Origin of the sequence: Streptomyces sp. NPDC032472, assembly GCF_040636955.1 — a bacterium.
In the GTDB taxonomy this organism is placed as follows: Bacteria; Actinomycetota; Actinomycetes; order Streptomycetales; family Streptomycetaceae; genus Streptomyces.
In genome coordinates this window covers 1-56,899 of sequence record NZ_JBEZVK010000024.1, presented here as the reverse complement: position 1 = coordinate 56,899, position 56,899 = coordinate 1, and the positions used below count along the sequence as shown (strand labels likewise).

The following is a 56,899-nucleotide window of genomic DNA, read 5'->3' as shown; positions in this document are numbered from 1 at the left end:
GTCAACGGCCTGGGCGCCGGCGACGCGTTCGGCGGCGCCCTGTGCCACGGGCTCCTGGCGGGCTGGGACCTCCCGCGGATCCTCCGCTACGCGAACGCCGCCGGCGCGATCGTCGCCTCCCGCCTGGCATGCAGCTCGGCGATGCCGTTCGCCGCGGAGATCGAGGAGGCCCTGACATGCCGCTGATGGCGTCCCACGTCCTCCCGCACGCCCGCCTGCACGTCCTGACCCTGGAGGCGGGGGAGTCGTACACCCACGAGGCGGGCGTCTGCGAGTGGATCGTCCTCCCGCTGCAGGGCCCGGCAGTGGTCGAATGCGACCCGGGTCCGGGCACGGGTGCTCCGCCCCCGAAACCCCGCGCCTCAAAGGCCGGTGACAGTCCAGCCCGTCCGGCGTTTGAGGACCGGGGGTCCGGGGGCGGGGCCCCCGAAGCGGGCGGGCGCGCAGCGCCCGACCACCAGCGGCGGCCGGGGCCGCAAACCCAGCCCGCGGCGAAGCCGCCATCGGACGCAGCGGGAAGGGGCGGGGTGGAGGAGAGCCCCGCAGGGCAGCAGACCACGGCCGGGCCGGTCACCTTCGAACTGCACGGCCGGCCCTCCGTCTTCACCGCGCTCAGCGACTTCGCCTACCTCCCCCGCGCCAGCCGAACCCGCATCACCGCCCCGCAGGGCGGCCGCTTCGCCCTGGCCGGCGCGCCCTGCGAGCACACCCTCCCGCCCCGCTACGGCTCGGCCGACGACATCCCGGTGGAACTCCGCGGCGCAGGCCCCTGCTCCCGCCAGGTCAACAACTTCGCCGCGGCGGACGCCTTCCCCTGCGACCGCCTCATCGCGGTGGAGGTGCTGACCCCCGGCGGCAACTGGTCCTCTTACCCGCCCCACAAGCACGACGAGCACCACCCGGGCCGGGAGTCCCGCCTGGAGGAGGTCTACTACTTCGAGATCGCCCCGCACGGGCAGACGCCCGGCCTCGGCTACCAGCGTGTCAGCCCGTCCCCGGCCGGGAAGACCGACATCCTCACCGAGGTGAGGACCGGGGACGCGGTGCTCATCCCGGACGGCTGGCACGGCCCGTCCATCGCCGCCCCGGGGCACGACATGTACTACCTGAACGTGATGGCCGGCCCCGACCCCGACCGCGAGTGGCTGATCCGCGACCACCCCGACCACCGCTGGATCCGTACCACCTGGCCCGGCCAGCAGGTGGACCCCAGACTCCCGTTCTACGACCAGGACCAGCACCAGCACCGGCACCACGACCCGGCCCACGACCCGAAGGACGGCCCCCGATGAGGCACACGACGCGGCTCACGGTCGCCCAGGCCCTCATCCGCTTCCTGTCCCGCCAGTACACCGAGCGCGACGGCCGCCGCCACCGCCTGATCGCCGCGACCTGGGGGATCTTCGGCCACGGCAACGTCGCCGGCATCGGCCAGGCCCTCCTGGAGACCGGCCGGGCCGACATGCCGTTCCTGCAGGGCCGCAACGAGCAGGCGATGGTGCACGCCGCCGTCGGCTTCGCCCGCCAGAGCGGCCGGCTCTCCGCGCACGCCGTCACCACCTCCATCGGCCCCGGCGCCACCAACCTGGTCACCGGCGCGGCCCTGGCCACCATCAACCGGATCCCCGTCCTCCTGCTGCCCGGCGACGCCTTCGCCACCCGGCCCGCCGACCCCGTCCTGCAGCAGCTGGAGGTGCCGTACGCGGGCGACGTCTCCGTCAACGACACGCTGCGGCCGGTCTCCCGCCACTTCGACCGGATCACCCGCCCCGAGGCCCTGATCCCGGCGGCGCTCCAGGCCATGCGGGTGCTCGCCGACCCGGTGCAGACGGGGGCGGTGACCCTGGCCCTGCCACAGGACGTGCAGGCGGAGGCGTACGACTGGCCGGAGGAGTTCTTCGCCGAGCGCGTCTGGGGCGTCCGCAGGCCCCGCCCGGACCGGGACGAGCTGGCGCACGCCGCCGAGGCGGTACGGGCGGCAGCCCGCCCCCTCGTCATCGCCGGCGGCGGCATCCGGCACAGCGGGGCCCAGACCGCCCTGGCGGCGTTCGCCGAGGCCACCGGCATCCCGGTCGCCTCCACCCAGGCGGGCAAGGGCGCCCTCCCGTACGACCACCCCGCCGACGTCGGCGGCGTCGGCCACACCGGCACCGCCACCGCCGACGCGCTGGCCCGCGGCGCCGACCTGGTGATCGCCGCGGGGACCCGGCTGACGGACTTCACCACCGCCTCCGCGACCCTGTTCCAGAACCCGGCCGTCCGGTTCATCGGCCTCAACCTCGACCCGTACGACGCCCACAAACTCGCCGCCCGCCCGCTGGTCGCCGATGCGCGCGAGGCGCTGGAGGAGCTCCGCACCGCCCTCGCCGGGCACCGCGTCGATCCCGCGTACGAGGCGGCCTACCGGCGGGCCAAGGCCGGCTGGGAGGAGCGCGTCGACCGCGCCTATGCCGTCCCCCGGGAGGACGAGGACGAGCCGCCCACCCAGGCGCAGCTGCTCGGCCTGCTCGACGGCCTGGTCGACGCCGGGGACATCCTGATCAACGCGGCCGGCTCGCTCCCCGGCGACCTGCACCAGCTGTGGCGCTCCCGCTCGGCCGACCAGTACCACGTGGAGTACGGGTACTCCTGCATGGGCTACGAGATCCCCGCCGCCCTCGGCACCGCCCTCGCCGCCCCGGACCGGCCCGTGTGGGCGCTGGTCGGCGACGGGACGTACCTGATGAACCCCACCGAGATCGTCACCGCCGTGCAGGAGGGCGTCCCGATCAAGGTGGTGATCGTGGACAACCACGGCTACGCCTCCATCGGCGGCCTGTCGGGGGCCGTGGGCGGGGAGGGCTTCGGGACCGCGTACCGCTTCCGGGCGGGCGACGGCTCGTACACCGGACCGCCCCTGCCCGTGGACCTGGCGGCCAACGCGGCCTCCCTCGGGATGGCCGTGATCCGTACCCGTACCGTCGGTGACCTGCGCAAAGCCCTGGCGGAGGCGCGGGAGGCGGACCGTCCCACATGTGTCTACGCGCGGACCCGAACACCCGACACTGTGTCGGGCCCACCCCCGGCACAGGCGTGGTGGGATGTTCCTGTGGCCGAGACCGCGACCCGTACGGCTGCGGTCGGGGCCCGCGAGGAGTACGACCGGCAAGCCGCTCAGCGACGTCGCCATCTGTGAAGGAGCAAAGGCAATGAAGACCGTCAACCACTGGATCGGTGGCAAGACCGTCGAGGGCGCGTCGGGCAACTACGGCCCGGTCACCGATCCGGCCACCGGTGAGGTCACCACGCAGGTCGCCCTCGCCTCCGCCGACGAGGTCGACGCGGCGGTGCAGGTCGCCAAGGAGGCGTACCTGACCTGGGGCCAGTCCTCGCTGGCCGCCCGCACCAAGGTGCTGTTCGCCTACCGCGCGCTGCTGGACGCGAACCGCGACGCGATCGCCGAGCTGATCACCGCCGAGCACGGCAAGGTCCACTCGGACGCGCTGGGCGAGGTCGCGCGCGGCCTGGAGATCGTCGAGCTGGCCTGCGGGATCACCACGCAGCTCAAGGGCGAGCTGTCGACGTCGGTGTCGAACCGCGTGGACGTGGCCGCCATCCGCCAGCCGCTGGGCGTGGTCGCGGGCATCACCCCGTTCAACTTCCCGGCGATGGTCCCGATGTGGATGTTCCCGCTGGCCATCGCCTGTGGCAACACCTTCGTCCTCAAGCCGAGCGAGAAGGACCCCTCCGCCGCCAACAAGCTGGCCGAGCTGGCCACCGAGGCCGGGCTGCCGGCCGGCGTGCTGAACGTGGTCCACGGCGACAAGGTCGCCGTCGACGCCCTGCTCGCCCACCCGGACGTCGCGGCCGTGTCCTTCGTCGGCTCCACCCCGATCGCCCGCCACATCCACACCACCGCCTCCGCGAACGGCAAGCGCGTCCAGGCGCTGGGCGGCGCCAAGAACCACATGCTGGTGCTGCCGGACGCCGACCTGGACGCCGCCGCCGACGCGGCCGTCTCGGCGGCCTACGGCTCGGCCGGCGAGCGCTGCATGGCGATCTCCGCCGTCGTCGCGGTCGGCGCGATCGGCGACGCCCTCGTCGAGAAGATCCGCGAGCGCGCCGAGAAGATCAAGATCGGCCCCGGCAACGACCCGACGTCCGAGATGGGCCCGCTGATCACCGCCGCCCACCGCGACAAGGTCGCGTCGTACGTCAAGGGCGCCGCCGACCAGGGCGCGGAGGTCGTCCTGGACGGCACCGGCTACACGGTCGACGGCCACGAGAACGGCCACTGGATCGGCCTGTCCCTGCTCGACCACGTCAAGACCGACTCCGACGCCTACCGCGACGAGATCTTCGGCCCGGTCCTGTGCGTGCTGCGCGCCGAGACCTACGAGGAGGGCGTCGCTCTGATCAACGCCTCGCCGTTCGGCAACGGCACCGCGATCTTCACCCGCGACGGGGGCGCCGCCCGCCGCTTCCAGCTGGAGATCGAGGCGGGCATGGTCGGCGTCAACGTGCCGATCCCGGTGCCGGTGGGCTACCACTCCTTCGGCGGCTGGAAGGACTCGCTCTTCGGCGACCACCACATCTACGGAAACGACGGCATCCACTTCTACACCCGCGGCAAGGTCGTCACGACCCGCTGGCCGGACCCGTCGGAGGACCACGCGGGCGTGGACCTGGGCTTCCCCCGCAACCACTGAACCCCGCTCCCCTGGCGCAGCCCGCGCCCACCCTCGGAAGATGCCCCCGCCCCGGCGGGGGCATATTCGTGTCCGGAGCTCTGTGGCCCTGCTGACGTGGCCATTTGTGACGGCCCGGTTACAGCGGGTATGGTTTTTCGCATGCCGGGCGCCAACCCGGAGCGGGGAGAGCCACCCCGCAACCCGAACCGAAGGAGGAGGCGCTGTCAAGCGTCTCCCAGGGGCTTCTGAACGCCTCTGAGTGCTCTGGTCTGCCGCCACTTTGAGGCCAGGGGTCCGCGAGTAGTAGCAGTAACGTGCAGTACGGAGAGTCGGGGCCCACGTCGTCCACCGATCTCAACGAAATCGCCCTCCCCAGGGGGCGGGCACAGCCACGCGGACGCTGTGTTCGACAGTCAACCTGTCTTCGTTGAGGTCGCATGTGCTCCGTGCCCCCTGCGCACGGCGTGCAGTACTTCCTCGAAGACGACCCTTCAGCGTCCGAGGAGGACTCGATGCGTGGATTCGCCGACGATCTCGTCGTCAACGCCCCCTACGGGGTCGTCGCCATCAGCCTGGCGTTCATCGCATGGATGATCTACAGCGCCTACACGCTGAAGATCGCCCTGTGTGGCTCCCAGCCGCCCGAGCGTCCGGCCATCATCCGCGAGCACGCGAAGATGATCCGTTTCTGGCGGCGTCGGTCGTAGCCGTCGGCCTGAGCAGAGGCGAGCGGGGTGCCTTGCCGTCCAGGTCGGTGTTCCGCCACGGCCTGCATGACTCGTACCCCGGCCCGCGGTCAGCGGGTCGGGGTCAGGTCCGCGGTGGCGTCGTCGTGGTCGGAGCCGGAGGCGGAAGGGTCGGTTGTGCGGCGGCGGTGCAGGGCCAGGGTGGTGAGGGCGGCGGCCGTGAGGAGCAGGAAGGTGCCGAGGGCCGGCCAGGGGACGGCGAGGAAGGTCGTCTCGGACTGCGTCGCCAGGTCGGGGTAGGCCGTTGCGGTCGCCGAGACCCGTACGGTGACGCGGTCCAGCTGCGGGCCGTCCGGCCACGGCTCGGTCAGCTCGATCCGCTGGCCCGGCAGCAGCACCACCTTCTGCTCGCGGGCCGGCCGGTCCAGCACCGTACGGCCGAACAGCCCCTCGGCCCGCACCGCGACCTTCGGCTCCAGCACCACGTTGCCCCGGTTGACCAGGGCGTACGACACCGTGGCCCGGGCCGTACCGATCCACGGCAGCAGCGGCGCCGACCGGCTGACCTTCACGTCCTCCACGCTCAGCCCCGGCGCGAGTGGCCCCGGCACCCGCACGTACAGCCGGGCGCCCACCTGCCGCTTCACCCCGACCTGGACCTTGCCCTCCTGCCGGCTGCCCTCCACCGCGGTGTTGAGGGCGACGATCCCGCCGACGTGGTCGCCGGGGGTGGCGTCCGCGGGCACCTTCACCGTGAAGGGGATGTCCGTACGGCCCTTGGGCGGCACCGTCACCGTCGACGCGGCCTGCGGCCCCAGCGCGGTCCACGCCCCCACGCCGACGGGCTTGCGCTCCACCGGGAGCAGGGCGAACGCGCCGCCGGCCGGGGTGTTCACGGCGTCGGTGGCGAAGACCTGGAAGGTCAGCTCCCGGTCCGAGGAGTTCAGGATGGTCACGCTGTCGGTGACGGTGGTGCCGGCCGCGTCCTGGTGGAAGAAGTACGCCCGGTCCGTCATCGCGGCGCCCGCCGCGGGCGTGGGGAACACCGCCCAGGTGCCGTTGTCCGCGGCCGCGGCCGGGGCGGCCGGCGCGAGCAGCGCCGCCACCAGGAGGAGCAGGGCCAGGAGCGGGCCGTACGCAGGCGTGCGGGTGCGGAGGCGGGAGCGCATGGGCGGTTCTCCAGTCGGCGCGGGTGAAGGGCAGGGGAGGGGGCAGCGGGAGCACGCGCGGGCGGGCGGCGGGGGAACGGCGAGGGGTGGTGCGGCGCCGGAGCGCCGCACCACCCCGGGTGGGCCGGTTCCCGCCGGTCGGGCGACCTGTCAGGCGACCTGTCAGGCGACCTTTCAGGCAACCGGTCAGGCGACCTGTCAGGCGATCGAGAAGGTGACGACCGTCCGGTAGGTGTCGGCGAACATGAACGCCGGGAGCTGGATCATCCCGGCGCCGCCGACCGCGAACTCACCGCCGGTCAGCTCCTCCCCGCCGGCCGCCTGCGAGGCCACCTTCATCGGGGTGTCGGTGATCGCCCCGGGCGCCCCCGCGGTGCAGGTGCTCGGGCTGTCCGGGTTGGTCACGGTGCAGGACGGCTGGATGCCGAGCTGCGCCTTCGCCATCGAGTGGCCGGTCGTCTCGTTCAGGAACGGCGTACGGGTCGCCGTCACGTCCCAGCCGAGCGTGCCGCCGCGGAAGTCCTGGACGGTCGCCGCGTTGAACACGCCGACCACCGACTGGGCCTTGCCGTTGATGGTGACCGAGGGGAAGGCGACGGCCGGCTGGCCGTCCTTCGGGCCGAGCGCCAGCGGGCCGGGCAGGACCTCGATGTCGACCGGGTTCTTCACGCCCGCCTGGTCCTCCAGGAACACGAAGGACTTGTACGGGGCGACCGATCCGTCGATCCTGATGGCGTCGGCCTTCTTGGTGACGGTCAGGTTGCAGGTGGCGGCGCCGGAGGCGTCGGCGGTGCCCGCGCCGGTGTCACCGGTCGCCGCGCCCGCGAGCAGCGCCGAGCAGGTGACCGCGCCCGCCGGGAAGTTGGCGCCGGTCACGGTGACGGCAGTGCCGGCCTTGCCGCTGTTCGGCGTCAGCTTGGTGGTGACCGGGTCCTTCGGCAGGGCCTCGACCGCGACCGAGCCGAGGGTGGCGCTCGGCCTGGGCGCGGGGGTGCAGGTGGTCGTGAAGACCGATCCGCTGAGGTCGGCGTCGGTGACGGCGAGGTCGAGCTTGACGTCGACCGTGGTGCCCTCGGTGCCGTCGGGGATCTTGACGGTGCCGGAGAACGCCTTCGGGTCGAGCGGCGTGCCGGCCACCACGCTGACGCTCTCCGGCGGGCTGGTCACCACCTGCGTGGTCGCGCCGACCTTCAGCGTGATCTTGGTGGTGTTCACCGTCGTGACGGAGAAGCCGGGGACCAGCGGGCTCGCACCCGGGTCGATCGTGATGGGGACGACGTCACCGGCCTTGGCCGTGTCGGGCAGGGTGATCGTGTAGTTCTGGTTGCCCGAGCCGTCCGGCTGCGGCGCCGGGGCGTCGCAGTTCTCGAAGACGGGCGTGGTCTTGGTCGCCGCCTGCGCGGTGCCGGCCAGGCCCACCACGCCGCCCGTCAGCGCCAGGGACAGCGCGCCCACCCCGGCCAGGACTCTTCGTCGGAACGTTGTACTCACTGGGTCGCGACTCCTTCGTCGGACGAACCCCTCCCCCCACCCGCTGTGTGGAGGAGGACGAGCCGGTGCGGTGGCCGACATTGACGCGTCGCGGTCATGAGAAGTCAATGACTTCCCTTTGCCCGAAGCACACAGAAATTGATGTCCCATCAGGTCGGGTTTGTGCGCCCTGCGGTGTTATCCGGCCGCGGGGGCGGGCGCGGGGGCAGCCGCAGGGGTGGGCGCGGGGGCGACCGCGGGGGCGACCGCGGGGAGGTGGAGGAGCCGGTTCGCGGTGCCGGCCGGCAGCCCGGTGATGAGGTCCGCCAGCGCGCCGCGCACCAGTGCGTCGGAGACCTGGGCGGGTGTGGCGGCCGTCTTCGCCGGGGCGCCGCCCGCCACGCCCTGCGCGAGGACCAGCGCGGCGACGCCCGCCACGTGCGGGGCGGCCATCGAGGTGCCGGAGGCGCGGGCGAGCGCGGTCGTCGAGCCCTTCCACGCCGAGGTGACGGACACGCCCGGCGCGAAGAGGTCCACGCAGCGGCCGTACGAGGAGAACGGGGCCCGCCGGTCCAGGGAGTCGGTCGCGCCGACGGTCAGGGCCGCGGGGACGGCGGCGGGCGAGCCCTTGCAGGCGTCGGTGTTCCCGTTGCCGGCGGCGACGGTGAAGGTGATCCCGGCGGCGACGGCCTTGGTGACCGCCCTGTCCAGGGAGTAGCTGCGGCTGCCGCCGATGCTCATGTTGGCGACGGCCGGGGTGCCCGGGTGCTTCGCGGCGTCCTTCACCAGCCAGTTGAGGCCGCCCAGGATCGCCGACAGGGAGGAGGAGCCGCGGCAGTCGGCCACCTTCACCGAGACGAGGGAGACCTCCTTCGCGACCCCGTACACCGATCCGCCGAGGGTCCCCGCGACGTGCGTGCCGTGGCCGTTGCAGTCGGTGCTGCCCCGCTCCAGGAACACCCCGTTGTAGCCGGCCCGGGCCCGCCCTCCGAACTCCTGGTGGAGGGTGTTGATCCCGGTGTCCACGACGTACGCGGTGACGCCCCGTCCGGTGGCCGGGTACGTGTACGAGCCGTCCAGCGGCAGCGCGCTCTGGTCGATCCGGTCCAGCCCCCACGGTGCGGGGACCTGGGTGTCGCTGATCCGGAACTCGGCGTCCGGTTCCACCGAGGCCACCCGCGGGTCGGCGGCCAGGGCCGCCGCGCGGGCGGCGGTGGTGCGGACGGCGAACCCGTTCAGGACGGTGTCGTAGACGGCCCCGACCTCGTCGCCCGCCTCAGCGGCCTCGACGGCCAGGGCGCGGGCGGAGGCGGCGGCGCGGGAGGTGCCGTCCTTGAGGGCGACGACGTACGCGGCGGTGGCGGTCGCGGGCGGCGGGGTGGGGTGCAGGGGCAGTGCGGTGGCCGCCGTCGCCAGCAGGGCGGCGGCCGGGAGCAGCGCGGTGAGTGCGGTCATGCGGCGATGCTCGCCGGGGTACGGCGCGGGCGCGCGGAGGGTGCGCCGAGTGGCGGCACGACACGCCGCCGCAGGGCGTCAGCCGCTCAGGGGCCAGCCGCGCATGGCGAAGGCGCCCTCGTCGCGGGCGCCGGCGGCGTCGTAGGTGGCCAGGGCGGCCTCGTTGTCGGTGTCGACGCCCACCCACATGCCGTAGCAGCCGCGCGCCTTGGCCTCGCCGGCGAGGGCCTCGGTCAGCGCCCGGCCGATGCCGCGGCGGCGGTAGCCCTCGTCCACGGACAGCTCGTACAGGCACATCTCGGTGCCCTTGTCGGGGTGCGTCATCTCGACCCCGGAGACCATGCCGGCCGGCACCCCGTCGACGTAGGCGATGAGCATCAGGTGCCCCGGCGCCGACAGGAAGCGCTCGGACCAGTCCAGCCGGGCCGGTCCGTCGAAGAGCCCTTCTGCGGCCTGGAGTTCGGCGACGGTGCTCGCCACGCGGATGTCCATGGCCGTCACGATAATGGTCGCCATGGTGCAGGGGCCTTCTGATTTCGACACGGCGTGGCGAGCCGCCCCGCAGGCGGTACGGCGCTCCCCTCGGCCTGGCGCAGCGCCGCCCCAGGCAACCCGGCTCCGCCGTCCTTTTGAAGCCGGGGTCCGGCAATCTCAGCCTCGCCGGCGTTTGAGGCGCGGGGTGTGGGGCGGAGCCCCAAGGATCCCGGCTCCGCCGGGCACCGTGCTCTGCCCGGACCCGCGCCTCAATCGCCGGCGGGGCTGGATGTGCCGGGCCCCGGCTTCGAAGGCCGGCGGGAGTGGATGTGCCGGGCCCCGGTAGGCCCCGGCGGGGCTGGATGTGCCGGGGTCCGGCTTCGAAGGCCGGCGGGGCTGGATGTGCCGGGCTCCGGCTTTGGACGTCGCCCGCTGTCGTGGGGGGCAGGGCCAGCCGGGCCTGGGTGGGCCCGGGGGTCGGTTCAGGGGGTGCGGAGGGCCAGGGCGGCTGCGTAGGTCGGGGGGGACGGGAGGTCCCGCAGGTGCCAGCCCGGGACCTGGGCGGGGGTCGGGCCGGTGCCCACGTAGGGGTCGGCCAGGCCCTGGGCCAGACCGGTGCCGGTGCCCTTGAGGTAGGCCTCCTTGCGGGCCCACAGCCGGGCCAGCGCCGGGCGCCGGTCCGCCTCCACGAGCGCGGTCAGCTCCCGCGTCTCCGCCGGGTGCAGGGTGCCCAGCACGTCTTCCACCGCCTCCGCGGGCGGGAGCCCCTCCACGTCGATGCCGACCGGCACCGCCGCGAACGCCAGGTACGCCATGTCCTCGCTGTGCGAGAGCGAGAACTGCACGCCGCCTCCGGCCACCGCCGGCCGCCCGTGCGGCTCGGCGCAGCACGGGCACTCCTCGCGGACCAGGGCGACCTTCTCCGCGGACAGCCCCAGGTAGCCGCCGAGCAGTACCCGCAGCCCCACGTGGGAGGCGAGGTAGCGGTGCCGGTCGGCCGGCCGGACGAACCGGTCGGCCCGGCCGCGCTCCTCCGCGTCCAGCAGCCACAGCGCCTCCTCGACGCGGTGGCCGCCGACCACACCGAGCGTGGTGTCGAGGGACCACACCGCCACCGCCGCCCCCGCGGGCGGCCGACCGGTGTGCGGCACGTCCCCGCCGAGCTGGTTCACGTACGTCGTTGTCACCCGACGAGGTTAGACGCCCGTGCGCGGGCGCGCCCGACACAAAGATCGGCAAGGGCCCGCGCCCCTGGCTAGGCTCGGCACTTTCCGTCGACGATCAAGGAGTTCAGGTGCGAAGTGCCATAGTCACGCCGGAAGAAGACCGGATCCGCTGGGTCGAGCTGCCCGGCGCCGAACCCGCCCGGGTGTACGTGCACGGGCTGGGCTCGACCTCCCCCGCCTACTTCGCGGCGAGCGCCGTCCACCCCCTGCTGGCAGGGCACCGCTCCCTCCTCGTCGACCTCCTCGGACACGGGCACAGCGACCGCCCCGAGCAGTTCTCCTACACCCTCGAAGCGCACGCCGACGCCCTCGCCGCGGCACTCGACTCCGCGGCCGTCGCCGGCGCCGAGCTGATCGCCCACAGCATGGGCGGCGCCGTCGCCATCGTGCTGGCCCACCGCCACCCCCGCCTGGTGTCCCGGCTGGTGCTCGTCGACGCCAACCTGGACCCGGTCCCGGTCGTCCCGCGGACCCCCGGCAGCAGCGGGATCGCCTCCTACACCGAGGAGGAGTTCCTGGCCGGCGGCTGGGCCGAGGTGCGCGACCGGGTGGGCGCCCACTGGTGGTCCACGATGCGGCTGGCCGACCGCACCGCCCTGCACCGCTCCGCCGTGCACCTTGCGGCGGGCACGACGCCGACGATGCGGGAACTGCTGCTGGAGCTGAAGATCCCGCGCAGCTACCTGCTGCCCGAGGCCGACGGCCCGCTCGCCGGAGCGGAGGCCCTCCGGGCGGCCGGCGTCGAGGTCGTCCCCGTACCGGACTGCGGGCACAACATCATGCTCGACAACCCCGAGGCCTTCGCCCGGGCCACCGCCGACGCCCTCGCCGGCGACAGGTCCTAGCGGCCCTGCCCCTGCCGAGCCCCGGGGGAGAGGGTCCCGTCGGTCCAGGCGTAGACGCGCTTGCCGCGCACGGCCACCTGGTACTGGCGGGCGTCGCGGCACTCGGGCCGCTCCTCCGATCGGGTGCCCCGCGGCCACCACGTCGCGTTCAGCTCCCGCCCCCGCGGCCGGTTCGGCGTGCCGGCGGTGCACTGCGGGCCGTCCAGCGGGGTCGAGCCGAGCGTGAAGCGGATCAGCCGGGCCTCGCCGGTGCTGCGCGCCCGTATGCGTATGTCCGTGGCGTCCTTGGGCACCCAGGACGGCAGCCTGAACGCCGGCGCGCCGCGCGTGGGCGCGTCCGCAGCGGTCGCGTACCGCCTGCTCTTCTCCTGGAACACCTGGTCGTTGATCGAGTCGGTCACGGGGTTGGGCGGGAGGTTGGGGAGGGCGAAGGCGGCGGTGGCGAGGACGCCCACGCCGGCGGCGGCGATGACGAGGGGACGGCGCTTCATGTGATCAGTGTCGGGGCGCGGGCACTGATCGTGCGTCCCTCCGCAGGACGAACCTGAAGTCTGTCTGAAGTCTGACGGCGGGTCGTACCAGAGGACTGCCCCGTCTACGGCCGCGCCGCCCGGGCCGCGCCGCCGGGCCGTGGCGGTTCCCGTCCGCGGCACCCGTGGCACCCCCGGCACCCGCGGCACCCGTGGCACCCGCGGCACCCGTGGCACCCCCGGCACCCGCGGCACCTGTGCCCCAAGGCCCCCGACACCGCCGCCCGCGCGCCCCGTTATAGGCGTCGTGGGGATCGGCGATATGTGCTCCTCCGAGTCCGGAACCCGTCGCCGCCCGGGCATTGACCGGGGCGGCCGGTCCCCACGGTTCCCTGCGGGCTCCGCACCCGCCCGCCCCGTCCTGGAGGAATGCCATGCGCCGTCGTCTCGCTCCCGTCATCGCGTCCGCGGCCGGCGTGCTCGTCTTCGCGGCGCCCGCATCCGCCGCCCCGGCCGACAAGCCGCTGGTGCTCAGCACCTGGACGCAGACCAGCGCCTCCAGCTACAGCGCCTGGGTCGCCGCCCGCGGCAACCGGGTCAAGTGGGCGGCGTACGGGTTCGACTGGTCGACGGACTACTGCTCCTCCTCGCCCGACAACCCCTTCGGGTTCGCGTTCCGGACGTCCTGCGCCCGCCACGACTTCGGCTACCGCAACTACAAGGCCGCCGGAACCTTCCCGGCCAACAAGGACCGCCTGGACAACGCCCTCCACGCGGACCTGAAGCGGGTGTGCTCGGCGTACTCCGGCGCGAAGAAGACCTCCTGCGACAGCACCGCCTGGACCTACTACCAGGCGGTCAAGGCCTTCGGCCTCTCCCCGCAGGCCGCCCCGGCCGCCGAGCCGGCCGCGCAGTAACCGCCGGCTTCCTACTTGCCGGCCGCGGCGAGCCGCTGGTACAGCGAGCCGATCGTGTTGTTGTCGGCGATCAGGGGCAGCGTGTCGAAGGAGAGCTCCCACTCGCCGCCGGGGCCGAAGCGCTCGACGATCCCGAACGGGACGTCCTTGCGCTGCCCGCCGTTCGCGTCGGTCACCGTCACCGTCACCGTGCCGTGCCACTCCACGTAGGTCGTGGTCGCGCCGAACGCGATCTGGCCCGCCTGCAGTTCGACGTCGGCCTTCTCGAAGAACCGCTTCAGGTACGCCGTCTTCGCCGCCTCCGTGGCCAGCGGCCGCTCCAGACCCGGGCCGGTCAGCCCGGCCCCCGCCATCCGGCCGGTGAGCGCGGAGACGTCACCGCTGTTCCAGGCGGCCAGCCGGGCGGTGACTTCCTCGGCGCGGAAACGTTCCGGCGCACGCCCGCCCCGGTTGCCCTGTCCGCCCTGGCCCCCGCCGGGCGCGTCGGCGATCCCGTCGAAGAGGGGCCGCAGCTCGGGGGCGATCGGCTTGAACAGCTCGTGGCGGTCGTAGTAGCGGCGGGCCTGCATCGTCTTGCCGTCGTCCGAGAGCACGTTCCGGGCAATCTGCGGGTACGACACCGTGCGGCCCGCCACCGTGATCTCGTTGCGCTGCCCGAACATCACCACGGCCCCGTCCGCGACCACGTCGGTCCCGCGGTAGCGCAGCTCCGGCGCCAGGCGCAGCGAGTTGGTGATCGAGTTGCCGATCACGGTGCGGCCGCGCTGCGGGGGGCCGCCCGCCTCCCACAGGGTGGCGTCGTCCGCGAAGATGTCCAGGTACGCCTGCACGCGCGGGTGGGTGAGGTCGCCCGGCGCGGGAGGGGTGCCGGTGGGGGCCTCGCCGAAGGCGATCTGCCGCTTGAGGAACGCGCAGTCGTTCGGGGTGATCCGGCCCTCCAGCCGGTCGATCTTGCCGCGGACCTCGGCGCAGGTGCCGCCGGTGCCCGGGTTCACGGCCTGGCCGGCCGCCGAGGCCGCCGTGGCGGAGCCGGCCGGAGCGGTGGCGGTCACGGTGAACGACAGCCCGGCAGCCAGGGCGGCCGCCGCGGCCAGCCCGGCCCGCCGACCCCGTGCGCCCGCCTGCGGTCCCTGCCCTGCCTGTGGCGCCCGCTGCTGTGCTGCCTTCATGGCCGACTCCCCGATCGTGGTCCTGACGTGCTGATTGACGTCCCGTCGGGGGGCGAGTGCGCGCCCCCCGGCGGTGAGATCACGATGTCAGCGGGAGCTTCGGAGATCGATTACCAGGCAGGTAATGCGGCGGCCGGCCCCTTGGGGGAGTGGTGTAGCGGCGGACGTACGGCCACGCTCAGATCCACCACGTAGTGCTCCACGAGCAGGCCGTCCGGGAACAGGGCCAGGAGCCGTTCGCGCTCCTCGGCGAGGAAGCCGTCCGTGCCGGGCTCGCCGACCAGGAAGAGCGAATGGGTGGACAGCTTGGCCAGGTGGAAGTCCACCGGCACCCGCCGCGACCACCGCAGCAGGCGCGTGGTGAACTCCAGACCGCCCTCCGAGCGGGCGCGTTCGTTGATGTAGAAGCCGGGGCCGAAACGTTCCTCGATCCGCGCTTCCTGCGCGGCGATCCACTCCACGCCGAGGTCGGGGTCGTTCGAGAAGACGGCCAGTGCCCCGCCCGGGCGCAGGACGCGCAGGGCCTCGGGCACGGAACGGGACGGGTCGGTCCAGTGCCAGGACTGCGCGTACGTCAGCAGATCGAGGGACCCCGCTGCGAACGGCAGCCGGTTCCCGTCCCCCCGTACGAGCGGAATCCGCGGGTGGCGGCGCCGCAGCTCCGCGGCCATGCCCGCCCCCGGTTCCACCGCCACCACCCGGGCCCCCCGGGCGTGCAGCAGGGCGGTCGCGATACCGGTACCGGCGCCCACGTCGGCGACGCGCGCCCCGGCCGGCGGGATCCCGGTGAGCTCCTGCAGTGCGTCGAGGAGCTCGGGCGGGTAGGAGGGACGGTGGTCGGCGTAGCGCGCGGCGGCCGCACTGAACGAGCGGGCACGGGAGGCATCCGTCATACCGCCCATGCTGGGCCCCCGGATCCCCCGGGCGTCAACAGCGCAGGGCGGAAACGGCCGGCCGGTGCGGGGGAGCCGTACGGTCGGCGGCCGACGGTCGCCCCGGCTGTCGACGGACGCCCTCCCCGCGAAGGAGAGGGCAAGGAGGGCGGGGCATGGCTGCTGCGGCTGCACGGTACGTCGCGGACCTGGTGGGTGCGTTGGAGCGGTACGGGAGCCGGCCCGCGCTCGGGGGCGAGGGCCGCCTGCTGGACCACTCCGGGCTGCTGGAGCTGGTGTACCGGCTGGCCGGCGAGCTGGCCGACCGCGGCGTCGGCCGGGGCACCGGGCTGGCCTGCGTCTTCGGCGGCAACCGGCCGGAGGTGGTCCAGGTGCGGCTGGCGGCCCACCTGCTGGGCGCGCGGCTGACCCAGGTCGTCACCGACCACGCCACGTACGGGCTGGACTTCGTCCTGCGCGACTGCCGGCCCCACCTGGTGGTGCACGACGTCCCGCTGCCGGACACGGCGACCGCGGCCCGGCTGGGCCTGGAGGAGCTGCTGGCGGCGGCCGCCCGCCGGCCGGCGGCGCCCCTGCCCGTGGCGGCGCGGGAGGACGACATCGCCCGGGTCACGTACACCAGCGGCACGACCGGCGTGCCGAAGGGCGTGGCCTCCACGTTCGGCGCCCTCGCGTCCCGGACGGACGGCCGCGCGGGCCGGGAGGCGCCGGGGCTGCGCCGAAGCGGCGACATTCCCCCGCCCCCGACGTACGTATCCGTCACCTCGCTGGCCCAGCGCGCCGGCGGACGCTGCCTGGAGCAGCTGCGCTCCGGAGGCCGTACGGAGGTCCTGGCCGCCTTCGAGTCGCGGGAGTTCGCGGCCGCCTGCCGGCGGCTCGGGCCCGTGGCGACGTACCTGATGCCCGGCATGGTCTACCGCCTGCTCGACGACCCCGCCACGGCCGCCGGGATCCCCGGCCTGAGCGTGATCTCGTACGGGGCCGCCCCGATCCTGCCCGAGCGGCTGCGTGAGGCCGTGACCCGGTGGGGCGGCCGCTGGCAGCAGGGCTACGGCATGAACGAGTCCGCGGTGATCTGCCGCCTCACCGCCGCCGACCACGAGGCCGCCCTCGCCGGCCGGCCGGGCCTGCTCGCCTCGGTCGGGCGGCCGGCGCCCGGGGTGGAGGTCGAGGTGCGCGACGCGGCGGGCCGGCCGCTGCCGACCGGGAGCACGGGCGAGGTGTGGACCCGGTCGGCGGCCATGATGACCGGCTACTGGGGCCGCCCCGACCTGACCGCGTCGGCGATCCGGGACGGTTGGCTGCGCACCGGAGACCTGGGCCACGTGGACCCGGACGGCTACCTCCACCTCGACGACCGCCTGGCCGACGCGGTGATGGTCGACGGGGACAACGTCTACTGCCTGCCGGTGGAAGCGGCCCTGACCCGCCACCCCGCGATCGCCCAGGCAGCCGTGGTGGGCCGCCCGAGCCCGACCATGGGCGAGGAGGTCTGCGCCTTCCTGGTCCCGGCTCCCGGCCACACCCCCGATCCGGCCACGGCGGCCGAGGCCTGCGCCCTGGTGGAGAAATCCTTCTCGCCGGCCCACCGCCCGACGGCGGTGTTCTGGCGCACGGAACTCCCCCTGACCACCCGGGGCAAAACCGATAAGCCCCGCCTCCGCGCCGAGGCGGCCTCCACCGGCTGAATTCCATATTCCGGGCGAGGGGAAGGCAGGGGCAGAGGCCCGGACGCACGGAAGCCCTCCCCGGGGGGAGGGCTTCGGCTGGGGTGGTGCGAGTGCCCCCGGCAGGACTCGAACCTGCGGCCAAGTGCTTAGAAGGCACCTGCTCTATCCACTGAGCTACGGGGGCCGGAAGGTGGCCGTGGTGGCCTGGAGCCCCGGGGTGGGGGTGGGACCGTCGTCCGTGCCGGGTCAAGGATAGGGCTCCGGTTGCCTTGTCCCGGTTGCTTCACCCGCGTGCCACGATGTGGAGGTTCGGTGAAGCGGTCCCGATAATCGCAGGCAGGTGCGATTCTCGCACCGCTTTTGCGCCGCGGCGCCCTGGGTGTTGTGCACTCGTTATGCCTGCGTCCCACTCGTCTGCTCTGACCGGAAGGTCCCTCCGAGTCGCGGTCGGCGCGCAGAGGGCGTATAAGCTTCAAAAATGGTCCCAAATTGGGCATTCTTCGCATGTGGTGACCTTGGATGTTCGGCCTCAGCTGCTCGATGCCCTGTCCGCCCTGCGCGACCGGGTCGCGTCCGTGCGTCTGCCGCTGCCCCTGCCCGGCGCCCCGCGCGCCCGCCAGACCAGAGCCGAGCTGCTCGCGCAGCTCGACGACTACCTCGTACCGCGGCTGAAGGCGCCCGAGGCCCCGATGCTCGCCGTCGTCGGCGGCTCCACCGGGGCCGGTAAGTCCACCCTCGTCAACTCCCTGGTGGGCCGCCAGGTGAGTGAAGCGGGAGTCCTGCGGCCCACCACCCGCATCCCCGTGCTCGTCTGCCACCCCGACGACCACCACTGGTTCGCCGGGATGCGGGTCCTGCCCGACCTGCTGCGCGTATGGGCGCCGCCCGGCGAGGACGAGCCGTTTGCGGCCGGCGGCCGGGCGGGCGGCCCGGGGCCGGAGCCCCACGACGAGCCCACCCGTGAGCTGCGGATCGAGACCGTCACCGGCCTGCCCCGCGGACTGGCCCTCCTCGACGCCCCCGACGTCGACTCCCTCGTCGTCGAGAACCGAACCCTCGCCGCCGAGCTCATCTGCGCAGCCGACGTCTGGGTCATGGTCACCACCGCCTCCCGCTACGCCGACGCCATCCCCTGGCACCTGCTGCGCACCGCCAAGCAGTACAAGGCCACCCTCGTCATCGTCCTGGACCGCGTGCCGCACCAGGTGCTCGCCGAGGTCTCCCGGCAGTACGGGGCCCTCCTGACCCGCGCCGGGCTCGGCGACGTCCCCCGCTTCACGGTGCCCGAGCTGCCCGAATCGGCCGGCGGGGGCGGGCTGCTGCCGGCCAGCGCCGTCGCCCCGCTCGGCGCCTGGCTCGCCCACCACGCCCAGGACCCCGCCGCCCGGCAGTACGCCGTCGGACGCACCGCGCTCGGCGCGCTGGACTCCCTCCGGCGCCGGATGCCGGAGCTGGCCTCGGCCGTCGCCGCCCAGCACGCCGCCGCCGTACGGCTGACCACGGCCGTGGAGGACGCGTACAAGCAGGAGGGCAAGCGGGTGCGGGCCCGGCTCGACCAGGGCGCCGTACTCGCCGGGGACGCGCTGACCCGGTGGCGCGGCTACCCCCTCGACACCACCGCCGACGAACTGCTCGACTCGCTCGCCGAATCCCTCGCTGCCCTCCTGCAGTGCGCCGTCGCCGCCGCCGACGAGCGGATCGCCGAGGCCTGGCGGCGTGAGCCGGCCGCCGGGGCGGTGCCCGTGCCCACCCCGGACCGGGAGGCGGCGGAACGCATCAGCGTGGCCGTACGCCGCTGGCGGCGCGTCCTGGAGGAACTCGCCGAGCAGGAGGTCGCCTGGTACGAACGGCAGCCCGCCCCCGACGCCGACGGCATCGCCGCCCTGCTCGTCGCGGCCCTCCTCGGCGGCAGGCGGGCCCGCCCCGCAGGGGAGAAGCTCGCCGAGCGGATCGGCGTACAGGCCGCCGTACGGCTGCGCGACCGCGGCGGCGAGCTCGTCGCCGACCACCTCGAACAGGTGCTGCGCGCCGAACGGGACCGGCGCCTGGCACCGCTGGAAGCCCTTGAGGTGACCCCCGAGCCGCAGGCCGAGCTGATCGCCGCGCTGTCCGTACTGCAGAAGGAGAGGTGACGCGGTGAACACCCTGACCGACCGCACCGACGACCGCTGGGACGACGGACTGATCGCACGCTCGCGCCCCGTGCGCGAGGCGGCTGAGGACGACGGGGGCGACGGCGACGACGCGCTCATGCGGGCCCTGTCCGGCGCGGGCAGCGACGGCGGCAGGACGCCCGCGCCCCCCGTCAGCCCCGAGGCCAGGGCCCTGCGCAGCCGGCTGGAGGCGCTGGGCCGCCTCGTCGCGCTCTCCCGGACCCGGCTCGACGGCAAGACCCTCGCCGAGGCCGGCCGGGTCCTCGACGAGGCGGCGGCGCGGCGCGGGCTGTCGGCGCAGCACACGGTCGTCGCGATCGCCGGAGCGACCGGAAGCGGCAAGTCCACCCTGTTCAACGCACTCGCCGGAGTGCAGATCTCCGAGACCGGGCTGCGCCGGCCGACGACCGCCGCGCCCATCGCGTGCAGCTGGTCCGACGGCGCGGCCGGACTGCTGGACCGGCTCGAGATCCCCGGCCGGCTGCGCCGCCGCCCGCGCGAGACCACCGAGGCGGGCGCGCTGCGCGGGCTGGTCCTGGTGGACCTGCCCGACCTGGACTCCGCGGTGGGCGCCCACCGCGAACACGTGGACCGGGTGCTGGCGCTGGTCGACGCGGTGGTGTGGGTGGTGGACCCCGAGAAGTACGCCGACGCGGTGCTGCACGAGCGGTACCTGCGTCCGCTCGCCGGACACGCCGAGGTGACGTTCGTCGTGCTGAACCAGGTGGACCGGCTGCCCGGCGAGGCCGCCGACCTCGTCCTGGACGACCTGCGGCGGCTGCTGGACGAGGACGGCATCGCGCTCGGCGAGCACGAGGAGCCGGGTGCGACCGTCCTCGGGCTGTCCGCGCTCACCGGCGAGGGCGTCGGGGAACTGCGCGAACTGCTCGGACAGTTCGCCCAGGAGCACGACGCCGCCACCCGGCGCATCGCCGCCGACGTCGACCGGGCCGCCGACCGCATGCGCCCGTTGTACGTGGCAGACGGCCACCCGGGGCCCGAGATCGGGGAGGAGGCCCGCGCCGAGTTCGAGGACCGGCTCGCGGAGGCGGTCGGGGCGCATGCGGCCGGGCTCGCCGCCGAGCGGGCCTGGCGGCGCAACGCCGGCAGGGCGTGCGGCACCCCGTGGCTGCGGCTGTGGCGGTGGTACGAGAGCCGGCGCGCCCCGCGGACGCTGGCCGGGCTGGCCGCCGGGACGATCGGCGGCCGCGGGTCCGGCTTCGGCGCGGGGCCGGCGGAGGAGGAGGTGACGGCGCGGCAGCGGGTGGAGCAGGCGGTACGGGCCGTCGCCGACGCGTCGGTGGCCGGGCTGCCCGACCCCTGGGCCCAGGCGGTACGGGAGACCGCGGTGCGCGGCGGCGAGCAGCTGCCCCGGCTGCTGGACGAGGTCGCGGTGACGCTCGGCGCGGCCGCCGCGGTGCCGGGCGCCAAGCCGCCGCGGCCCGCGTGGTGGCCGGCGGCCGTGCTGGCGCAGGCGGCGATGACGCTGCTTCAGATCTACGGCGGGCTGTGGCTGGTCGGGCAGATCGCCGGGGTGCTGGAGCCGGACCTGCTGCCGCCGGTGCTGCTGATGGCGGCGGGCATCGTCGGCGGGCCGCTGGTGGAGTGGGCCTGCTCGATCGCGGCCCGGGGGCCGGCCAGGCGGTACGGGCAGGACGCGGAGCGGCGGCTGCGGCAGGCGGCGGCCGGGTGCGGGCGGGCCCGGGTGCTGGAGCCGGTGGCGGCGGAACTGCTGCGCTACCGGGAGGTGCGGGAGCAGTACGCGACGGTGGCGAAGTTGTCCACAACCCGTCGGTAATCCACAGGGACGGGCGGAGTCCGGGGCGGTCGGTCAGCCTGGTCGTACGCCGTGCGGAGGGTCCGTGCGGGGAGCGACGCGTCCGTGCGGTGACGGACGTGGGGGAGGCGGCTGCGATGAACGACACCCTGGTGACGCTGATCGGCCATGTGGCCACGCAGATTGACTACAAAGAGACCGTCAACGGGCCGTCGGCGCGGTTCCGTTTCGCCGTCACACCACGGTATTTTGATCGACGCAAGGACGCTTGGACGGATGGGGCCACCAGCTTCTACACCGTGTGGGCCCGGCGCACCCTCGCGGTGAATCTGACCGGTTCCGTTTCGGTCGGCGAACCGCTGGTGGTGCACGGACGGCTGAGGGTGCGGGACGAACCGCCCGACGCCGACGGGAACCGCTGGTTCTCGGCGGAGATCGACGCCACGGCCATCGGCCACGACCTCAACAGGGGGACGGCCGCGTTCCGCAGGGTCGTCAAGGCCGAACCCGCACTGATGGTCACTCAGAAGGCGGCGGTGGTCTGAGTGTTCGAGGCAGCTAGGATTCCCCGGTACTCACGGGCACCAGGGTCTTTGGCCCGAAGGGGAAGACTGTGTCGATTGGCGTTCCCGCATCCTCCGCTTCTGATTCCGCTTCTGCTCCGCGCACTTCTGCTGGTGCCGGTTCCGTCCTACCTGCCGCTGCCGCTGCCGCGGCGGGGCGGGGCTCCGCGCGGCGGCCGCTGGCGGTGGCCCTGCTGGCCGCGGCCCTCGCCGCCGCGCCCGGAGCGACGGCGGCCGCCGACTCCGGGGCGCCCGCCGCGCGGACACCGGAGGGGGCGAGCGCCGTCCTCGACGGGCTCAAGACCTTCGGGCAGGCCGTCCTGCACGCCCCCGACGGGTCGGTCCGGCAGATCCCGGCCGGGCTGTACGAGATGCGGGTCGACGGCGGCGGAATGCTCCAGACCTACGGGGTCGGGGTGGCCGGCAATGCGCAGCCCCAGGCCCGGTACACGGAGAGCGGCTGGAGCGGCAGCCCGCTCGCCGGGAACGCCGAGGCGGGCCGGATCCGCTGGGTCCTGGAGCACTCCTACCCCCAGCTGAACGATCTGGTCGGGCTCGCCAAGGCGGCCGGGGCCGGGGCGCTCACCGCGGAGAGCGCGGCGGCGGGGACCCAGGTGGCGATCTGGCGGCTGGCGGACGGGGCGCAGGTCGAGGCCGCCGACCCGGCGGCGGAGAAGCTCGCCGACTACCTCCAGCGGTCCGCGGGGCGGCTGCCGGAGCCCCCGGCCTCGCTCCACCTGGATCCGGCGAGCGTGTCCGGGCCGGTGGGCAGCCGGATCGGCCCGGTCACCGTGCGCACCGGGGCGCAGAGCGTGACGGTCACCCCCGACGCGGCCGGCGTGGCCATGGGGGTGCGGGTCGTCGACGCCGAGGGCCGGCCGGTCACCGCGGCGGCCAACGGCAGCCGGCTCTACGTCGAGGTGCCCGCGGGCACCCCGGACGGGACCGCCTCGATCACCGTCCAGGGCTCCACGAAGGTGCCGGTCGGGCGGGTCTTCACCAGCGGTCTGCCCGCCCGGGCCCAGATCGTGGCCGGCTCCAGCGAGTCCGCGGCCGCGGCCCGGGCGACGGCGGTCTGGCCGCAGCCGCTGGTGGCCGCGGCGGGCAAGGCAGACGGGGGGACCGTCGCGCCGACGGCCTCCGCCGCGGCCGAGCCCTCGACCAGCCCGGACGAGGAACGCCTCGCCACCAGTGGCAGCTCGGCGGCCACACCGGTGATCGCCTCCCTGGCGGTGGGCCTGGTGGTGCTGGGCGGGCTCGTGGTGCTCCTGGTCCGCAAGCGGCCGCTGGAGGAGGACGACGCGTAAGGCGAAAGGGGAGGTGAGGGGGGAGCGCCCGGTCGGCCCGATTTCGGATCCCCGTCCCGGGGTAAGCGCGAAAGATGGCTGATCAAGAACTCACTTGGTGGGGCGCCGCCGCGCGATGGGACCGGGCCCTGTTCGACGCGGTGGCCCGGCGGCACTGGCCCGGGGGCGACCGGGTGCTGCCGCGGCTCAGCCGTGCCGCCAACCACGGGGTGCTGTGGGGCGCGGCCGCGGTGGCCATCGCCGCCTTCGGCCCCGCCGGAGCCCGCAAGGCCGCGGTGCGCGCATCCGCCTCGCTGGCGCTGGCCTCGGCGACGATCAACACCATCGGCAAATGGTCCGTACGCCGCCCGCGGCCCCTGCTGGAGGGGGTGCCCGCGGTGCGGCAGCTGGCCACGCAGCCGCTGACCACCTCCTTCCCCTCCGGGCACTCGGCGTCCGCGTTCGCCTTCACCACCGGGCTGGCGCTGCACGCGCCGCTGTGGGGTGCGGCGCTGGCCCCGGTCGCCGTGTCGGTGGCGTTCTCCCGGGTGTACACGGGCGTGCACTACCCGTCCGACGTGGTCGCGGGGGCCGCGCTCGGAGTGGCCGCCGGCTTCGCCGTGCGCCGGGTCGCGGCCCGCGCCGAGGAGGCCAGGTCCGTTCCCCGGAAGGAGTCGGCCGCCGTCGACGCGCCCGCCCTGCCGGACGGCGAGGGGCTCGTCGTGGTCGTCAACGCCGCCTCGGGCACCCCCGCCGCCGCGGGGATCGACGTGCTGCGGGACGCCCTGCCCGCGGCCGAGGTGGTCGAGTGCGAGGGCCCGGAGGTGCGCGGGGCGCTCGCGGCCGCCGCCTCCCGGGCCGCGGTGCTCGGGGTGTGGGGCGGCGACGGCACGATCAACGCCGCCGCCGGAGCGGCGCTGCGCGCCGGGGTGCCGCTCGCGGTGTTCCCCGGCGGCACGATGAACCACTTCGCGCTCGACCTCGGCCTGACCGGCCCGGAGGACACCTGCCGCGCCGTCGCCGAGGGCCGCGCCGTCCGCGTCGCCGTGGGCCGCTTCACCCCCGGGCCCGGTGGCGGGCCGGCGGAGCACGGGTACTTCCTGAACACCTTCAGCATCGGGGCCTTCCCCGAGCTGCTGCGCCACCGGCTGCGCTGGGCCCCGCGGATCGGCAGCGGTCCGGCCGCCCTGTTCGCCGCCTGGAAGGTGCTGCGGGCCGAGCGGCCGGTGCCGCTGCGGCTGGCCGGGCGGCGGCGGAGCGTCTGGCTGCTGTTCGCGGGCAACGGCACCTACCACGGCGCCGGCCCGGTGCCGCGCCGCCGCGAGAGCCTCGGCGAAGCCCTGCTGGACGTCCGACTCGTCCACGGCGGCGGCCGGCCCGGCACCCGCCTCCTCGCCGCCGCCTTCACCGGCCCGCTGTCGCGCTCCCCGCTGCACACGGCCACCAGCCTGCGCAGGCTCCGGATCGCCGACATCCCGCCCGGGACCCCCTTCGCGTACGACGGCGAGTACGCCCGCTGCCCCGCCTCCCTGGTCCTCGACACCCTCCCCGAGGGCCTGACCGTGTACCGCCCGGACGGCCCGCGCCGGGTGGAGTGACGGGACGACGCCCCGCCTGGTGCTGTGACCGGAAAGGTTCACCGGCCACCGCACTGGGTCCCGGCCAGGGGCGCGGCCCCGTCGAGCAGGGACCGGTGCGACGGGACGGCCACGACGAGCGTGCCGGTGACGCCGACCAGCGCCGTGGCACCTGAACGGTTACAGATGTGACTATTTCGCAGTTGTGTCAGCATCAGGGGATTCCTCATCGTCTGGCTGAAGTGAGCTAATGAGGCGGCGAATTTCTTCATCCGACATGCCTGTCGCGTCGATATGGACGGATCGCAATCCATCCTTGATGGAGATTGAGACGGAGCTATTTCTGGCCCGCATTCGCCTTAGGGTGACGAGTACAGAAGCGAAGGCGATGCTTGCGGTGACTCCGCTCAGGGTGAGTGCCAATGTTTCAAGAATCACTACTGCCTCAACTCTGCCCGGATGATGCTCATCCCGCTGGCCAAGAAACTAATTACGAACATGGTTGTCGACCACGTCGCGATGAATTCCTGGTCGACTTTCGATTTCTCGTCGGCTAGTGCCGTCAGGTATCCGAACCAGAGGGTGGTGAAGATGGCAAGCGCCGTGTTCAAGCAGGCCAGGGCTGTTGTAAGCCACTGTTTGGCCGCTCCTTTGGCCCAGAGGTCCCCCGCTGCCGCTGCGGCCATCCCTGTTGTGATAATCAGAAGCTCGCCCTTTCCGGCTACTTCTGCGTATGTCACAACCTCACCTTTTGTGCTCTTGAAGATGAACGCAGCGAAAAGAGGGAGCAGTGAAAGGATTACTGAGAAGGAGAACCAGAGCATTGCTCTGATGATGGCCCTCTCCCAGGGGGATGTGGTTACCGCTTGCTCGGCCTGGGGGCTTGTTGTTGCCACCGTTGTGTCAGGGGTGGTGCCGTCTGGCTGGGGCGTTTGCGCATCTGCGGCTGCCGTCTGGGCTTCTGTCATTTTCTTCCAGCGTCATGGCGAAGGTGCTTCGGATGAGTGTGGCTGGGGTGGATCGCGGCGACCATACCGGGCTGCGGCGTCAGGTGAAGCCAAATCGGCCAACCCTGGCGCTGGAGCAGGGCTGGAATCGTGGGCCGTCTGTGGGCCGTGCGAGAGGGCTCGCGGATGACCGGTTGCGACCAACAGTGACAGGTCGGCTACCAAGGTGACCCGGGAACCCGCAGGTCAGGGGCTGTCCGGCCTACTGGTTCGCACCGGGGGCTGGCGGTCAGGCAAGATGGGGTGTATCTGCCCACCATCGATCTGCCGGACGGTTTCTCTTGGCTGAGTACATCTACACCATGCGCAAGACGCGCAAGGCGCACGGTGACAAGGTGATCCTCGACGACGTCTTCCTGAACTTCCTGCCGGGAGCCAAGATCGGTGTCGTCGGCCCGAACGGTGCCGGTAAGTCCACCGTCCTGAAGATCATGGCGGGCATCGAGCAGCCGTCCAACGGTGACGCCTTCCTGTCGCCCGGCTACAGCGTCGGCATCCTCATGCAGGAGCCCAAGCTCGACGAGAGCAAGACCGTCCTGGAGAACGTCGAGGACGGCGTCGCCGAGATCAAGGGCAAGCTCAACCGGTTCAACGCGATCGCCGAGGAAATGGCGACGAACTACACCGACGAGCTGATGGAGGAGATGGGCAAGCTCCAGGACGACCTGGACCACGCCAACGCGTGGGACCTCGACGCCCAGCTGGAGCAGGCCATGGACGCCCTGGGCTGCCCCCCCGGCGACTGGCCGGTCGTCAACCTCTCCGGTGGTGAGAAGCGCCGCGTCGCCCTCTGCAAGCTCCTGCTCGAGGCCCCCGACCTGCTGCTCCTCGACGAGCCCACCAACCACCTCGACGCCGAGTCCGTGAACTGGCTGGAGCAGCACCTGGCCCAGTACAAGGGCGCCGTCGTGGCCGTCACCCACGACCGCTACTTCCTCGACAACGTCGCCGAGTGGATCCTCGAGCTCGACCGCGGCCGCGCCCACCCCTACGAGGGCAACTACTCCACCTACCTGGAGAAGAAGGCCGAGCGCCTCAAGGTCGAGGGCAAGAAGGACGAGAAGCGCCAGAAGCGCCTCAAGGAAGAGCTGGAGTGGGTCCGCTCCAACGCCAAGGGCCGCCAGGCCAAGTCCAAGGCCCGTCTCGCCCGCTACGAGGAGATGGCCGCCGAGGCGGAGAAGATGCGGAAGCTGGACTTCGAGGAGATCCAGATCCCGCCGGGCCCGCGCCTGGGCTCGATCGTCGTCGAGGTCAACAACCTCTCCAAGGCCTTCGGTGACAAGGTCCTCATCGACGACCTGTCCTTCACGCTGCCCCGCAACGGCATCGTCGGCATCATCGGCCCGAACGGCGCCGGCAAGACCACGCTGTTCAAGATGATCCAGGGCCTGGAGGCCCCGGACACCGGCGACATCAAGGTCGGCGAGACCGTCAAGATCTCCTACGTCGACCAGGGCCGCGCCAACATCGACCCGAAGAAGACCCTCTGGGCGGTCGTCTCGGACGAGCTGGACTACATCAACGTCGGCCAGGTCGAGATGCCGTCCCGCGCCTACGTCTCCGCGTTCGGCTTCAAGGGCCCGGACCAGCAGAAGCCGGCCGGCGTGCTCTCCGGCGGTGAGCGCAACCGCCTGAACCTGGCGCTCACCCTCAAGCAGGGCGGCAACCTGCTGCTCCTCGACGAGCCGACCAACGACCTCGACGTCGAGACCCTGTCCTCCCTCGAGAACGCGCTGCTGGACTTCCCCGGCTGCGCCGTGGTCGTCTCCCACGACCGCTGGTTCCTCGACCGGGTCGCCACGCACATCCTGGCGTACGAGGGCGAGTCGAAGTGGTTCTGGTTCGAGGGCAACTTCGAGTCCTACGAGAAGAACAAGGTCGAGCGGCTCGGCCCGGACGCCACCCGTCCGCACCGCGCCACCTACAAGAAGCTCACCCGGGGCTGAGGCAGGCAGCCACCATGGCAAGACACCAGTACCGATGCCCCATGCGCTGGGCGGACATGGATGCCTTCGGGCACGTCAACAACGTCGTCTTCCTCCGCTACCTGGAGGAGGCACGCATCGACTTCATGTTCCGCCTCGCGCCGGGCGAGGGCAGTGAGTCCTTCACGGGCGGCTCCGTCGTGGCCCGCCACGAGATCGACTACAAGCTGCCCCTCGTGCACCGCCACGAGCCCGTGCTCATCGAGTCCTGGGTGACCCGGATCGGCGCCGCGTCCCTGACCATCCGCTACGAGGTCAAGGACGAGGCGACCGAGGACCGGCCGGAGACGGTGTACGTGCGCGCCGAGACCGTCGTCGTGCCGTACAACCTCGCCGAGGGGCGGCCCCGCCGCATCACCGACGAGGAGCGGCACTTCCTCGAGGAGTACCTCGACGCGCCCGCGCCCGAGCGGGCCGGTGCCGGAGCCCGTGCCAAGCGTTCCGAAGGGCGCCTCGCGGCATGAGCCTCACGTTGCGCTTCGCCGATCCCGGGGAGGCGGCGGACCTCGCCGCCTTCCTGGGCCGGCTGGTGCACTACGACCGCGCCGCCGCGGTCCGCCTCCAGGCGGGCGGCGGCGCGCTCGCCGTCTTCGGGCGGCCGCCGTCGTTCGACGTGCTGGCCATCCGCACCGTGCGGCTCGCGGAGCCGGTCGCGATGCCGCTGGACACGACCGTGTCCGCCGGTGAGCTGCTGGAATCCGTGGACGAGGACGCCGCCGGCGCCGTCGTGCCCGCCGCCGTCACCGGCCCGCCCTGGGCCGGGGTGCTCCCGCCGCGCGGCGGCTGGCAGGAGGTTGCGGGGCTGCCCGCCCCCGAGGCGGTCCGGGCAGCCCTGGCCGGCGCCGTCGCCGAGTTCCGGGCCCGCGACGAGGCCCTGCCCCCGCAGCACCGGACCCGCTCCGAGCGGGACCGCATCGGCCGCGAGATCTGGTCCCGGACCCTGGGCGACACCGAGCTGCCGCTGCGCGCCGTGCACGCCGCGCAGTCCCTCGGCTTCCTGCGGCCCGCGCGGTCCGGGGTGCCGGCCGCCGCCGGCGCCCGTGCCGTCACCGCCGGTTCGGGTACCGCTTCCGCGGTGGCCACCGATTCCGCTTCCGCGGGTGGCTCCGGGGCGCCCCAGCCGGTCGCGCTGCTCGCCTCCGGCGGCTGGCTGCGGCTGAGGACCCCGTACGGCTCGGTCGCCCTGCGCCGCCCCGGCGGCATCGGCGGCCTGGGCGCGCTCCAGGTCCGGCCGGTCCGGTAGGACCGCGGCCCGCGGAGCGGGTGCTGCGGGCCACGGGCGGCGGACTACGGGTTGAACGAGTGGGTGTGGTTCGGGCGGCTGACCACGAACTCGTTCATGAGGATCTCCCGCGAGTTGGAGTCCGAGGTGTTCGCACACCACTCGAAGGCCTGGTGCGGGACCGTCTCGCGGAACCGGTCGCGCCACTCGACGCCGTCGCCGGCGTACGCGTAGCAGTACCAGGTCGCGTTGACCGCGGACGGGTCACCGCCGAAGACCGTGGCACTTTCCCCGGGGCCGATCCGCCACCAGCCCTCCTTCACCCAGTTGCTGCCGTCGGAGCAGCTGGGCTGGTACCGCTCCACCATCGTCCAGATCTCGCGGTGGTAGTTGTTCTGGAACTTCAGCGCCATGACCTGCTCCTACTCTCCGTGCGGGTGCCTGCGGGGGGCCGGGCTGCCGTCGGCTCGGGACAGGAGTGCCGGCCCGCGGCCTGGTTGTGAGGAGCTCGTACTCTCCGAATGGCCGGATTCGGCGGCCGACCGGCCCGAGGCGAGGGCGCGGTCCAGTGCCTCCTCGTCCGCGTCGGTGGTCGGATCCACGGCGTCGGCCGTGCTCTGGGACATGGGGACTCCAATCTCCGTCGGGGGTGGTGCGGCGGAGAGGTTCCCGTCAGGAGGAGCGGTGTACCGCGGGGCGCCTGCCCGTGCCCCGTACGGGCCCGGCAGGGGCCCTCGCACGGGGGCTCTTGTACGGCCGCTTGCAGGGTCCCGTGCACGGCAGCGGCGCGTACCACGGGGCGCCGGGCGGCCGGATCAGCCCGCGGTGTTGATCATCGAGGCGGCCGCGTACGTCAGGTACCGCCACAGCTGGGCCTCGTGCTCCGGCGCCAGGCCCAGCTCGTCCACCGCGACCCGCATGTGGCCCAGCCACGCGTCGTGTGCCGCCGCGTCCACCTGGAACGGGGCGTGCCGCATCCGCAGGCGCGGGTGCCCGCGGTTCTCGCTGTAGGTGTTCGGGCCGCCCCAGTACTGCATCAGGAAGAGCGCGAACCGCTCCTCGGCCGGGCCGAGGTCCTCCTCCGGGTACATCGGGCGCAGCAGCGGGTCCTGCGCCACCCCCTCGTAGAAACGCCGCACCAGGCGGCGGAAGGTCTCCTCGCCGCCGACCTGCTCGTAAAAGGTCTGCTCCTGAAGCGTGCCCCGCGGAATCTCATTCACCCGACCATCGTCTCAGACACCCGGACGGAGGACGGAGGTCTTAGGACCACCGTTCGCCTCGGGCGGCCGGGCGCAGGACAGTGGAGCCATGGGCGCACATCGCACGGAGCACGCCGAGCGGCGCGATCTGCGGGAGACCGCGCACGCCGCCCAGGTGCGCGAGCTGACCGCCGCCGGGGTGCTGGAGGACCCGGCCTGGCGGGCGGCGTTCGCGGCGGTGCCCCGGCACGAGTTCGTCCCGTGGTTCTTCACCGGTCGCGGAGCCGGCTACGAGCGGCTGTGGGCCGAGGACCCGGACCCGGCCCGCCGCGCCCGCTGGCTGCGCGGGGTCTACGCCGACGCCCCGTTGGCGACCCGGCTGCGCGACGGCGAGCTGGTCTCCTCCAGCAGCCAGCCGTCCCTGATGGCCAAGATGCTCACGGCGCTGGACGTGCGCGAGGGGAACGACGTACTGGAGATCGGCGCCGGCACCGGCTACAACGCGGCGTTGCTCTGCCACCGGCTCGGCGACGAGCACGTCACCACCGTCGACCTCGACGAGGAGATCACCGAGTCCGCCCGAGCGCACCTGGCCCGGCTCGGCTACCGGCCCGCCGTGGTCACCGGCGACGGCGCGCGCGGCTGCCCCGCCCGCGCCCCCTTCGACCGGATCCTGGTGACCTGCACCCTGCCGCGCATCCCGCTCGCCTGGCTCGGCCAGTGCCGGCCGGGGGCGCGGATCCTGGCGCCGCTGGCGACCGGTCTGCTCGCGCTCCGGGTCCGCGATGCCGGGTTCGCGGAGGGCCGCTTCCTGCACACCGCGGCGTACTTCGTCCCGCTGCGCGGGGCTGCGGGATCGCCCGTGGGCCTGCCCGGGCAGGAGTACGGGATCCCGTACGAGCTGGTGGAGAACGAGCGGTTCCAGTTCATGCTGGTGCTGACCGCGGGGGCATTGCACCCGCGCGAGGCCTTGGACCTGTGGCGCGGCGAGGGGCGGCCGGGCCGGGAGCGGTTCGGCGTGACGGTCAGCGCCGAGGGGCAGTGGTCGTGGCTCGACGACCCCCAGGGGCCTTACGTGTGGCCGCTGGGGGAGGCGGACGAGCGGGGCACCGGGTGACCCCCGGCGGACGAGCGGGGCACCGGGTGACCCCGGCGGCGGGGGGCCGGGATCAGCCGCGGCGGATGGTGATCGTGGTCCAGGCGCCCACGTGGACGCGGTCGCCGTCGGCGAGCGGGATCGGCACGTAGGGCTGGATGGGCTCCTCGCCGCCGTTGATGGTGGTGCCGTTGGTGGAGTTCTGGTCGACGACCGCCCAGCTGAGGTCGGGCTGCTGGACGAGTACGGCGTGCTGGTGGGACACGCCCGGGTCCTCCGGCGGCACCGACAGGTCGATGTCCGGGGACTCGCCCGTCGAGGCGCGGCGGCGGCCGATGGTGATCGCCGCGCCGGAGAGCGGGAGGTGCTGCTCGGGGGAGTACGCGGGCAGGTTGAGCCCGGCCGCCTCGGGGCCGCTGCGCTGCATCATCGCCATGAAGTACGAGCGGTCGGGGCCGATCGTCGCCGTCCAGGAGCCGTTCCGGGAGGGGAAGGCCTGGTGCGGCTGCGGCTGCGGCTGCGGCTGCGGCTGTGCCTGGGACTCCGGCTGCGGCTGGGGCTGCCGGTACTCGTGCTGTGGCGTGTACTCCTGGGCCGCGGGCGCCTGCTGGTACTGCTGCGGCTGCTCCTGTGCCGGCGGCGGCAGCAACCAGTCGTCCTCGCTCTGCAGCGGCTCGGCCGGGCGGTTGACCCGCGAGGGGCGCGAGCCCTGGTAGTCGAAGTGGTCCTGGGAGAAGGGCGCCGATGTTGCAACGGGCGGCGGCGGGGGCGGCGGCGGCACGGTGCCCGCCGCCCCGGCCCCGGTTCCGGCCCCGGTCCCGTGGCCGTTCGAGGAGGCGGCGGGCGCCTCCTGGCCGAGCGGGGCGTACGAGGTCGCCGAGCGCGTCAGGAAGTTGTACCGGCACTCCTCGCAGAACGGGGCCATGGCCTCGCGCGGGGTCCGGCACTGCGGGCAGAGCTCGGCCTGGGCCGTCGGCTCACCGGTGGTGGGAGGGTAGCCGTAGCCGTAGGAGCTCGCGGCGGGCACGGCCGCGGCGGGTGCGGCCGCGGCAGCCATGCGGTGGCCGCAGACCTCGCACCAGTCGTCGGAGGCGGACTGGTGCCCGTTCGGGCAGGTCGGCATGGCGGGTCTTCCCCCTTCGGCCTGCTTCGCCGTCGCGGCAGGTCTGCTCAGGTCTTCTTCACTCGGACGGTCTGGGTCGAACGCGTTTCAAGGGTCATCTCGTCGGCGTCCGCGACCCTGGCTTTCAGCCGCACAGTACCCGCCGCCGCGTCGACGACATCCACCACCTTCGCCAGCAGTTTGGCCGTGTCCGCGTTCCCGGAGGCACTCGCCAGCTGCACGGCACGGCCCAGCTTGGCCGTGGCGCCGTCGACATCGCCCAGTTTGCGCGCTTCCAGGCCCTGTTGGATAGCCTGCGCGAGCTCCGCCTGTCCGGTGTAGTGCGCGACCTGCGGGTTGATGGAGGTTGACGCCGCCAGGTCGGCCGTCCACACCGCCCGGACCAGCCCCTGGCCGAGGGTCGTCGGGGGTTCACCGGCATGGCCCGGCAGGAGGAGCGTGACCCGGGCGGCCAGCATCTCCTGCCCCACTGCTGCCGCAGGCACCCGTACGCACACGTGGTACTCGCGGGACTCGTCGCCCCAGGAGCCCGTCGGGTAGTCGCCGGCGCGCGGGCCGGCCTCGGTGCGGCGGTCGCTGAGGTCCAGGACGGAGGGGGCGACCTGCTTGACGTACCGGACCTCCGCGCCGACCGGGGTCCACAGGCGCAGGGCGACGTCCGCGACCTCCTTGCCCATGACGTTCTCCATCATGCGCGTGAAGTCCTCGGTCAGGTGCGCCGGATCGGCCACGATGTCGGCGGAGCCGAGGAGGGCGTCCGCGATGCCGGTGACCTCCTTGACCTCCCAGTCCGTGCCCACGCCGCGGGCGTCGCAGGTGAAGCGGCCCGCGCAGGCGTCGAGGGTGGCGCGCAGGACGGCCGGGTCCTCGTGCTCGTTGCGGCCGTCGGTGAGCAGGATGCCGTGCCGGATGGCGGCGGGGGACTGGCGCAGCAGGCCGTCGGCGAGGCGCAGCCAGGTGCCGATGGCGGTGCCGCCGCCCGCGCTGATGCCCTGCAGGGCCTGCTTCGCCTGCGCGCGGGTGGCCGGGTCGGCGACGGCGAGGCGGCCCTGTCCGGGGTAGACCTCCCGGGCCACGTGCGTCCCGGCGACGACGGCGAACGACGTGCCGTCGCGCAGGGTGTCGATGGCGGCGGCGGTGGCCTCGCGTGCGCCGCGCATCTTGTCCGGCGGGTGGTCCATGGAGCCGGAGCAGTCGACCATGATCACGACGGCTGCCGAACCGCGGGCAGGGGCCGCACGGGTGGCGGTGGCGCCGCCGGTGGCGGTGACCGTGACGATGGCGTGGACCTCGCTCCCGCCCTCGGGGAGGAACTCGTTCTGGTACACCTCCACGGTGAAGCGGGGGGCGCTCGGCTTGGCGAAGTTCGCCATCGGTGCGGCTCCTAGGGCGAAGTAGGGGCAGGCAGGCAGGACAGGGCTGTGCAGTGCCGGGCAGTGCAGGGGCCGGTCAGGGCCGAGGGCGTGCTGCTGCTTCCGTTTCCGTCTCCGCGTCCTTCTGCGGTTCCGCTTCTACTCCCGGCCGCGTCAGGTCCGGTTCCCCGCCGGGCGGCGCCGCGAACGGCACCACGGCCACCGTCACGTTGTCGTGCCCGCCGCCGTCGAGGGCATGGCCCACCAGGACCTGCGCACTGTGCAGGGGCCGGGCGGCGGCGTCCGCGGGCAGCACCTGGGCCATCTCCTGCGCGGACTCGGCGTAGTTCCACAGGCCGTCGGTGCAGACGAGCACCACGCCTGCGTGGTCCGGCTTGAACGTGGCGGTGTGCGGCTCCAGGTCGTACGCGTCGGCCCCGAGCCAGCCGGTGATGGCGTGCGCGCGGACGTCGGCGTAGGCCTCGGCCTCGCCCATCAGGCCCGCGGCGACCATCTGGGCCGCCCAGGAGTCGTCCTCGGTCAGGCGGCGCGGGAGGGCCTCGCGGTCGTCCGGGATCCAGTACGCGCGGCTGTCGCCGACCCAGCCGACGGTCAGCAGGCCGCCGCTGACGACGGCGCCGACCAGGGTGCAGGCCGGGGCGTTCTGGGCGCCGGGGACCTCCGGGGCCAGGGCGGTGACGGCGGCCCCGGCGGCCAGGATGGCCTCGTGCATGGCCTCCTGGGGGTGGGTGCCGCGGGGCAGGGCCTCCAGCAGGGCCTCGTTGGCGGCGGCCGCGGCGGCGGCCGAAGCCTCGTCGGGGCGGCTGGCGGAGGAGACGCCGTCGCAGACGATCGCCACCGTCGCCGTGGAGCCGTCGGCCAGGGCGGTGGCCGCCACGGCGAAGGAGTCCTCGTTGCGGTGGTGGCGCAGCCCGCGGTCGCTCACGGCGGCGACACTGCAGAGCTCCTCCTCCAGGTGGTCCCGCTCGCGGGGCTGGGCGTGCCCGCAGTGCTCGCAGTAGCCGTCGGTGTCGACCCGCCCCGCCCGGCAGGCGACGCAGGTCTTCCCGCCGGCCCCCTGCGCGCTGCCGGTCCCCTGCGGGGTGCCGGTGCCGGTGTTGCCGGTGCCGTACGGGGCCTCGTGGCCCGGGGCCGGGACCGTGCCGCCGTACGGGGCGTCGGCCGCGCTCGGGGCGGAGCCGGCGGGCCGGTCGTGCCGTGTCTCGCCGCTGCCGTACCCGGCCTGCGGGGCCGCCTGCGCCGGGGCGGACCAGCCGCCGGCCGCGGGCTGGGCATCGCCCGCCGCCCGGGCGGGAGCGGGCTCCGCCAGCGGATACTCGTCGACCGCCGCCGCAAGGCCGCTCGGAGCCGGCACACCTCCGGCCGCGGTGGCGCCGGCCGGGCCGCCGGAGCGGCCGGTTGCCCGGCCCGTGGCCGCGGTCGGGAAGGCGGGTGGTGCCGCGGCGGCCGTACGGGGGGCCGCCGTGGGGATCGGGAGGGTGGGGTCGTCGTCCGGGAGGGGCGGGGGGAAGGCGCGGACGGGGGAGCCGCAGACGCCGCAGAAACGGTCACCTTCCTCAAGGGGCTCCGCGCAGCCGGGGCAGCCAGACGGCCGATGCATCGACATCACTCACACCCACGTCCGGGGGCGGAAACGGTTTGCCCGCTCCACCAGTTCGATCCTGTCCTCGCCGCGCTGCGCCAGCCGCGCGAGTACGCGGTACGAGCGCTCCAACCCGAAGCGCAGGCCCCGCTCGTCCAGTTGACAGCCGAGCAGCGTGGTCCGGCCGGGGTCACTGCCCCGGCTACCCGACAGTACCCAGTCCAGGGCCGAGCCCAGAACCTCGGTCGACAGCCGCTCGTGCCGCACCGCGTCCAGCCCGAACCGCTCCAGCGCCTCCACCTGCGCGGCAGCCGCCGCCAGATCGGGCAGCAGGGCCTCCTCGGGAGAGCGGTCGCGCAGACGTGCCCGTACGGCCGCCACCCGTGCGGCGGTGTAGTGGATGGATGCCTCCGGCACCGACTCCAGCGTGCGCACCGCTCCGTCCCGGTCGCCGACGGCGAGTTGGACCCGCGCCAGGCCGAACGCCGCGCTCACGAAGCCGGGATCGGTGGTCCACACGAGCCGGTAGTACTCGGCGGCGTTGTCCAACTGCCCCAGCACCTCCGCGCACAGCGCGAGGGCCAGCTTCGGCGCGGGCTCGCCCGGGAAGGCGTCGTAGATCGCGTCGAAGGACAGCGCCGCGATCCCGTCGTCCCCGGTGGCCAGCGAGGCGATCCCGCGGGCCCACACCACCCGCCAGTCGTCCGGATGCCGCGCCTCCAGGTCCGTCAGGACCTCCCCGGCCGCGGCGAGTTCGCCCAGTTCGAGCCGGGCGCGCAGCTCGCGCAGCCGCAGTTCGACCGAGTCGGCGGGGGCGGTGCCGAGCGCGCCCAGCAGATCGGCGGGCGCGGAGGCGAGCAGGCCGGCGAGGAACCCGGCGTTGGGGTCGCCCGCGTCGACCAGCGGTACCGGCAGGGCCAGCGCCATGTCCCGGGTGTCGAGCGCGGCCAACCGGGTGAACCGGTCGGCCGGAGCCGCCGCCGCCCCCGCGGCCACCGCTTCGCCGGCCGGGCGCTGCGCCGGTACGGCCGCCCGGGCCGCAGCCGCGGATCCCGCCGCCGGGCCGCCGGCCCGGTGCGTCACCGGGGCCTCCAGCCGTGCCGCGGCACGGCCCGCCCCCGCCGGGAGCGCCCCGGCAGGAGCCGGGGACCCCACCGCGGCGGCCGCCGGGCCCGCGGCACCGGCGGCACCCGCAGCCCCGGCGCCGCCGGCCCGGCCGAGCGCGCCGAGCCGGCCGAGCCGGCCCGGCAGCAGCCCCGCCATCCCGGATCCCGGAACCGCCCGCGGCCCCAGCCGGGACACCTCCGCACCGCCCGTGTCCGCGAACAGCCGGGTGTCGGGAACCCGCACCTCCGGCCCGAAGAGCGTGGAGATCTGCGGCCGCGGCCGGCCGGTCTGCAGGGCCACGACCTCCCGCAGCACGCCCGTCAGCTGGTCGGCCATCTCCTGCGCGGAGGAGAACCGCCGCCCGGGGTCGGGGTCGGTCGCCCGGACCAGCAGCCGGTAGAAGGACTCGTACCGCCGGAACACCTCGATGTGCTCCGGATCCGGCAGCGAATCCGCGAACACCGTGGTGTAGCCCTGGAAGTCGAAGGTGAGCACGGCCAGGGTCCGCGCCACCGTGTACAGGTCGGAGGCGACCGACGGGCCGAGCTCGGCCACCTCCGGCGCCTGGTAGCCGACCGTGCCGTAGATGGCCGACTCCTCGTCGTCCATCCGGCGCACCGCGCCCATGTCGATCAGCTTCAGCTGGTCCTGCTGCTGGATCGCGTTGTCGACCTTGAAGTCGCAGTACAGCAGGTGTCTGCTGTGCAGGTGGGCGAGCGCCTCCAGCGCCTCGATCCCGTACGCGCAGGCCTGCTCCACCGGCAGCGGGTCGCGGCGGCCGTCCGGGCGCCGCCGCTCGTTGGCGATCTCCTTCAGCGACTTGCCGCCGACGTACTCCATGACGATGTACCCGTCCAGCGAACCGGTCCGCTGGTCCAGGTGCTCCACGAAGTTGTAGATCCGCACGATGTTGGAGTGCTCGATCTCCGCGAGGAAGCGCCGTTCGGAGATCGCCGCGGCCATCGCGTCCTGGTCGCCGGTGTCGAGAAGGCCCTTGAGGACCACCCACCGGTCGGAGACGGCCCGGTCCACCGCCAGGTACACCCAGCCGAGGCCGCCGTGCGCCAGGCAGCCCGCGACCTCGTACTGGCCGTGCACGATCTCGCCGGGCCGCAGCTTGGGCACGAAGGAGTAGGGGTGCCCGCACTTGGTGCAGAACCCCTCCGTCCGGCCCGGCCGGTCCCCGCGCGCCCGCCCCACCGGGGCCCCGCAGTCCGAGCGCGAGCAGAACCGCTTGCGCTCGGGCACCTCCGGGTTCTCCAGCACCGCGGCCGACGGATCAGGCCGCGGCACCTCCGGTACGTTGACCAGCCCGGCCCCCAGCCGGCTGCGGCCGGAGCCGCCGGCCGCCGAACCCGAACTGCGCACCGACACCGAGCGGGTGGAGGCCACGCCCGACAGCCGGCCCGACACCGAGCGGCGCGAGGACGACGACCGTGAGGAGCGGGAGGACCGGGAGGAGCGCCCGGACGCCGAGGCCGCCGAAGACGTCCCGGAGCCCCGCGAACCCTGCGAGCCCTGTGAGCCGCGCGGATCCCGCGGGTCCGGGTACCGCGCCGGGCTCGTCATGCCCGTCGGCGGCGACACCAGCTCCTCCGCCCCCGCGGAGACCGCCCCGACCGGAGCCAGGCCGCAGGTGTCGCAGTACACCTCGCCGCCGCCCATGTCCTCGTACGACCCCGGGCAGCCGGGGCGAACGCACGCGGTTCCGACCAGGCTCATGCGTCCTCCTTCCCCGGCCCCGCGGGCCGGTCCTGCTGCGGTGCCAGTGCCTCGGCGGCCGCCTGCTGGTAGCGCAGCACCGCCTGCTCGGCGGCCCGCAGATCGCACGGGGCGCTCCACAGCATCCGGCGGGCCGCGTCGTACCGCTCGACGAGCAGGAGGTCCTCCGCCAGCCCGTGCCGGACCACCTTCGCCCGGTACGCGTCCAGCCGGCCCCGCAGCTCGGCGCGGACCGCCAGCGGCGCCGTCACCGCGGTCAACGATTCGCGGGCCCGGCGCAGTTCCTCGTCGGCCCGCACCTCCAGCGCCTCCAGCAGCGGCGACAGCCGGTGCCACCGGGCGTTGCGCCGGTGGTCGGCGGCCAGGGCCAGCTGCTCCTGCAGCGCGGTCGGCGGGCCGCTGACCGCGGGCACCTCGGACGCGGCGATCTTCGCCAGCACCTCGGTGCGCGCCGCCCGCGCCTCCGCCAGCGTGCGGTCGGCCCGCGAGAGCACGTCCCGCAGGGCGATCAGCCGCTGCTCGGCGTCCTGTCGTACGGCGAGCACCGCCTCGACCTCGCGGCGTACGTCCTCCAGCGCGAGCGCGGCCCGGTCGTAGCGGGCGGTGTCCGGACGGCCCCCGCCGGGCGCCGAACTGCCCGACACCGGCTGCCAGAACGCCAGCGGGTCCGCGATCACCTGCGCCCGCAGCTCCGCCAGCTCTGCGGTGATGGCCTCCAGGTCGTCGCCGGAGGGGTGCTCGCCGGGGCGGACGCCCACCGAGTGCGCGAGGGAGCGGGTGCGGCGCAGCTCGGCGGCGAGCAGGTCGATGCGGGCGGGCAGCGCCGACCACACCGAGTCGGCGGCCACCACCACGTCCAGCGAGCGCGCGTACAGCTCGTTCATCCGGGCCACCAGCTCGGCGAGGGAGAGCCGCTCGGCGAGCGCCCCGCCCTCCGCCGCGGCCCCGGCGATCACCACGCCGGGCCCGCGCAGCCGCTCGGTCAGCTCGGCCAGGTCCTCGCGGGAGGGCCGGCGACGGCGCTCACGGATCTCCCGGGCGGCCTCCAGCGCCCCGCTGTAGGCCTCGAAGTACGTCCACAGCCGGGTGATGGCGGCGTCGGCGGCGCTCCACCGCTCCGCGGTGACGCCGGTCAGCCCGGCGCCCTCCAGCAGCCGGCGGCCGGCGTGGTCCTGGAGGGCGAGCAGCGAGGTCTCGACGGCCTCGTGCTCTGCGCCGAGCCGGGCCAGCGCGCGGTCGACGTCGTCCCGGTCCATCACTGCCGACTGCGCCTCGGACGACCGATCCCGAAACGACCGATCCCCGAACGACTGCGCCTGATACGACTGCGCCTCGAACGACCGTGCCTCCACCGGCCCCGCCTCCGCTGTCCCGTCCTCCGGATCGGGTTCCCCGACACCGGCCCCCGATTCTCCCCCGCACACCGGCCGTACCCGCGCCACCCGGCCTCAGTCCCGGTACTTGGGCGCGGGCGGCCCGGCCACGCCGGGCAGCACGGGCTTGAGGTGGGTGACGTACGCCTGCATCCAGGGGCTGGCGTCGCCGCCGGCCCGGTAGTTCTCCAGCACCTTGTTGACGCGCCGCACCAGGTCGGTGGCCTCCTTGTTCATGGCGACCCCGTAGAACTCCCTGGTGAACGGGGAGCCGACGAGGCGCACCGACGGGTCCTGCGCGGCCTGCCCGGCCGCCAGCGCGTTGTCGGTGATGATGCCGTCCACCTCGCCCAGCTGGAGCCGGACCAGGCAGTCCAGCTGGTTGGGGACGCTGACCGGCACCGCCCCGTACGACTGGGCCTTCAGGGCCGTCTCGGCCGTGGAGCCCGCCGCGGTGCAGATCCGGCGGCCCTTCAGCGAGGGGTCGTACCCGGTGATGGGGGAGCCCTTGGGGGCGAGGACCTGCTGCCCGGCCTCGAAGTACGCCGTGGAGAACGCGACGTCCTCCAGGCGCTTGCAGTTGATCGTCATGGTGCGCACGACCACGTCGACCCGGCCGTCCTGGAGGGCGGGGACGCGCTGGCTGGTGGGGATGGCGCGGTAGATGACCGCGTTCTCGTCGCCCAGGATGTCCTTGGCGATGGCCTTGACCAGGGCGATGTCGAATCCGTCCAGGCGGCCGTCGACCGGGTTGCGGTAGCCCCACTTGAAGCTGTTCTGGTCCACGCCCGCGACGAGCTTGCCCGCCTTGCGGATCCGCTCGATCGTCGGCCCGTCCACCGCGGAGGGGCGCAGGCTCGCCTCCGGGTCCTGGCAGGTGTCGGTGAGGGTCCACGGCGTCTGCGGGGCGGCCGCCATGGCCCCGGGCTCGCGGACCACGGCCGGGTGCCCCGCCTCCGGGGCCGCCTGGGCCAGCGGCAGCAGGACCGCCGCCGCCGTCACCGCGCAGGCGGCGGCCATCGCGCTGACCCCGCCCCAGCCGCGCAGCCGCCCCGTGATCCGGCGCAGCCCCGACGGGCGGGGCTCCCCGCCGGCCGGGCCGTCCCCGGCGCCGCGGTGTCCGTCCTCGCGCCTCACGCGTATCCGCATCGCTGTCACCTGTACTCCGAAAGCCGGCGCCCGATGCCGAGCAGCGCCGCCGCGGCGCCGGCGACCGCCAGGGCCGCCGAACCCGTCTCCAAGCCACCCAGCGCGCCCAGCCCGTCCCGGGCCGCACCGGTGAACTCCTTCTGCTCGTGGGCCAGCGCCTGCGCCAGCGAGGCGTCCACGGTGTCGAACGAGGCCCCGCTGCTGTCCTTGTGGTCCTTGTCCCCGATGACCTGGGGCAGCGCGTCCTGGTAGTCGCCCTTCAGGTCCGTCTCGCGGGCGGCCGCATGCCGCTGCTTCCACTGCCGTACGCCGTCGGCCGCGCGGGCGACCGGCTCGCGCCCGCTGTCGTCGTCGGCAAGCCGCAGCGCCTTCGCCAGGCCCGCGTCCAGATCCTTCATGTTGGCCGTGAAGTCCACGTCGTACTTGTCGGACTTCTTGTCCGCGGCGAGGACGGCGCCCCGCGCGATCAGCGTCAGGTTCTCGTTCGCCCGGGCCTGGAGGGAGGCGATCCGGGCGTCGTTGAGTACCTTCAGCGACTCCTGCCCGCCGGTGCGCGCCTCGGCCAGGTCCGACCGCGCGACCGCGTGCCCCACGGCCAGCCACAGCAGGACCACCAGCGAGGCCGCCGTCGCCGCGAGCAGGCCGTGGTTGAAGACCCGGTTCGTGCGGTGGTAGTTGCGCCGCTGCGCCCAGGCCAGCGCGGCCAGCGCGAGCAGCCCGGCGCCGAGCGAGGCCAGCGGCAGGGAGCGGGCGTCGTCGTAGTCCGTGTAGAGCCGGCCCGTCTCCGCCTCGTAGAGCCGCTGCGCGGCGGGCAGCAGCTGGGTGCTCATCTGCTCGTTGGCGTACCGCAGGTAGGCGCCGCCGAGCGGCAGGCCCTGCTTGTTCGTGGCCCGCGCCTGCTCTATGAGGCCGGTGTAGCGGGGCAGCTGCTCGCCCAGCAGGGCGATCTGCTTGCGGGACTCCTCGTCGGCCCGGGTGTTGGCGGCCGCGTTCACCAGCAGCCGGGAGGCGTTGGCGATGTCCTTCTCGTATCGCTGGCGGACCTCGCGCGGCTCGTCCCCGCCGGCGAGGAAGCCGCTGGAGGAGGCCGTGTCGGCATCGGCCAGCGAGCGGTAGATGCTCGCCGCGTCCGCGCTCAGCGGCTGGCTGCGGCCCACCACGTCGTCCGCGGCGCCGACCCGGTCCGCGATCTGCCACACCGTCACCGCACCGAACAGCAGCACCAGGGCGGCCAGGACCGCGCCGATGATGCGCAGCCGGCCCGGCTCCGTGGTCGCCGCCGCGCGCAGCCGCTCGACGCCCTCGGCCCAGGCCGTGGCGGGCCGGGGCGGGATCTCTGGCGGGCCCGCCGGCGGCCCGGCGACCCCGCCGGGCGCGGGCGCGCGTGATGTGATGGCCACCGTGACCTCCCCCTAGGACCTGACGTCCCCCGGCTGTGGCCGGGAGCTACCCCCATCGCAGCAGTATGGCCGGAGCGGCGGCCGACCACAGCACCCGGTGCCGGATCGGGAAGATCCACCGCCCGCGGCAGCCCGCCACCCCTTCACCGTCAATACGCCCCCGCGCGCCGCCGCGGTTCCCGACGCGCGGCCGCCCCGGGCAGGTTCACCCGAACCGGTCACACAGCCTGGCGTGCGCGTCGGGCGGCGCACCCAGCGCGTCCAGGCCCAGCAGCGCCGCGCCCAGCACCGGCGGCGCCGACACCACCGACACCCTGGCCAGGGGCGCCCGTTCGGCCAGCCCCGCCGCGATCCGCCCGTCCAGCTGGGCGTGCCCGGCCGTGAGCACCCCGCCGCCCAGCAGCACCGGGACCTCCTCGGCCAGCAGCTCCAGCCGGGCCAGCGCCACCGACGCCAGCGCCACCACCTCGTCCGCCTGCCGCTCCACGAGCGCCTCGGCGACCGGATCGCCCGCCGCGGCCACCGCGAACAGCACCGGCACCAGCTCGTGCGTGCGCCCCGCCGCGATGTGCCCCAGGTGCAGCGCCTCGATCAGCGCCGCCATGGAGCCGAGCCCGAAGTGCCCCGGCAGCGCCGCCGCCAGCCCGGTCGGCCCGCCGCGGCCGTCCTCGGCCCGGGAGGCCCACCACAGGGCCTCCGCCGCGAGGTGGCCGCCGCCGCCCCAGTCGCCGGAGATCGTCCCGACCGAGGGGAACCGGGCCGTGCGCCCGTCGGGCAGCATGCCCACGCAGTTGATCCCGGCCCCGCACACCACCGCGACCCCGCGCGGCCCTCGCGCCCCTTGAGCGTCCTGCGCCCCTTGAGCGTCCTGCGCCCCCTGAGCCTCCTGCACCCGCTCCGCCGCCGCCAGCCCGGCCCGCAGGATCGCGAAGGTGTCGTTGCGGACCAGGGTGGCCGCGCCCCAGCCGCGCGCCCCCAGCGCCTCGGCGAACCGCCGCTCCTCGACCGGGAAGTCGGCGTTGGCCAGGCAGGCCGCCACCTGGTCGGCGTACGGGGCCCCGGGCGCGCAGGGCGCCAGCCCGGCCGCTGCGGCGGCCCGCTCCACCGCCTGCGCCAGGACGTCCACGGCCGCCGCGGTGCCGGTGCGGTGCGGCTGGAAGCCGCCGGAGCGCCCGGTGCCGAGCACCGAGCCGTCCGCCGCGATCAGCGCGGCGTCCGTCTTGCTGTTGCCCGCGTCCACGGCGAGGACGGCGGGCCGTCTCACGCCCATGGCAGGTACTCCTTGTTGTGCGCGAGCAGCCGGTCCGTCAGCCCCTCGGCCAGGTCGAACTGGCCGATCAGCGGGTGCGCCAGCAGCGCCTGGAAGACCCGCTCGCGCCCGCCGCGCAGGGCCGCGTCCAGAGCGAGGTCCTCGTACGCCGCCACGTGCCCGATCAGCCCGGCGTACAGCGGGTCCGGGCGCGGCACGGCCAGCGGCACCGGCCCGGCCCGGTCGACCCGGGCCTGCACCTCGACCACCGCGTCGTCCGGGAGGAACGGCAGGGTCCCGTTGTTCAGCGTGTTGACCACCTGTACGGACGGTCCGCCGGAGCCGACCGTCCCGCCCGCGCCCTCCGGCCCGCCGCCCAGCAGCGCCGCCGCCAGGTCCACGGCAGCCTCCGAGTAGAAGGCCCCGCCCCGCTTCGCCAGCAGCTGCGGCTTCTCGTCCAGCGCCGGGTCCGCGTAGAGGGCGAGCAGCTCCTGCTCCATGGCGGCCACCTGGGCGGCTCGGGACGGCTTCTCGCCGAGCTCCCGCACCACCTCGTCGTGCGCGTAGAAATACCTCAGGTAGTACGAGGGCACGACCCCGAGCCGGTCCAGCACCGGGCGCGGCAGCCGCAGCTCCGCGGCGACGGCGTCCGCGTGCTCCGCGAGCAGCCCCGGCAGCAGGTCCTCGCCGCCCGGCCCGCCCCGGCGCACCCCCAGCTCCCAGGTGAGGTGGTTCAGGCCCACGTGGTCCAGGTGGAGCTCGCCCGGGGCGAGGCCGAGCAGCCGGGCGAACGTCCGCTGGAGCCCGATGGCGACGTTGCACAGTCCGACGGCCTTGTGCCCGGCCCGCAGCAGGGCCCGGGTGACGATCCCGACGGGGTTGGTGAAGTCGATGATCCAGGCGTCGGGGTTGGTGCGCCGGACCCGTTCGGCGATGTCCAGCACGACCGGGACCGTCCGCAGCGCCTTGGCGAGCCCGCCGGCGCCGGTGGTCTCCTGCCCGAGGCAGCCGCACTCCAGCGGCCAGGTCTCGTCGCGCAGCCGGGCGGCCTGCCCGCCGACGCGCAGCTGGAGCAGGACCGCGTCGGCGCCGTCGACGCCCGCGTCGACGTCGGAGGTGGTGGTGACGCGGGCCGGGTGGCCCTGGCGGGCGAGGATCCGCCGGGCCAGCGCGCCGATGGTCTCCAGGCGCTCGGCGGCGGGGTCGATCAGCACCAGCTCGCCGACCGGCAGGGTGCCGCTGAGCCGGGCGAAACCGTCGATCAGTTCGGGGGTGTACGTGGAACCGCCGCCCACCACGGCGAGTTTCATGGTCACGGTCGCTAGCCTTTCACTCCGGTCAGGGTGACGCCTTCGACGAAGGCCTTCTGGGCGAGGAAGAACAGGACGATCACGGGGGCCATGACGAGCACGGTGGCCGCCATGGTGAGGTTCCAGTTGGTGTGGTGCGCGCCCTTGAAGGACTCCAGTCCGTAACTGAGCGTCCAGGCGGCGGGGTTGTCCGAGGCGTAGATCTGCGGGCCGAAGTAGTCGTTCCAGGCGGCGAAGAACTGGAACAGGGCGACGGCCGCGATCCCCGGCCGCGCCATGGGTACCACGACCCGCAGCAGGGTGCGGACCTCGCCGCAGCCGTCGACCCGGGCCGCGTCGAGGTACGAGCGTGGGATGGTCAGCAGGAACTGGCGCAGCAGGAAGACGGAGAACGCGTCGCCGAAGGCCATCGGGACGATCAGCGGCCACAGGGTGCCGGACAGGTCCAGCTGCCGGGCCCAGAACAGGTACATCGGGATGACGACGACCTGCGGCGGCAGCATCATCATGGCGATGACCAGCAGCAGCGCCGCCCGCCGCCCGCGGAAGCGGAAGACGGCGAGCGCGTACGCGACGGGCACCGAGGAGACCACGGTCAGCAGCGTGCCGAGGCCCGCGTAGAGCAGGGTGTTGCGCCACCAGGTCAGGAAGCCGGGGGTGTGCCACACCTTGGCGTAGTTGCCCCATTCCCACGTACGGGGGACCAGGTCGCGGGTCAGTGCCTGCTGGTCGCCCATCAGGGAGGTGAGCAGGAGGAAGACGAAGGGCAGGACGAAGAAGAGGGCGGCGGCGACGGCGAGGGAGTGGACGGCGACCCAGTGCAGCACGGCGTTGCGGGCGGCCGCGCGGGCGCTCCTGCGGGTGGCGGTCGGGCCGGCGGTCGGGGCGGCGGTCCGGGCCATCAGTGCTCACCCGCCCCGAGCAGCCCGCCGCCGCGGCGCATCAGCAGGGCGGTGAAGGCCATGGAGAGGGCGAACAGCACGAGCGCGACGACGCAGGCGGCGCCGTAGTCGAAGCGCTGGAAGCCGAGGTTGTAGACGACCTGCGGCAGGGTCAGCGTCGACCGGTCCGGGTAGCCGGGCTCGAACTGCTGGCCGGATCCGCCGATGACCCCGGCCGCCACCTTCCCCGCCACCAGCGGCTGCGTGTAGTACTGCATGGCCTGGATGATCCCGGTGACCACCGCGAACAGGACGATCGGCGCGATGTTCGGCAGGGTGATGTGCCGGAACCGCTGCCAGGACCCGGCGCCGTCCAGCTCGGCGGCCTCGTACTGCTCCTTCGGTACGTCGAGCAGCGCGGCCATGAAGATCACCATCAGGTCGCCCACCCCCCACAGCGCGAGGAGGGTGAGCGCAGGCTTGGACCAGTCGGGGTCGGTGAACCAGCCGGGCGCCGGCAGTCCGGCCCCCTCCAGCAGGCCGTCGACCGGGCCGGTGCCGGGGTTGAGGAGGAAGACGAAGGCCAGGGTCGCGGCCACCGGCGGAGCCAGGTAGGGCAGGTAGAACAGGGTCCGCAGCAGCCCGGCGCCGGTCTTGATCCGGGTGACGAGGAGGCCGGTGCCGAGGCCGAAGACGACCCGGCAGACCACCGTCACCCCGACCAGCCACAGGGTGTTGCGCAGGGCCGGCCAGAACAGCGGGTAGTCGGTGAACACGTACGTCCAGTTGTCCGGGCCGTTGAACACCGGCGGCCGGAAGCCGTCGTAGCGGGTGAAGGCGAAGTACACGGTCGACAGGAGCGGGTAGGCGAAGAAGAGGCCGAACCCGATCAGCCAGGGCGACAGGAAGGCGGCGGTCCGCAGCGCGGAGCGGCGGCGCTTGGCCCGCAGGGGGCGGGAGGGTGCAGGCAGGGCCACGGCAGTCACCGCGCCTTCGCGATGTCCGTGTCGATCTGCCGGTCGGTCCTGGCCAGGCCGGCCGGGATGTCCGCCACCGCGCCCTTCTCGACCCCGTACGCGAACTCCTCGAAGGTCAGCTGGTAGGTGCCGCCGTCGGCCTGGGCCGGGGTGGTGTTCGACCTCGGATGACGGGCGATGTCGATGAACGTCCTGAACTCCGGGGTGACCTCCAGCGCCGGGGACTCCAGCGCGGCCAGCGTGGAGGGCACGTTGTGGATGGCGTTGGCGAACGCCACGACCGCCTCGGTGTCGGTGGTGAGGTACTTCACGAGCTCCCAGGCCGCGTTCTGCTTCCGGCTGCCCGAGGCGATGCCCACGACCGTGCCGGAGAGGTAGCCCTTGCCGTAGTCGGCGGCCTGCTCGTCGGGGACGGGGAGGGGTGCGGTGCCGATCTCGAAGGGGACCCCGGCCTCCTCGGCCATCGCCGCCCGCCACTCGCCGTCGATCTGCATGGCGACCTTGCCCCGGTGGAAGGGGTGCTCGGCGCTCCACTCGTCGCCGAAGGTGCTGCGGTACTTCTCCAGCCGCTCGTAGCCGCCGAGCGCGGCGACCAGGTCCTTCTGCGCGGTCAGCATCCTCGCGAAGGCCGGGTCGGCGGCCAGGTTGGAGCGGCCGTCCGGCCCGAAGTACGTCGGGCTCCACTGCGCGGCCAGGCGCATGGGCTTGGTCTCGTAGCCGTGGAAGGTGGGCATGATGCCGAGCTGCTTGTAGGAGTCGCCGCTGACCCGGGTCAGCTTCTGCGCGACCTCGACGAACCGGCTCCAGGTCTTCGGTGGTTCGGTGATGCCGGCCGCCTTGAAGGCGTCCTTGTTGTAGACCAGGCCGTACGCGTCGCTCAGCAGCGGCAGCGTGCACTGGTTGCCCTTGAACTGCGTGTACTCCAACAGGGTCGGGGGGAATACCTTCGCCTTGTCGACGCCGGACTTGTGCAGGAAGGGGTTCAGGTCGGCGAAGGCGCCCGAGTTGCAGAACTTCCCGACGCTGTCGGTGGTGAAGGAGGAGACCACGTCGGGGGCTTTGTCGCCGCCCGCGCGCAGCGCCTGGTTGATCTTGTCGTCGGTCATGTTGCCGGTGGCCCTGACCTTGATGTTCGGATGGGCCCGCTCGAACCGGACGATGCTCTCCTCGATCGCCTTGGTCTCGCCCGGCGCGGACCAGCCGTGCCAGAAGGTGAGCGTGACCTCCCTGCCCGGGTCGTCGGCCGCGGCGGTGCCGGTCCCGCCCGTGCAGGCGGTGGCGACCAGGGACAGGGCGGACAGCACGGCGAATGCGGTGGCCGCGGCCGCGGCGCGGGGACGGCGGTTCTTCGGCATGGCGGGGCTCGCTCTCTGGCGGAGGGGGAGGTGCGAGGGGCACTTGCGCGGTGGAACGGGGGGTGCGGTGGTACGGCGGTGCGGTGGTGCAGGCCTACGGGGCGCCGCCCCGGCCCCGCGCCTCAATCGCCGGCGTGGCTCGGGGTGCCGGCGGGGCTGGGGCAGATGGCGGGACTGGGACTGGGACTGGGGCTGGGGGTGCCGGACTCCCGGCTCGGCCGGTGGGGTGTGCGGGGGCGCGAGGTGTCGAAGACCTCGTCGCGGGTGGCGGCGAGGGCGCTCTCCAGGGCCCCGCGCAGGACGGGCCGCTCGCGCACGGTTCCGGAGACCAGGCGCGGCCGGGACGGGGCCAGGTCGGCGAGCTCGGACTCGACCAGCTCGCGCAGCACGTCCCCGCCGGCCTCGGTCACCGCACCGGCGAGCACCACGAGTTCCGGGTCCAGTACGGACACCAGCGAGGCGAGCCCGGTGGCCAGGGCGGTGGCGTAGCCGCGCAGCAGCCGCAGGTACGCCCCCTCCGGCCGGGCGGCGGCCCGCCGCAGCAGGGCCACGGCCACGTCGACCTGCGCCCCGGCGGCGCCGGAAGCAGCAGCCGCCCCCGGCGTCCCGGGCGGCGGCGCCGGGGCAGGCATGGGCTCCGGTGGTTCGATACCCAGGGTGGCCGCCAGGGCTGTTGCCGCCTGGGCTCCCGCCAGGGCCTGGTAGCCGCCGGAGTTGAGCCGGGCGACCTGGCGGACGAGCGGGTGCCCCGGCACGGGCAGGAAGCCGACCTCGCCCGCGCCGCCCGTCCAGCCGCGGTGCAGCCGGCCGCCGAACACCAGGGCGGCGCCCAGGCCCTCCTCGTTCCACAGCAGGACGAAGTCCGCATGGCCGCGGGCCGCGCCGAGCCGCTGCTCGGCGAGCGCGGCGAGGTTCACGTCGTTCTCGTACGCGACCGGCATCGGCAGGGCCGCCCCCAGCTCCTCCAGGAGGCCGGGGGAGTGCCAGCCGGGGAGGTGCTCGGCGTAGCGCAGGAGGCCGGTGTTCGGGTCGAAGGAGCCGGGGGTGGCGATGACGGCGCGGTGCAGGTCGGAGCGGGTGAGGCCGGCGTCGGCGGCGGCCCCGTCGAGCGCGCGCAGGACCCGGTCGACGGCCCCGGCTCCCGCCCCCCCGTCGGAGGGCAGCTCGTAGCGGCCGGCCATCGCGCCGGTGAGGTCGGCGACGGCGGCGAGGATCCGGCCCGGTGTCACGTCCAGTCCGGCGACGTGCGCGGCGCGCGGGTTGATCCCGTACAGCAGGGCGCTGGGGCCGGGGCGCCCGCCGGCCGTTCCGGCGGCCACCACGAGCCCGGCGGCCTCCAGGCGGCCCAGCAGCTGGGAGGCGGTCGGCTTGGACAGCCCGGTGAGGCGGCCGAGCCGGCTCCGGGAGAGGGGCCCGTGCGCGAGCAGCAGGTCCAGCGCGGCGCGGTCGTTCAGGGCGCGCAGCAGGCGGGGCGTCCCGGGGGTCGTGCCGGCCATGCGCGCCCTCCGTCCGGTCGGCGGCGAGAAACTGTTAGGTAAGTTTCCTTCCAGTTCTCTGGCAGTGTCAATGCCGCTGCCCCCGCAGGAACGGATCCTGCGGGGGCAGCGAAGCAGACGTCGAAGAGAAGGAGCTACTTGGTGATACGGGGCGAGGCGGGCTGCGGTATCGGGGCCACGGCCTGCGACTGCGGCGAGGTCGGGTTGGACAGGGCCGAGGGGGCGGCCACCCCGGCCGCCGCATCGGCCGGCTCCTCCTCTTCGGCGGCCGGCGCCGGCCCGCCGATGATCCCGATCCCGGCCTCGTCGAAGGCCTCCTTGAGCCGCCAGCGCAGCTCCCGCTCCACCGCGAACTGCTGGCCCGGCATCGTCTTCGCCGACACCTTCACCGTCATCGAGGCCAGCAGCACCTCCTCCAGGCCCAGCACTTCCACCGGGCCCCACAGGCGCTCGTCCCACGGGGTCTCCTTGGCCATGCCGTCGCCGATCTCCTTGACCACCTCGCGGATCCGGCCGAGGCTCTCCGACGGCTTGACCTGGATGCCCACGCCCGCCGTCGCCCAGCCCTGGCTCAGGTTGCCGATCCGCTTGATCTCGCCGTTGCGGACGTACCAGATCTCACCGTTGTCGCCGCGCAGCTTGGTGACGCGCAGGCCGACCTCGACGACCTCGCCCGAGGCCACCCCGGCGTCGATCTTGTCGCCGACGCCGTACTGGTCCTCGAGGATCATGAACACGCCGGACAGGAAGTCCGTCACCAGGTTCCGCGCACCGAAACCGATCGCCACACCGGCCACACCGGCACTCGCGAGCAGCGGGCCGAGGTTGATGTCCAGGGCCCCGAGCACCATCAGGCTCGCCGTGCCCAGGATCAGGAACGACGCCACCGAACGCAGCACCGAGCCGATCGCCTCCGAGCGCTGCCGGCGCCGCTCGGCGTTGACGAGCAGCCCGCCCAGCGCCGTGCCCTCGACCGCCTCGGCGCCGCGGTTCATCCGGCCTATCAGCTTGGTCAGCGACTTGCGCACCACCGAGCGGAGCGCGGCCGCGATCACCACGATCAGCAGGATCCGCAGGCCCAGGTACAGCCATCCGGCCCAGTTCTCCTCGATGAAACTGGCTGCGTTCGTGACGCTCTCGTGGGCCTCCTTCACCGACGCGGTGGGGTCCGGGGCGTCGGCTGCCAGAGGCAGCAGGGCGGCGGGCGGCCAGGACACGGCGGGTACCTCCAGGTGTAGCGGTCTGCCCGCGGACGGGAGTGCGGGGCAGACCATCCACACTAACGGGGCATTCCCGTGACCCCGTTGCCGTGTTCGAGGGAGAGACCAGGCTCACCTGGGGATGAAGGGAGTGTGGTTGAAAACACCTCCGACCCGTTACGGGCGCGTGGTGGCGCTTCGACCAGCCGTAAGGAGAGACTGGAGAGCAGATCGTCCCGGCGCGAGCCACGCGCCGCCGGCGTACAAGGAGGCAGTCCGTGCCGCACGTCCTGGTCCTCAACGCGTCGTACGAGCCCCTCGGCGTCGTACCGCTCCGCCGCGCGCTCGTCCTCGTCCTGGAGAACAAGGCAGTCTCCCTGGAGGAATCCGGCGCCTTTCTGCACAGCGCGACACGGGTCGTCCCCGCGCCCAGCGTGGTCCGGCTCAAGCGCTTCGTGCGGGTCCCCTACCGGGGGCCCGTTCCGCTCACCCGTCGCGCGCTGTTCGCCCGCGACGGGGGCCGCTGCATGTACTGCGGCGGCGTCGCCACCAGCGTCGACCACGTGATCCCGCGCAGCCGGGGTGGGCAGCACGTGTGGGACAACGTGGTCGCGGCGTGCCGCCGGTGCAACCACGTCAAGGCCGACCGGCACCTGGTCGATCTGGGGTGGCGGCTGCGGCACCAGCCGGCTCCGCCGTCCGGTCTGGCCTGGCGGATCATCGGCACGGGCCACCGGGACCCCCGGTGGATGCCGTACCTCGAACCGTACGGCGCCCAGGACGCCCTCACCCGCACCGCCGCCTCCTGACCCCACCCGGCCCCGCCGCCTCGGGCCGAGGGCGGCCCCCCGGCCCGGGTTGTCCTGCGGCCCGCCGCTCCACGTCGCCTCAATCGCCGGCGGGGCTGACAGTGGCTCCTGGCCCGGGGTTGGCCTGCTGCCCGCGACTCCGCTTCGCTGGGTTTGGCTCCGTGGTGCGGGCGTGCGCACGTCGGGCCGGGGTTGGGCCGGTGGCTCGGGGGCCGTTCCGCGGGCCCGTACCGCATCGCCTCAATCGCCGGCGGGACTAGGTTTGGCTTCGCCCTGCCCGCATGCGGGACGGGTTTGGCTTCGGCCTGCCCGCATTCGGAGTGGGATTGGCTTCGCCCTGCCCGCATCCGGGCCGGGGTTGGCTTTGCTTTGGCCGTACCCCGGGGCTGGGGTGGGTCGGTCGGCCGGGTGGGTGGGGTGTGGACACTGCGGTGGTGAGTCGAGGATGAGCGGTCACCGCCGGGGGCGTACCGGATGCGGCCAGGATCCGCGAGCCGAGACGAACCTCCGGAGTGGCCGCGCCCCACCCGCCCCACCAACCGACCCCGCCCCAGGGCACCACCCCCAGCCCCGCCGGCGCTTGAGGCGCCGCGGAGCCCCGGGCGGCAGCCCAACCCCGGGCCAGGGTGCCACCGTCAGCCCGCCGGCGCTTGAGGCGCCGTGGAGCCGCGGGCGGCAGCCCAACCCCGGGCCAGGGGGCCACCGTCAGCCCCGCCGGCGATTGAGGCGGCGGGGCCGGGAGCCGTCAGGGGGCTACCGCGTAGGCCTCCGCCGAGAAGAGGCTGCAGCCGTACCGCGTCGCCCGCCGCTCGCAGGTGATGCGGAGGTAGCGCGCCGGGACCGACGCGTCCAGGCGGGTGGATTCCACGCCGCCGCGCGAGGACGTCACCGTGGCCGCGCGGTGCCACGTCACGCCGTCCGCGGACGTCTCCACGCGGTACGCCGAGGGGTACGCGTCCTGCCAGTGCAGCACCAGCAGCCCGAGCCGCGCCGGAGCGGCCAGCTCCGCCTGCCACCAGGCGCCGTCCACCGGCGGGGACGACCACCGGGTCGTGGCCGAGCCGTCGACGGCCGCCGAGGCGGGGAAGGCCGGCGTCTCGTCCCCGGAGGACGAGGCCCGCGCCGAGCGCAACAGGTCCGGCCCGCCCACCCGCGGCACGGCCCGCACCGTCAGCGTCCGCGTCTGCCCGGCGAACACCACCGGCACGCGGTAGCTGCCGGCCGCAGTGCCCGCCGGCACCGCCACCGACACGGGCACCGCCACCCGCGTCCCCCGCGGCGCGCGCACCTCGGACGGCAGCCGCACCTCGACCCCGGCCGGTGCGGCCGCGGCCAGCGGCCCCCGTACCTCGCCGGGCCGCAGCGCCGACACCTCCGCCGTGACCGTCTTCGCGGCCCCGCCGATCTCCACGTCCACCGACTCCGGCAGCTCGAAGGCCGCCTCCGGCCCGTCCGCCGGCCACGCCACCACCTGGTGCACGTTCGGCGCCTCCCCGGCCCACGACAGCCGGACCGCGTCCGCGGCGAGACCGCCGACGTCGGCCTGGGTCCAGCCGGACGCGGACGCGTCGGCCACCTTCCGCCAGCCCTCGCCCGGCACGTGGGCCTCCACCGCCGCGCCCCGTGCACCGGCCGGCAGCGGGTCCGTCATCACGGTCACCGCCGACAGCGGACGCACCGCGTCCAGCTTCACCGTCCAGGCGCCCGCCTCGTGCGAGACGGTGCCCGCCTGCCGGGCCGCGCCCGTCCACGCGTCGGCCTCGGCGACGGCCCGCGCGAGGAAGGGGTCCAGCACGGAGGCGTCCACCCGCGCCGAGCCCCCCGCCGCCGCCAGCGTCCGGCGCGCCTCGGCCAGGGCCTGCGCGCTCCGCCAGGCAGCCGCCCCGTCCCCGCGGGTCTGGGCGCGCAGCAGGTCCACCGCGAGCTCGCCGGCCGTCCCGTACGCGGAGAGCCGCGCCAGCCACGGCCCGGCCTCGTCGGAGACCCCGGACATCCCCGCGAGCCGCTCGGGCGCCTCCCGCATGGCCGTGAACGCGGCCCGCAGCCGCTCCCCGGCCTTCGCGTCCCCCGCGGCCCGCCGCTGCCAGAACTCCTCCATCAGCGGCCGCAGGTACCCGGACTCCTGCTGGGCCAGCCCGGACGAGGCCGTGTTCCCGGCCAGCGCAGCCAGGGACTTGCGCGTGGCCTGGTCCGGGCCGGCCAGCTCGGCGACGGCCGCCGCCCAGGAGTCGCCGGCCCGGTAGCCCCCCGGGTTCCAGGCGAAGTCGGCGGCGGTGAACAGCGGGATCCGCGACAGCTCGGCCTGCGGCATCGCGTTGGCGAGCAGGGCCGCCGAGCCGCCGGCGACCGCCGGTTCCCGACCGGTGTAGGGGCCGAGGAAGATCCGGCCCGGGTCCCAGTCGTTGACCGGGTAGTTGTCCATCGTGACGAGCCGGTGCTGACCGAAGGCACCCCGCGCCCCGGCCAGTTCCCTGCCGGTGATGGTGCGGGGCACGACGCCCACGCCCGTCCAGGCCACCTCCACCCGCCCGTCGAGCCGTTCGGCCAGCGCCGTGCGGTACTTGGTCGCGCCGTTCTGGTGGTACTCGGTCGGCAGCAGCGACAGCGGGGCCGCGCCCGGATGCCGCTCGGCGAGGTGGGCGGCCAGTTCGCCCGCGACCTCGGCGTGCGCCTTGGCGGCGGCTGCCGGCCCCTTCCCGTACCGCACGCGGTCCGCGCGGCAGCCCCACTCCGAGTAGCTGACGTCCTGGAACTGCACCTGGAACGCCCGGAAGCCCAGGTCCCACATCGCGTCGAGCTTGCGGGCGAGCGCCGCCCGGTCCTCAGCCGAGGCCAGGCACATCGACTGCCCCGGCGCCACGGCCCAGGCCAGCACGACCCGGTTGGCGCGGGCCCGGTCGGCCAGCGCCCGGAACTCCTGCTGCTGCTCCTGCGGGTACTCCGCGCGCCATTCGGTGGTGCGGTACGGGTCGTTGCCGGGGGCGAGGAGCAGCCGGTTCTGCTTGGTGCGGCCCATGAAGTCCAGCTGGGCGAGCCGCTGCTCCTGTGTCCACGGCTGCCCGTAGAACCCCTCGGTGATCCCGCGCACCGGCGCGGTCGGCCAGTCCCGTACGAGCACCCCGGGGACCTTGCCCGCGCCCGCGGCCAGCAGCTGGCGCAGGGTCTGCGCGCCGTGGAACAGCCCGTCCTCGCCGGTGCCGGCCAGCGCGACCGTGTCCCGGCCGGCGGCCTTGCCGACGGCCAGCCGGTAGCCGCCGTGCGGCAGGTCCCCGGCCGCGGTGGCGCCCAGCGCGCGCAGCGCCTCCTCGGCGCCGGGGCCCTGGAGCCGTACGACGGTGCCGTGTTCGGGCAGCGGCGCACCGGGCGCCGGCTCGTGCAGGGTGCGTACGCCGGCGGCGCGCAGGGCGGTGCGGACCAGTCCGACGGCGTACGGGTCGGCGTCCGGGGCCGCGACGAGCACGGCCTGCTCGCCCAGCGGGACCTCCCGGGCCGCGTCGGCGGCCATGGACTGGGGGCGCGGCCACACGGCGGGGCCCTCGGCGGCGGTCCGCGGCGCGACCGCCCCGGGATCGAGCAGGGGAGCCGCCGCGGCACCGGCGGCTCCCGCGGCGCCGGCGGCTGCCGGGCCGGGGCCGCCGGCCGGGTCCGGCGCGCTCGCGCCGGCGAAGGCCCCGGGAGGCCCGGAGACCACCGACGATCCGCTCAGCAGCGTCCCGATCACGGCAGCGGCCGCAGCCGTGGCCAACTTCCTGCCCCTGAGCTGCACCAAGCCTCCTCGTGCCGAGGTGTCACCCGCTCGTACGAATGAGCCCGAGCCCACCACCCGTGCGGCCGGAGTGTCAATGCGGGCGGGTGTTCTGACCCGGAACCGCCAGGAATGCCGGGCGGCGCGCTGGGTATGGCTGCGATGTCGACCGGCGGTGTTCCATGGTCACTGACCCACCCTCATACGCCGTACGGACAAAGGAGTGGCACCCCCGTGAAAGCCGACGCCGCCGTGGACACCGCAGTGAACGAGCGCACCGACCGCACCGACCGCACGAACCGTCCCCACCGCACCGACCGCACCGACCGCACCCCGCTCCTCGCCCACCTGCCCGCTCAGGCCGGGCCGGCCGAAGGGCCGCTGACCAGCGAGCCCCCGCTCGCCGGGTCGGCGCACGCGCCGCTGACCAGCGAGCCGCCGCTCGCCGACGGGCTGCCGCTGACGAGCGAGCCCACCTCCTCCGCCGCGGCGGCCGCCGCAGGCGACCAAACCCAGGGACACTAGGGACACACATGGACGAACTGGCCCGGCTCGCGGCCCTGCACGGCGTTGCCACCACCTACGAGCCCGCCGAGGGCGTCACCGTCCCGGTCCCGCGGACGACGGTCGCCGCGGTGCTCGGGCAGCTGGGGGTGTGCGCCGACACCCCGGACGACGTGCGGGCCGAGCTGGCCGGGGCGGAGGCGGCCGCCGCGGAGCGCCTGCTTCCGCCGGTCCTGGTCCAGTGGGCCTCCTCGGCGCCCCCCGCCGCACTGGCCGCACTCCCGCCGGGCACGCGACTGCGACTGGAGCCCGAGGAGGTGACGGACTCCGGCCCGTCGGGCCCCGCCGATCCCGCGGATCCGCAGGCCAGGGCCGAAGTCGCGGACGAGACCGACCGGACCGACCCGGCCGCCCCCGCCGACTGGGACCCGCACACCGTCCCGCCGCTCGGCGTCCACACGCTGCACGCCCGCACCCCCGACGGCCGCACCGGCACCGCCACCCTGATCGTGGCCCCCGAACGGGCCCCGGCGGCACCCGAGCGGGCCCACGGGCTGCTCGTCCAGCTGTACTCCCTGCTGTCGGAGCGCTCCTGGGGCATGGGCGACCTCGGCGACCTCGCCGACCTCGCCCGCTGGGCCGGCCGCACCCACGGCGCCGGATTCATCCAGGTCAACCCGCTGCACGCCGCCGTGCCGGGGGCGCCGACCGACCCCTCCCCGTACCGGCCGTCCACCCGCCGCTTCCCCGACCCCGTCCACCTGCGGATCGAGGACGTCCCCGAATACGCCGACTGCCCCGACGCCGAAGCCCTCGCCGACCTCGCCTCCCGCGGCGCCGAACTGCGCCGCGCGGTGCTGGAAAAGGGCGCGCTGATCGACCGGGACGCCGTCTGGGAGCTCAAGCGGGCAGCCCTGGACCTGCTGTACGCCGTCCCGCGCACCCCGGAACGGGAGGCGTCCTACCGGGAGTTCTGTGCGGAGCAGGGCGCGGAGCTGGACGTGCACGCCGTCTGGTGTGCCGGGCACGCCGGGGAGGACCCGAAGGGGCGCGCCGACTTCCACCGCTGGCTGGTCTGGCTGACCGTCGGCCAGCTCACCGCCGCCCAGGAGGCCGCACGCGAGGCGGGCATGGCGGTCGGCATCGTGCACGACCTCGCCGTCGGGGTGCATCCGCAGGGCTCGGCCCTCTTCGGGCCGCCCCTGTACGCCCCGGGAGCCAGCACCGGCGCCCCGCCGGACGCGTTCAACGCCCGCGGCCAGGACTGGAGCCTGCCGCCGTGGCGGCCCGACCGGCTCGCGGCCACCGGCTACGCCCCCTTCCGGGCGCTGCTGCGCGGGGTGTTCCGCTACGCCGGGGCCCTGCGCATCGACCACGTGATGGGCCTGTTCCGGCTGTGGTGGATCCCGGAGGGGGTCCCGCCCGCCGAGGGCGCGTACGTCGCGTACGACGGCGAGGCGATGCTGGCGGTCCTGGTCCTGGAGGCGCACCGGGCCGGCGCCCTCGTCATCGGCGAGGACCTCGGCACGGTGGAGCCGAGAGTGCGTCAGGCGCTCGCCGAGCGCG

48 protein-coding genes and 1 tRNA gene (1 of these 49 cut by a window edge) are annotated in these 56,899 nt (G+C 74.4%); 20 read left to right on the top strand and 29 right to left on the bottom strand.

Annotation, left to right across the window (positions count from 1 at the left end):
* From iolC to AB0F11_RS18385, 5 genes are all read left to right on the top strand, one after another.
* Positions 1 to 186, top strand: partial view of a 5-dehydro-2-deoxygluconokinase gene (iolC, locus tag AB0F11_RS18405; protein WP_362174553.1) — the 3' portion only. 753 nt of this gene lie to the left of the window's left edge; 186 of the gene's 939 nt are visible here — the last part of the coding sequence; its start codon lies beyond the left edge, outside the window; its stop codon occupies positions 184 to 186.
* Positions 177 to 1,292, top strand: a complete 1,116-nt coding sequence (iolB, locus tag AB0F11_RS18400) for a 5-deoxy-glucuronate isomerase (protein WP_362174423.1) — start codon at positions 177 to 179, stop codon at positions 1,290 to 1,292. Before iolC ends, iolB begins: the two co-directional genes overlap by 10 nt.
* A complete protein-coding gene (gene iolD, locus AB0F11_RS18395; protein WP_362174421.1) occupies positions 1,289 to 3,175 on the top strand; it encodes a 3D-(3,5/4)-trihydroxycyclohexane-1,2-dione acylhydrolase (decyclizing) in 1,887 nt (628 codons plus the stop codon). The genes iolB and iolD overlap by 4 nt, the downstream gene beginning before the upstream one ends.
* A 13-nt stretch (positions 3,176 to 3,188) precedes the next feature.
* Positions 3,189 to 4,688 carry a CoA-acylating methylmalonate-semialdehyde dehydrogenase gene (locus AB0F11_RS18390; protein ID WP_362174418.1) on the top strand — a complete coding sequence of 500 codons (1,500 nt, stop codon included), beginning with the start codon at positions 3,189 to 3,191 and terminating at the stop codon, positions 4,686 to 4,688.
* 494 nt (positions 4,689 to 5,182) lie between these two features.
* A complete protein-coding gene (locus AB0F11_RS18385; RefSeq protein ID WP_362174417.1) occupies positions 5,183 to 5,377 on the top strand; it encodes a hypothetical protein in 195 nt (64 codons plus the stop codon).
* A gap of 89 nt (positions 5,378 to 5,466) precedes the next feature.
* Here AB0F11_RS18385 and AB0F11_RS18380 read toward each other — a convergent pair whose 3' ends face one another.
* The 5 genes from AB0F11_RS18380 to AB0F11_RS18360 form a co-directional block, all read right to left on the bottom strand.
* Positions 5,467 to 6,525: a DUF916 domain-containing protein gene (locus AB0F11_RS18380; protein WP_362174414.1), complete on the bottom strand. Its 1,059-nt coding sequence runs from the start codon at positions 6,523 to 6,525 to the stop codon at positions 5,467 to 5,469.
* Positions 6,526 to 6,723: 198 nt separating this feature from the next.
* Positions 6,724 to 8,016, bottom strand: a complete 1,293-nt coding sequence (locus AB0F11_RS18375; RefSeq protein ID WP_362174411.1) for a hypothetical protein — start codon at positions 8,014 to 8,016, stop codon at positions 6,724 to 6,726.
* 177 nt (positions 8,017 to 8,193) lie between these two features.
* On the bottom strand, positions 8,194 to 9,450 hold the full coding sequence (locus AB0F11_RS18370; RefSeq protein WP_362174409.1) for a S8 family peptidase: 1,257 nt from the start codon (positions 9,448 to 9,450) through the stop codon (positions 8,194 to 8,196).
* Between the two features lie 78 nt (positions 9,451 to 9,528).
* Positions 9,529 to 9,942 carry a GNAT family N-acetyltransferase gene (locus tag AB0F11_RS18365; protein ID WP_362174551.1) on the bottom strand — a complete coding sequence of 138 codons (414 nt, stop codon included), beginning with the start codon at positions 9,940 to 9,942 and terminating at the stop codon, positions 9,529 to 9,531.
* 464 nt (positions 9,943 to 10,406) lie between these two features.
* Entirely contained in the window at positions 10,407 to 11,111 is a 705-nt protein-coding gene (locus AB0F11_RS18360; RefSeq protein WP_362174406.1) for a 4'-phosphopantetheinyl transferase superfamily protein, read from the bottom strand.
* A 107-nt stretch (positions 11,112 to 11,218) separates the two neighbouring features.
* On the opposite strand from AB0F11_RS18360, the gene AB0F11_RS18355 reads away from it, so the two are divergent.
* Positions 11,219 to 11,995: an alpha/beta hydrolase gene (locus tag AB0F11_RS18355; RefSeq protein WP_362174403.1), complete on the top strand. Its 777-nt coding sequence runs from the start codon at positions 11,219 to 11,221 to the stop codon at positions 11,993 to 11,995.
* On the opposite strand, the gene AB0F11_RS18350 is transcribed toward AB0F11_RS18355, so the two are convergent.
* Complete coding sequence (locus tag AB0F11_RS18350; RefSeq protein WP_362174401.1) at positions 11,992 to 12,486, bottom strand: hypothetical protein; 495 nt, start codon at positions 12,484 to 12,486, stop codon at positions 11,992 to 11,994. The genes AB0F11_RS18355 and AB0F11_RS18350 overlap by 4 nt on opposite strands.
* Positions 12,487 to 12,899: 413 nt before the next feature.
* Between AB0F11_RS18350 and AB0F11_RS18345 the strand changes: the two genes are divergently transcribed.
* Positions 12,900 to 13,382 (top strand): phospholipase, encoded by a 483-nt coding sequence (locus AB0F11_RS18345; protein WP_362174398.1) that lies wholly within the window; start codon positions 12,900 to 12,902, stop codon positions 13,380 to 13,382.
* 11 nt (positions 13,383 to 13,393) lie between these two features.
* Here the strand turns inward: AB0F11_RS18345 and AB0F11_RS18340 are convergent, their stop codons facing one another.
* Complete coding sequence (locus tag AB0F11_RS18340) at positions 13,394 to 14,551, bottom strand: nuclear transport factor 2 family protein (protein WP_362174395.1); 1,158 nt, start codon at positions 14,549 to 14,551, stop codon at positions 13,394 to 13,396.
* A gap of 110 nt (positions 14,552 to 14,661) precedes the next feature.
* Positions 14,662 to 15,444 carry a class I SAM-dependent methyltransferase gene (locus AB0F11_RS18335; RefSeq protein ID WP_362174392.1) on the bottom strand — a complete coding sequence of 261 codons (783 nt, stop codon included), beginning with the start codon at positions 15,442 to 15,444 and terminating at the stop codon, positions 14,662 to 14,664.
* A 155-nt stretch (positions 15,445 to 15,599) separates the two neighbouring features.
* Here AB0F11_RS18335 and AB0F11_RS18330 point away from each other — a divergent pair, with 155 nt between their 5' ends.
* Positions 15,600 to 17,132: an AMP-binding protein gene (locus AB0F11_RS18330; protein WP_362174389.1), complete on the top strand. Its 1,533-nt coding sequence runs from the start codon at positions 15,600 to 15,602 to the stop codon at positions 17,130 to 17,132.
* 93 nt (positions 17,133 to 17,225) lie between these two features.
* On the opposite strand, the gene AB0F11_RS18325 is transcribed toward AB0F11_RS18330, so the two are convergent.
* Positions 17,226 to 17,298: transfer RNA gene (locus tag AB0F11_RS18325), tRNA-Arg, on the bottom strand.
* Positions 17,299 to 17,629: 331 nt separating this feature from the next.
* Between AB0F11_RS18325 and AB0F11_RS18320 the strand changes: the two genes are divergently transcribed.
* The 5 genes from AB0F11_RS18320 to AB0F11_RS18300 all read left to right on the top strand — a co-directional run bounded on the left by AB0F11_RS18320 (position 17,630) and on the right by AB0F11_RS18300 (position 24,491).
* A complete protein-coding gene (locus AB0F11_RS18320; protein ID WP_362174386.1) occupies positions 17,630 to 19,246 on the top strand; it encodes an ATP-binding protein in 1,617 nt (538 codons plus the stop codon).
* Positions 19,247 to 19,250: 4 nt separating this feature from the next.
* A complete protein-coding gene (locus AB0F11_RS18315; RefSeq protein ID WP_362174384.1) occupies positions 19,251 to 21,065 on the top strand; it encodes a YfjP family GTPase in 1,815 nt (604 codons plus the stop codon).
* Between the two features lie 116 nt (positions 21,066 to 21,181).
* The gene (locus AB0F11_RS18310; protein ID WP_362174381.1) at positions 21,182 to 21,589 is read left to right on the top strand and encodes a single-stranded DNA-binding protein; all 408 of its coding nucleotides are present in this window, start codon (positions 21,182 to 21,184) and stop codon (positions 21,587 to 21,589) included.
* A 203-nt stretch (positions 21,590 to 21,792) separates the two neighbouring features.
* The gene (locus AB0F11_RS18305) at positions 21,793 to 22,914 is read left to right on the top strand and encodes a thioester domain-containing protein (protein WP_362174378.1); all 1,122 of its coding nucleotides are present in this window, start codon (positions 21,793 to 21,795) and stop codon (positions 22,912 to 22,914) included.
* 74 nt (positions 22,915 to 22,988) lie between these two features.
* Positions 22,989 to 24,491, top strand: a complete 1,503-nt coding sequence (locus AB0F11_RS18300; RefSeq protein WP_362174375.1) for a phosphatase PAP2 family protein — start codon at positions 22,989 to 22,991, stop codon at positions 24,489 to 24,491.
* Between the two features lie 38 nt (positions 24,492 to 24,529).
* Here AB0F11_RS18300 and AB0F11_RS18295 read toward each other — a convergent pair whose 3' ends face one another.
* The 3 genes from AB0F11_RS18295 to AB0F11_RS18285 are packed head-to-tail and all read right to left on the bottom strand — an operon-like array spanning position 24,530 to position 25,438.
* Complete coding sequence (locus tag AB0F11_RS18295; RefSeq protein WP_362174558.1) at positions 24,530 to 24,742, bottom strand: hypothetical protein; 213 nt, start codon at positions 24,740 to 24,742, stop codon at positions 24,530 to 24,532.
* Positions 24,663 to 24,908, bottom strand: coding sequence for a hypothetical protein (locus AB0F11_RS18290; RefSeq protein WP_362174372.1), 246 nt, complete (start codon positions 24,906 to 24,908; stop codon positions 24,663 to 24,665). The genes AB0F11_RS18295 and AB0F11_RS18290 overlap by 80 nt, the downstream gene beginning before the upstream one ends.
* On the bottom strand, positions 24,908 to 25,438 hold the full coding sequence (locus tag AB0F11_RS18285) for a hypothetical protein (protein WP_362174370.1): 531 nt from the start codon (positions 25,436 to 25,438) through the stop codon (positions 24,908 to 24,910). Before AB0F11_RS18285 ends, AB0F11_RS18290 begins: the two co-directional genes overlap by 1 nt.
* 320 nt (positions 25,439 to 25,758) lie before the next feature.
* On the opposite strand from AB0F11_RS18285, the gene ettA reads away from it, so the two are divergent.
* From ettA to AB0F11_RS18270, 3 genes are read left to right on the top strand one after another with little or no spacing between them, the layout of a single operon-like run.
* Positions 25,759 to 27,423, top strand: a complete 1,665-nt coding sequence (gene ettA / locus AB0F11_RS18280) for an energy-dependent translational throttle protein EttA (protein WP_362174367.1) — start codon at positions 25,759 to 25,761, stop codon at positions 27,421 to 27,423.
* A 14-nt stretch (positions 27,424 to 27,437) separates the two neighbouring features.
* Positions 27,438 to 27,926, top strand: coding sequence for a thioesterase family protein (locus AB0F11_RS18275; RefSeq protein ID WP_361914915.1), 489 nt, complete (start codon positions 27,438 to 27,440; stop codon positions 27,924 to 27,926).
* Positions 27,923 to 28,705, top strand: a complete 783-nt coding sequence (locus AB0F11_RS18270; protein WP_362174364.1) for a hypothetical protein — start codon at positions 27,923 to 27,925, stop codon at positions 28,703 to 28,705. Before AB0F11_RS18275 ends, AB0F11_RS18270 begins: the two co-directional genes overlap by 4 nt.
* Positions 28,706 to 28,749: 44 nt before the next feature.
* Here AB0F11_RS18270 and AB0F11_RS18265 read toward each other — a convergent pair whose 3' ends face one another.
* Positions 28,750 to 29,097: a DUF1036 domain-containing protein gene (locus AB0F11_RS18265; RefSeq protein ID WP_362174361.1), complete on the bottom strand. Its 348-nt coding sequence runs from the start codon at positions 29,095 to 29,097 to the stop codon at positions 28,750 to 28,752.
* Positions 29,098 to 29,499: 402 nt separating this feature from the next.
* Positions 29,500 to 29,904, bottom strand: a complete 405-nt coding sequence (locus AB0F11_RS18260) for a globin (RefSeq protein ID WP_361914927.1) — start codon at positions 29,902 to 29,904, stop codon at positions 29,500 to 29,502.
* 88 nt (positions 29,905 to 29,992) lie between these two features.
* Here AB0F11_RS18260 and AB0F11_RS18255 point away from each other — a divergent pair, with 88 nt between their 5' ends.
* The gene (locus tag AB0F11_RS18255) at positions 29,993 to 31,000 is read left to right on the top strand and encodes a methyltransferase domain-containing protein (protein WP_362174358.1); all 1,008 of its coding nucleotides are present in this window, start codon (positions 29,993 to 29,995) and stop codon (positions 30,998 to 31,000) included.
* A 52-nt stretch (positions 31,001 to 31,052) separates the two neighbouring features.
* Here the strand turns inward: AB0F11_RS18255 and AB0F11_RS18250 are convergent, their stop codons facing one another.
* The 14 genes from AB0F11_RS18250 to AB0F11_RS18185 all read right to left on the bottom strand — a co-directional run bounded on the left by AB0F11_RS18250 (position 31,053) and on the right by AB0F11_RS18185 (position 50,350).
* Positions 31,053 to 32,102, bottom strand: coding sequence for an FHA domain-containing protein (locus tag AB0F11_RS18250; protein WP_362174355.1), 1,050 nt, complete (start codon positions 32,100 to 32,102; stop codon positions 31,053 to 31,055).
* A gap of 47 nt (positions 32,103 to 32,149) precedes the next feature.
* The gene (locus AB0F11_RS18245) at positions 32,150 to 33,475 is read right to left on the bottom strand and encodes a VWA domain-containing protein (protein ID WP_362174352.1); all 1,326 of its coding nucleotides are present in this window, start codon (positions 33,473 to 33,475) and stop codon (positions 32,150 to 32,152) included.
* A gap of 76 nt (positions 33,476 to 33,551) precedes the next feature.
* Complete coding sequence (locus AB0F11_RS18240) at positions 33,552 to 35,081, bottom strand: PP2C family protein-serine/threonine phosphatase (RefSeq protein WP_362174349.1); 1,530 nt, start codon at positions 35,079 to 35,081, stop codon at positions 33,552 to 33,554.
* A 3-nt stretch (positions 35,082 to 35,084) separates the two neighbouring features.
* Positions 35,085 to 37,886 carry a tetratricopeptide repeat protein gene (locus tag AB0F11_RS18235; RefSeq protein ID WP_362174346.1) on the bottom strand — a complete coding sequence of 934 codons (2,802 nt, stop codon included), beginning with the start codon at positions 37,884 to 37,886 and terminating at the stop codon, positions 35,085 to 35,087.
* The gene (locus AB0F11_RS18230; RefSeq protein ID WP_362174343.1) at positions 37,883 to 39,142 is read right to left on the bottom strand and encodes a hypothetical protein; all 1,260 of its coding nucleotides are present in this window, start codon (positions 39,140 to 39,142) and stop codon (positions 37,883 to 37,885) included. The genes AB0F11_RS18235 and AB0F11_RS18230 overlap by 4 nt, the downstream gene beginning before the upstream one ends.
* Before the next feature lie 192 nt (positions 39,143 to 39,334).
* Positions 39,335 to 40,279: a glutamate ABC transporter substrate-binding protein gene (locus tag AB0F11_RS18225; protein ID WP_362174548.1), complete on the bottom strand. Its 945-nt coding sequence runs from the start codon at positions 40,277 to 40,279 to the stop codon at positions 39,335 to 39,337.
* A 134-nt stretch (positions 40,280 to 40,413) separates the two neighbouring features.
* A complete protein-coding gene (locus AB0F11_RS18220; RefSeq protein WP_362174545.1) occupies positions 40,414 to 41,742 on the bottom strand; it encodes a hypothetical protein in 1,329 nt (442 codons plus the stop codon).
* 271 nt (positions 41,743 to 42,013) lie between these two features.
* Positions 42,014 to 43,078, bottom strand: a complete 1,065-nt coding sequence (locus tag AB0F11_RS18215) for a BadF/BadG/BcrA/BcrD ATPase family protein (RefSeq protein ID WP_362174340.1) — start codon at positions 43,076 to 43,078, stop codon at positions 42,014 to 42,016.
* A complete protein-coding gene (locus AB0F11_RS18210; protein WP_362174542.1) occupies positions 43,069 to 44,367 on the bottom strand; it encodes a 6-phospho-beta-glucosidase in 1,299 nt (432 codons plus the stop codon). Before AB0F11_RS18210 ends, AB0F11_RS18215 begins: the two co-directional genes overlap by 10 nt.
* 11 nt (positions 44,368 to 44,378) lie before the next feature.
* A complete protein-coding gene (locus tag AB0F11_RS18205) occupies positions 44,379 to 45,269 on the bottom strand; it encodes a carbohydrate ABC transporter permease (protein WP_362174337.1) in 891 nt (296 codons plus the stop codon).
* Positions 45,269 to 46,225 (bottom strand): sugar ABC transporter permease, encoded by a 957-nt coding sequence (locus AB0F11_RS18200; protein ID WP_362174334.1) that lies wholly within the window; start codon positions 46,223 to 46,225, stop codon positions 45,269 to 45,271. Before AB0F11_RS18200 ends, AB0F11_RS18205 begins: the two co-directional genes overlap by 1 nt.
* A gap of 5 nt (positions 46,226 to 46,230) precedes the next feature.
* Entirely contained in the window at positions 46,231 to 47,580 is a 1,350-nt protein-coding gene (locus AB0F11_RS18195) for an ABC transporter substrate-binding protein (protein ID WP_362174331.1), read from the bottom strand.
* 122 nt (positions 47,581 to 47,702) lie between these two features.
* Complete coding sequence (locus AB0F11_RS18190; RefSeq protein WP_362174329.1) at positions 47,703 to 49,076, bottom strand: ROK family transcriptional regulator; 1,374 nt, start codon at positions 49,074 to 49,076, stop codon at positions 47,703 to 47,705.
* Between the two features lie 134 nt (positions 49,077 to 49,210).
* On the bottom strand, positions 49,211 to 50,350 hold the full coding sequence (locus AB0F11_RS18185) for a mechanosensitive ion channel family protein (protein ID WP_362174327.1): 1,140 nt from the start codon (positions 50,348 to 50,350) through the stop codon (positions 49,211 to 49,213).
* A gap of 203 nt (positions 50,351 to 50,553) precedes the next feature.
* On the opposite strand from AB0F11_RS18185, the gene AB0F11_RS18180 reads away from it, so the two are divergent.
* Entirely contained in the window at positions 50,554 to 51,084 is a 531-nt protein-coding gene (locus AB0F11_RS18180) for an HNH endonuclease (protein WP_361914957.1), read from the top strand.
* A gap of 745 nt (positions 51,085 to 51,829) precedes the next feature.
* On the opposite strand, the gene AB0F11_RS18175 is transcribed toward AB0F11_RS18180, so the two are convergent.
* Entirely contained in the window at positions 51,830 to 54,850 is a 3,021-nt protein-coding gene (locus AB0F11_RS18175) for a beta-N-acetylglucosaminidase domain-containing protein (RefSeq protein WP_362174539.1), read from the bottom strand.
* A 213-nt stretch (positions 54,851 to 55,063) separates the two neighbouring features.
* On the opposite strand from AB0F11_RS18175, the gene AB0F11_RS18170 reads away from it, so the two are divergent.
* Both AB0F11_RS18170 and AB0F11_RS18165 read left to right on the top strand, forming a co-directional pair.
* Entirely contained in the window at positions 55,064 to 55,354 is a 291-nt protein-coding gene (locus tag AB0F11_RS18170) for a hypothetical protein (protein ID WP_362174324.1), read from the top strand.
* Between the two features lie 8 nt (positions 55,355 to 55,362).
* A partial coding sequence (locus AB0F11_RS18165; RefSeq protein ID WP_362174321.1) for a 4-alpha-glucanotransferase occupies positions 55,363 to 56,899 on the top strand: 1,537 nt, incomplete at its 3' end.

Coding starts and splice junctions, on each gene's coding strand:
- iolB (WP_362174423.1), top strand. CDS start 177: ATGCCGCTGATGGCGTCCCACGTCCTCCCGCACGCCCGCCTGCACGTC.
- iolD (WP_362174421.1), top strand. CDS start 1,289: ATGAGGCACACGACGCGGCTCACGGTCGCCCAGGCCCTCATCCGCTTC.
- AB0F11_RS18390 (WP_362174418.1), top strand. CDS start 3,189: ATGAAGACCGTCAACCACTGGATCGGTGGCAAGACCGTCGAGGGCGCG.
- AB0F11_RS18385 (WP_362174417.1), top strand. CDS start 5,183: ATGCGTGGATTCGCCGACGATCTCGTCGTCAACGCCCCCTACGGGGTC.
- AB0F11_RS18380 (WP_362174414.1), bottom strand. CDS start 6,525: ATGCGCTCCCGCCTCCGCACCCGCACGCCTGCGTACGGCCCGCTCCTG.
- AB0F11_RS18370 (WP_362174409.1), bottom strand. CDS start 9,450: ATGACCGCACTCACCGCGCTGCTCCCGGCCGCCGCCCTGCTGGCGACG.
- AB0F11_RS18365 (WP_362174551.1), bottom strand. CDS start 9,942: ATGGACATCCGCGTGGCGAGCACCGTCGCCGAACTCCAGGCCGCAGAA.
- AB0F11_RS18350 (WP_362174401.1), bottom strand. CDS start 12,486: ATGAAGCGCCGTCCCCTCGTCATCGCCGCCGCCGGCGTGGGCGTCCTC.
- AB0F11_RS18345 (WP_362174398.1), top strand. CDS start 12,900: ATGCGCCGTCGTCTCGCTCCCGTCATCGCGTCCGCGGCCGGCGTGCTC.
- AB0F11_RS18340 (WP_362174395.1), bottom strand. CDS start 14,551: ATGAAGGCAGCACAGCAGCGGGCGCCACAGGCAGGGCAGGGACCGCAG.
- AB0F11_RS18335 (WP_362174392.1), bottom strand. CDS start 15,444: ATGACGGATGCCTCCCGTGCCCGCTCGTTCAGTGCGGCCGCCGCGCGC.
- AB0F11_RS18330 (WP_362174389.1), top strand. CDS start 15,600: ATGGCTGCTGCGGCTGCACGGTACGTCGCGGACCTGGTGGGTGCGTTG.
- AB0F11_RS18310 (WP_362174381.1), top strand. CDS start 21,182: ATGAACGACACCCTGGTGACGCTGATCGGCCATGTGGCCACGCAGATT.
- AB0F11_RS18300 (WP_362174375.1), top strand. CDS start 22,989: ATGGCTGATCAAGAACTCACTTGGTGGGGCGCCGCCGCGCGATGGGAC.
- AB0F11_RS18295 (WP_362174558.1), bottom strand. CDS start 24,742: ATGAAGAAATTCGCCGCCTCATTAGCTCACTTCAGCCAGACGATGAGG.
- AB0F11_RS18285 (WP_362174370.1), bottom strand. CDS start 25,438: ATGACAGAAGCCCAGACGGCAGCCGCAGATGCGCAAACGCCCCAGCCA.
- AB0F11_RS18275 (WP_361914915.1), top strand. CDS start 27,438: ATGGCAAGACACCAGTACCGATGCCCCATGCGCTGGGCGGACATGGAT.
- AB0F11_RS18270 (WP_362174364.1), top strand. CDS start 27,923: ATGAGCCTCACGTTGCGCTTCGCCGATCCCGGGGAGGCGGCGGACCTC.
- AB0F11_RS18265 (WP_362174361.1), bottom strand. CDS start 29,097: ATGGCGCTGAAGTTCCAGAACAACTACCACCGCGAGATCTGGACGATG.
- AB0F11_RS18255 (WP_362174358.1), top strand. CDS start 29,993: ATGGGCGCACATCGCACGGAGCACGCCGAGCGGCGCGATCTGCGGGAG.
- AB0F11_RS18250 (WP_362174355.1), bottom strand. CDS start 32,102: ATGCCGACCTGCCCGAACGGGCACCAGTCCGCCTCCGACGACTGGTGC.
- AB0F11_RS18245 (WP_362174352.1), bottom strand. CDS start 33,475: ATGGCGAACTTCGCCAAGCCGAGCGCCCCCCGCTTCACCGTGGAGGTG.
- AB0F11_RS18240 (WP_362174349.1), bottom strand. CDS start 35,081: ATGTCGATGCATCGGCCGTCTGGCTGCCCCGGCTGCGCGGAGCCCCTT.
- AB0F11_RS18235 (WP_362174346.1), bottom strand. CDS start 37,886: ATGAGCCTGGTCGGAACCGCGTGCGTTCGCCCCGGCTGCCCGGGGTCG.
- AB0F11_RS18230 (WP_362174343.1), bottom strand. CDS start 39,142: ATGGACCGGGACGACGTCGACCGCGCGCTGGCCCGGCTCGGCGCAGAG.
- AB0F11_RS18225 (WP_362174548.1), bottom strand. CDS start 40,279: ATGGCCGCCGCCTGCGCGGTGACGGCGGCGGCGGTCCTGCTGCCGCTG.
- AB0F11_RS18215 (WP_362174340.1), bottom strand. CDS start 43,078: ATGGGCGTGAGACGGCCCGCCGTCCTCGCCGTGGACGCGGGCAACAGC.
- AB0F11_RS18210 (WP_362174542.1), bottom strand. CDS start 44,367: ATGAAACTCGCCGTGGTGGGCGGCGGTTCCACGTACACCCCCGAACTG.
- AB0F11_RS18205 (WP_362174337.1), bottom strand. CDS start 45,269: ATGGCCCGGACCGCCGCCCCGACCGCCGGCCCGACCGCCACCCGCAGG.
- AB0F11_RS18195 (WP_362174331.1), bottom strand. CDS start 47,580: ATGCCGAAGAACCGCCGTCCCCGCGCCGCGGCCGCGGCCACCGCATTC.
- AB0F11_RS18190 (WP_362174329.1), bottom strand. CDS start 49,076: ATGGCCGGCACGACCCCCGGGACGCCCCGCCTGCTGCGCGCCCTGAAC.
- AB0F11_RS18185 (WP_362174327.1), bottom strand. CDS start 50,350: ATGGTCTGCCCCGCACTCCCGTCCGCGGGCAGACCGCTACACCTGGAG.